Genomic DNA, 56,732 nt, shown 5'->3' with positions numbered 1-56,732 from the left:
CGCCCAGTACGAGACGGTGATCTTCCTCAACACCACGGGTGACGTGCTCGACGCCAGCCAGCAGAGCGCCTTCGAGGCGTACGTCAATGGCGGCGGCGGGTTCGTCGGCGTCCACTCGGCGGCCGACACCGAGTACGGCTGGCCGTTCTACGGCAACCTGGTGGGCGCCTACTTCGCCTCGCACCCGGCGATCCAGCAGGCCACCGTCCACGTGGCGGACCGGGCGCACGCGGCCACCGCGCACCTGCCGCACACCTGGACCCGCACCGACGAGTGGTACGACTACCGGACCAGCCCCCGTCCCTCCGTCCGGGTGCTGGCCACCCTCGACGAGTCGTCGTACTCCGGCGGGTCGATGGGGGCCGACCACCCGATCGCCTGGTGCCGGACGGTCAGCGCCGGCCGGTCGTTCTACACCGGCGGCGGGCACACCCAGGCGTCGTACGCCGACCCGGCCTTCCGGGCGCACCTGCTCGGCGGCATCCGGTACGCGGCCGGACGGACCAGGGCCGACTGCCGTCCCGAGACCGGCTACACCACCCTCTACGACGGCTCCACCACCGGCTGGTCACAGGCCGGGCCGGGGAGCTTCACCAACGCCGACGCCACCCTCACCTCGGTCGGTGGGATGGGTCTGTACTGGTACAGCGCGAAGCAGTTCACCAACTACTCGCTCAAGCTCGACTGGCGGATGGCCGGGGACGACAACTCCGGTGTCTTCATCGGCTTCCCGCCGTCGAGCGACCCCTGGTCGGCGGTGAACAACGGGTACGAGATCCAGATCGACGCCACCGACGCGGCCGACCGCACCACCGGCGCGGTCTACACGTTCCGGTCCGCGGACATCGCCGCCCGGGACGCCGCGCTGAACCCGCCGGGGGAGTGGAACACCTACGAACTGCTGGTCGAGGGGGAGCGGCTCCAGGTCTTCCTCAACGGCCGGAAGATCAACGACTTCACCAACACGGACCCGGCCCGCTCGCTCGCCGGCCACGTCGGCCTCCAGAACCACGGTACGGGCGACGACGTCTCGTTCCGCAACATCCGGATCAAGGAGCTGGGCGGCACCCCGCCGCCGGACGGGAACACCACCGTTCAGGCCGAGGCGTACAGCAGCGCCAGCGGGGTGAGCCCGTACCCCAAGACCGGGGCCAACGGTGGGCAGACCCTCGGGCACGTCGACCCCGGTGACTGGGCCGCGTACCAGGGGCTCGACCTGACCGGGGTGAACGCGTTCCGGGCCCGGGTCGTCTCCGGGGGACCCGGCGGCACCATCCAGGTACGGACCGGTTCGTCCACCGGCCCGGTGCTCGGCCAGGTGGCGGTGCCCAACACCGGGAGCTGGACCACCTTCGCCGACGTCGGCACCACCCTCGCCGGGGTGCCGTCCGGTACGCAGAACCTGTACCTGACCTTCACCGGTTCCGGCTCCGGTCTCTTCGACGTCGACGATTTCACCCTCGTCCGGTCCACCAGCGCCGGTGGCACCGGCCCGGTCGTCGGGTTGGGTGGGAAGTGCCTCGACGTGCGGAACGCGGCCACCGCCGACGGTACGCAGATCCAGATCTGGTCCTGTAACGGCACGGCGGCGCAGACGTGGTCGGTGACGCCAGGCGGTCCGGTGCGGGCGTTGGGTAAGTGTCTGGATGTGTCGGGTGGTGGTTCGGTGGACGGTACGAAGATCCAGTTGTGGACGTGTAACGGTTCGGGTGCGCAGGTGTGGGCGGCGCAGTCGGATGGTTCGGTGCGTAATCCGCAGTCGGGGAAGTGTCTGGACGTGTCGGGGAACAGTGCGGTGGATGGTCAGGTGGTGCACCTGTGGACCTGTCACGGTGGTGCGAACCAGAGGTGGGTTCTGCCGTGACGTGTGGTGGCAGGGGTCCCTTGCTACCGCCTCGTGAGGAGGAAGGGCCCCCTGCCACCACCCCCGCCACCCCACCCGCCGGTGGCGTGAAGCTCTTCCGCACCGGGCCACGCCGGTCCTAGAGTGGGGGGCGGCAGCCGTGACAGGCGGCCGGTGATCCGGCGGGAGGCGCAACCCGCCGGGTGCCAGGTGCACCCGTCAACCCGGCGGGGAGGCACCCACCGGTCCCTCCCTCCGGCGTGGCCCCTCGTCCCGGGCCCGGTCGCCCTCGCCCCGGTCCCGCCCACGGAATCCCCCATCACCACAGGGGAGTAGAAGGACAATGGCGCGACCGATCACGCTCTTCACCGGCCAGTGGGCCGATCTTCCGTTCGACGAGGTCTGCCGGCTCGCCGCCGAGTGGGGCTACGACGGCCTGGAGATCGCCTGCTGGGGTGACCACTTCGAGGTCGACAAGGCCCTGGCCGACGACTCGTACGTCGATCGCAAACGCGAGACGCTGGCGAAGCACAACCTCCAGGTCTTCGCCATCTCCAACCACCTGGTCGGCCAGGCGGTCTGCGACCACCCGATCGACGAGCGGCACCAGGACATCCTGCCCGCCCGGATCTGGGGTGACGGCGAGCCCGAGGGGGTCCGGCAGCGGGCCGCCGAGGAGATCAAGGACACCGCGCGCGCGGCGGCGAAGCTCGGGGTACGGACCGTCGTCGGCTTCACCGGCTCGTCGATCTGGCACACCCTGGCGATGTTCCCGCCGGTGCCACCGGCCATGATCGAGCGCGGCTACCAGGACTTCGCCGACCGGTGGAACCCGATCCTCGACGTCTTCGACGAGGTGGGGGTGCGGTTCGCCCACGAGGTCCACCCCAGCGAGATCGCGTACGACTACTGGACCACCCGGCGGACCCTGGAGGCGATCGGGCACCGCCCCGCCTTCGGCCTCAACTGGGACCCGTCCCACTTCGTCTGGCAGGACCTGGACCCGGTCAACTTCATCCTCGACTTCGCCGACCGGATCTACCACGTCGACTGCAAGGACGCGAAGGTGCGTACCGGCGACGGTCGGCGCGGCCGGCTCTCCTCCCACCTGCCCTGGGCCGACCTACGGCGGGGTTGGGACTTCGTCTCCACCGGACACGGCGACGTGCCCTGGGAGGACTGCTTCCGGGCGTTGAACGCCATCGGGTACGACGGCCCGATCTCGATCGAGTGGGAGGACGCCGGGATGGACCGGCTCGTCGGCGCGCCCGAGGCGCTCCAGTTCGTCCGTCGGCTCGCCTTCGACGCCCCGGCCGCCGCCTTCGACGCGGCCTTCAGCAGCGGTCGCGACTGACCTCGCAGGGCGTACGATGCCCGACGGGCCGGCCGCGGAAGCGGCCGGCCCGTCGGAGACACCTCTGCTCAGAAGGTGCTGCCGTTGGCCCCGGTGCCGGACGACTTGCTCCGGTTGGTGCTGCTGGCCGAGCTGGTGCCGGTGCCGGTCGAGCTGCTGCCCGTCGACCCGGTGCTGGTGGTGCTGCTGCCGGTCTTCGCCCCGACCGTGGCCGGCGTGCCGGCGAAGGCGTCGTCGGCGGCGGTCAACTCCTGGTTGCCGCCCCCACTGCCCGTGTGGAGCTTCTCGCCCAGCTTGGAGTTGCTGAGCTTGTCCTTGCCCTCGCTGTAGAGCCGGGTTGCCTGGGCCTGTGCGACGCCGGCCGCCTCCTGCACGGTCGGGTGGTCGAGCACCTTACGGCCCCGGACCACCAGCTCCTCGTACTTCTCCCGGCCGGCACGGGCGCCCAGGACGAATCCCGCAGCCAGCCCGCCAAGGAACATGATCTTTCCGCGCATGGCGGCTCCCTTCGTACCTGACGCGCTACCGACCCCGTACCGGGAGGACCCGGTCGGGAGCCGTCGTGTCGCGCCTGCGTCCTCTGTCCGCAGCTAACTACCCATCCTGCTCTCTGCTCATGCCTCCTTGTGTCCGGATGGCGATTTGTCCCACTTCTTGCGGTTCAAAGTTCGGTGGTAACCCCCTGGACCAACACCCGGGGAAGTCCTGTACTCTTGTCCCCGTCGCACGGTGCCGGAGAGATCCGGTTCCGGGAAACGCGATCCCCCGTAGCTCAATTGGCAGAGCAGCCGGCTGTTAACCGGCAGGTTTTTGGTTCGAGTCCAAACGGGGGAGCTTCTCCACCACGCCCGCCGGCATCCGCCAGGCGGGCGTCGCTGTTTCCAGGCCGTGCGTCCCGTTGCCCGCCCATCCCGCCGGCAATGCCAACGGCGTCGGCCCCGCAGCGGGACGGTCGTTTTCCCTCCGGCTCCTCGACGCCCGGCAGGATGGACAGGGCCGGCATAGACTCCCGATTGCGTCGATTTCTGCGTCGCTTGGCGCGCCAGTGCCACACCATCGACACGAGGGAGAACGGTCGATGCCGACTGGACCTGACGTCGTCATCGTCGGCGGGGGCCTGGCCGGGCTCGCCGCCGCCCGTCGCCTGCACCGCGCCGGAGTGCCCTGGCGACTGGTGGAGGCTGGCGACCGGCTCGGCGGTCGGGTCGCCACCGACCGGCTCGACGGTTACCTCCTGCCGGCCGCGTCTCCGCCGCAGAAGCACCTGCGCAAGCCGGTCGCCCTCGGCGACGGCCTCTACGTGGCCGGCGACCACCGCGACAGCCCCTCGATCCAGGGCGCCCTCGCCAGCGGCTGGCGTGCCGCCGGCACCCTCCTGCGTGACCTCCGCCCCTGACCCGCCTGGTCCCTCCGCCACGTCGATCAGGCAGCCGACCAGCTCCGTGTCGGCGTGTCGGCCCGTCCACTTCGTTGTCCAACCATCGGACCGAACGGGCCGGACGGGAAGGGGCAGGGAGTGGGGCGGACGGGTCAGCCGTGGTCGATGCAGGCTGTTATCCTCGCGTTGCCCATCGTGCCGGAAGATCGCTGCCGTCGCCGCGCATGGTGGTGGCCGGTATTCGCGCGACCGGGTTAGTATCCCGGCGCCAGCAGGGGGCGGTAGCTCAGCGGGTTAGAGCAGGGGACTCATAATCCCTCGGTCGCGGGTTCGAGCCCCGCCCGCCCCACCGAAACGGATACCCAAACGGAGGGGTCTGCCTGGCCTGGTCGAGCGCGACGCCCTCCGTAAACGACTCATCGTCGAACATCTCGACCTCGCCCACACGCTGGCCCGCCGGCACCGGCACCACCAGTTACCCAGATTGAACCTGATGCCGCCGACGGGTATGGCGTCCAGGAGATCGAGCAACAACGGCCGCGGGGGCCGCCGCAGGCCCTGCTCGTAGGAGGCGACACTCGCGACACTTCGGCCGACGATCGTGCCCAACTCGGCTCGGCTGAGCCCGTTTTCGCGTCGGAACCAAGCCATGAACGAACCGACGCTCGGCCACGGTGACGCCAGAGTCGGGGAACCCGGGCGACAAGGGGCGGCGGGGCGGGGTCGGACAGCCATGGGTCCTCCGAGGCATCGATTGCTGGTCCGGACGCTCAACGAGCGGGCAGGAGCCGGGTCGTGATAAGGATTCGGATTGACCATAATTCCGACCGGTCGCTAGAATGGTCGCCGTGGAGACCATTCCCATCACGGAAGCCAAGGCCCGGATCGCCGAACTCGCCGACCGGGTCGCCCGGGAGCACGACCATTTCACGATCACCCGTAACGGCCGGGCCGACGTGATGCTGATCTCGGTGGCCGAGTACGAGTCGATGCGGGAGACGCTCGACCTGCTGTCCGACGACGAAACCCTCGCAGACCTGCGCCAGTCGCGGGAGGATTTCGCAGCCGGCGACACGTTCCCGGTGGACGAGGTGCGTGCCGAGCTGGAGCGGCGTCGAAGCAGGGCGGCCTGATGCCTCCGGGGGGCAAGCGGGGGGACGACCACATCAACGAACCGCTCAGCCCGTACACGATGGTGTTCTCCCGGCAGGCTCGCCGCAATCTGCACGAGGACCTGCCGTTGGAGGCGGCGATGGCGGCGACGGAAACCATCCAGCGGGCGATCGCGGTCAACCCGTATCGGGCGGGCAAGCCTCTCGACGAACCCTTCGACGGCTTTCACTCCGCCCGGCGTGGTACCTACCGGATCGTCTATCGGATCAACGAGGCGAAGCGAGTCGTGGAGATCCACTCGATCCGTCAACGGCGTGACGCCTACCGTTCGTAGGACACCCTCCGGGCCGGGTCCGGCGATGCCGCCGCTGTGGCCGCGACGGCATGACGCTCCTTGGCTGGGCTAGCAGCGCTGCGAGCTGGGCGGATTCAGTGGCAGGGGGTCACCGGCGATCGTGGCGGCGCGGTTCGCATGGTGGTGCCTCCGGCCCATCGGTGCGAACAGCCGGGCACCCCAACCTCCACACTCGGATGCTGGCCGGGCCACCCCTTGAACGAGGCGGCCCGGGCAGGCATCAGGAGAAGGACAGGCCGGTCACGTGCGGCAGCCAGTAGCCGACGTAGCTACCGGCGGTCGGCTGGTAGGAGAGCCGGCCGTTGACCCAGGCGGTGGCCCCGAGCGGGGCGCCCGACGCGGAGGTGAACGTGATCGTCTTCGTGGCGGTCACGTTGCCGGCGGCGTCGTAGGCGTACCCGGTGTAGGTGCCCGGCTGGACGTTCAACATCAGGGTCGGGCTGTACGTCTGCTGCTGGACCTTGCCGAGCAGGACCCGCTCACCGAACACCTCCGGGACGAGGTAGCCGGCGAACGCCCCGGCGGTGATCCGGTAGTAGTAGTTCCGTCCGTACACCCGGATCCGCTGGTCGGCGGGGGCGCTGGACCCTGAGGCCAGGGTGAGGCTCTTCGACGCGGTGATGTTGCCGGCGGAGTCGAACTTGTACCCGTAGTGGGTACCGGCCTCGAACCGCACGGTGCCGCTGACGCCGGGGTCCGGGTAGTCCGAGCGCAGCAGGTACGAGTTGGACGCGTGGATCGAGTTGTGCGTCATCTCGTACAGCTTGAGCATCTGCTCGGTGTGGATCACGTGGTACTTCAGGTGCGGGTTCTGGCAGCCCACCGAGTAGTTGCTCGCCCAGCGCAGGTTGCGCAGGTGGTTGGGCAGGTACTGCCGGATGGTGGTGATCGCACCGTCGAACAGCGCCGCCACGCCCGGGTCGTTGGTGATGCGCCAGTAGTCGTACACGCCGTAGATCGCGAAGATGTGTCCGTTGAAGACACGCTCACCGGTGGTGCCGGGGCTCTCCGGGTATTCCTCCAGCCAGACCCGTCCGCCGCTGTCGACCCAGCTGGCCCACGGGCCGGACGGGTCGGGCCCCATGGTCAGGGTGGCGTAGGTGTTGTCGGCCGCCTCGCGCCACTTCGCGTCGCCGGTGATCTCGTGCAGCCGCACGAACAGGCTCAGCAACTGCCCCTGCGCCATGCCGCTGTACCACGGTGCGTTGAGCACCGGACGGCCCGCGCAGCGGGTCAGGTCGAAGTCGTACGGGTACCACCACGCGCCGCGGCTGATCACCTTGCGGTCGAGGTTGCGCTGCGCGTTGGCGATGGCGCGGTCCAGGAAGAGCTGGTCGCCGAGGTTCAGGTAGCTGGTCACGTTCTTCAGGCCCCACTGGGCCTGCGCGACCGGGTGGTCCCAGATCTGGCCGCCGAACGAGAACATGCGGACGCCGTGCTCGTCGTGCAACCCGCTGTCGACGACGGGCGCGCCCTCTTCCCGGTACGGGTAGGCCGCAGCCGGGATCGTCTTCGGCTCGTAGCCGTCGCGGTCGTAGGCGGGCAGGGTGGTCGCGGAGGCCGCGCCGAGCTGCCGCTGCTGCTTCTTCACCTTTCCGACGTCACGGGACGGCTTGCGGGGGGTGCCCTCGAGGATCGGGTCGGCGTTCCGGTCCGGGGCGACGGACACGTTCGGTGCCCGGTCCGGGCCGGCGGGCGTGGGCGGAGCGGCGTGCGCCGCGGGTGCCGGCAGCGTGGTGAGCAGCAGTCCGGCGAGGATGCCGGCGCCGATCCGGCGGGTGGTTCTCATCAGGTCAGGCCTCCCGTGGGTGATGATCGCCCCAGATGCTACGGCGATTCGCCTCCCACTCGGACTGACCGATTCGGCAGGAAATTCGGGTGAAAGTTCCCGGCCGCCCGTACGTTTAGCGACGGCGCGGTTACCGGAGCCGTGATCGTGCTCGATCAGCCGGTCGTGACGGCCCCTGACAACGGCTAGCCGGGCACGCTCCACCTCTGATTGCCCTGGCTGTTGCAGGTCCAGATCTGTAGCCGGGTGCCGTCGGTGGTCTGTTGGCCGGTGGCGTCGAGGCACCTACCGGTGGCGGGGTTGGTCAGGGTCTGCGCGCTGGGGTCGTAGCGCCACTGCTGGTGGGGGTTGCCGCTGGTGCAGTCCCAGAGTTGGATCCGGGTGCCGTCGGCGTTGACGCCCCCGGTGACGTCGAGGCACTTGCCGAGGGCGCGGAAGGTGCCGTCGGCGGCGCGGGTCCAGGCCTGCGCGGTGCCGTTGAGGTCGCAGGTGTAGAGCTGGACGGCGGTGCCGTTGGCGCTGTTGGCGCCGGCCACGTCGACGCACCTGCCGCTGGCGACGCCGCGGATCTTGCCAGTGGGTGGGGGATTGGTGCCACCGCCGAGGTCGATTTCGCCCTGGTTGAGCACGCGGGGGTGGTAGTAGGCGTTCCGGATCTCGGTGTCGGTGTTGTTGCCCCGCAGGTGCTCGGACCAGATCATGAAGTAGGACCAGCGGGGCTGGCTGTCCAGGAGAGAGCCGGTGGGCATCTTCCCCATCTCGGCGATCGCGGTCGGCTTGCTGCCCGCGATCGACTGGATCTGCTGGTAGTCGCCTGTGGAGGGGTGGCTCTTGTACCAGACGTCCAGGGACACCACGTCGGCGTAGTTGTCGCCGGGGTAGTAGGTGGCCCAGCCGCCGGCCGGGTTGTCCTGCACGTTCCACACCCACACGAGGTTGTCGAGTCCCTGGCTGTCGAAGTAGTCGCGCATCTGCTGGTAGATCTTGGCTCCCCCGTTGGCGCCGGGGCGTGCTCCCCACCAGTTCCAGCTCTCGTTCATCTCGTGGAAGGGCCGCCACAGCACCGGCACGCCCGCGTCCCGGAGTTGTCGCAGGTACGGGACGACCTCGGCCATCCGGTTGCGCCAGGTCTGGTTGAGCGCGGTGCCGCCGGTCACGATCTGCTGGAACTGCGTGTCGGAGATGCGGGTCTTGACGCCGCCCTCGAACTCGCAGGTCCGGCCGACCGTGGGCGAGCAGGCGTGCCAGGTGAGGGTGACCAGGGAACCGTTGGCCCACTCGGTCTTCGCCTGGTCGATCACGCGCTGGCGGTTGTCGATGTCGTCGGCGCGGAACATCATGTCGCCGCCCCACAGGCCCGGGTACTGGCCGGTGACGTCGTGCACCTGCTGGGTGTACTGACCGGGCTGGCTGGCGGGCTCCTTGTTGTGTTGGCCCGACACGACGTACGACCCGGTGATGGACCGCAGGTGGCTGACGACGGTGGCCTTGGTCGCGGGCGCGAACGCCGCGGCGGTATCCGGGACCGGGACCACCACGGACGGTAACAGTCCGGCAGTCGCAACGACGCCGGCTGCCGCCAGGGCCCGCAGGGATCGAGCTGTCATGGGAACTCTCCTCGGACGGGCAGGGGACCTGTGGATTGCCCTGACGATGGCCGATGACTGAAGCGGTTCAGTAGGGCACTGTACCGTCGCTGATCGATGGATGTCCATCTCTGGGTGCCCGCCGGGCTCCTGGGGTTGGCCCTGGTGAACGTCCCGCTTTCCAGGGGTCCGCCCTTGTTGGCGGTTCTCTGCGGTCTGGGTGCGCTGGTGGGTCATCGCCCCATTCGTGCCCGGCTGGTCGGCGAGAGTGGGTATGACTACCCGTTAGTGACGAAATTCGTCACTACAGAGCAGCTTCATGACGAGTTTCTGAGGATCTATGGACAGCAACTGCCGGTTCTCGTAGAGTCCGAGCATCTTCCGATGATCCTGGAGATGACGTGAACACTGCCGCCACGGAAAGTCCCGTCCACTCGTCGACCGAGCTGCACGCCGCTGCCACCGTGGTGGACGGAAGCACGGTCATCGAGCTCAGCGACGCCCACCTCGACCGGATCCGGCGAGGGGGAGTCACCGCCGTCAACCACACGGTCACCAGGCCGTACGCGGACACGGTCACCGCCCTGCGGGAGGTGAACCAGTGCCGCCGGTGGATCGACGAGCACGCCGACGCCGTCCTGCTCGCGCTGACGGTGGCCGACATCGAGCGGGCCAAGGCCGAGGGCAAGGAAGCCGTCATCCTCGGCCCGCAGGACACCGAGATGATCGGTGTCGACCTCGACCTGCTCGGCACCTTCCACGACCTCGGCATCCGCATCCTGCAGCTGACCTACCAGCGGCAGAACCTGCTCGGTGCCGGCTGCGGGGAGGTGACCGACTCGGGGCTGACGCGCAAGGGCCGCACCTTCGTCCGGGCGATGAACGAGCTGGGCATCCTGGTCGACGTCTCGCACTGTGGCGAGCGCACCGGCCTGGACGCGATGGACGCCTCCGACAAGCCGGTCGTCGTCACCCACTCGTTCTGCGACGCGATGTCGCCGCACATCCGGGCCAAGTCCGACGACTACCTGCGCCGCCTCGGCGCGCAGGGCGGCGTCATGGGCATCACCACCCTGTCCGGGTTCCTCTACTACCCCGACGCCCCGACCCGGCGTCCTGACCTCGCCCGCTTCGTGGAGCACGTCAGCCGCGTGGTGGAGGTGGCCGGCGTCGACCACGTCGCCATCGCCACCGACTACGACGAGACGTGGACCGAGGCGATGCGGGCCGCGCAGTTGAAGGACAAGGAGCAGCAGAACCTCCTCGGTGACTTCGGGTGGAACGAGCGTCGGGCGATCGGCATGGACGACGCCTCGCAGTTCCCCAACTTCACCGAGGCGCTCCTTGCCGGGGGCTTCTCGCCCGAAGACGTGATCAAGATCCTCGGCGGCAACTGGCTTCGGGTTTTCGGCGAGGCGTGGAAGCCGGCGGACCTGTAGCGCCGATCGTGACACCAGCCAAGGAGACCAATGCGAACCCGATTTTTCACCAGAGTGCTGGCGGTGGGCGTCGTCGCGGCGCTCGCGGCCGGTTGCTCCGGAGGCGGTGAGCCTCCGTCCACCGACGGTGACAACTCCAACGACGGCCTGACCAGCAACGTCCGGCTGGAGGACGAGTCGCAGCCGGGCGGTACGCCGAAGTCCGGCGGCCGACTCCGGATCATGATCCGGCTGGACGCCAACGAACTCGACCCGCACCGGATGTCGGAGACCTCGGCCTTCGTCATCAACGAGCAGATCTACGAGTCGTTGGTGCAGTCGTACCGGGGCGAGATCAAGCCGGCGATCGCCGAGTCGTGGGAACAGAGCGCGGACGGGACGACGCTGACGTTCAAGCTCCGGGACAACGCCTTCTTCCACAGCGGGCGCAAGGTGACCGCGGCCGACGTGAAGTACTCGATCGAACGGATCAAGAACCCGGCGACCCGGGCCCCTCGGGCCCGTAGCTACGAGGGCATCAGTTCGGTGGAGGCGCGCGACGAGCGTACCGTCGAGATGAAGCTGGCCAAGCCGAACGCGGCCATCCTGACCCTGCTCTCCACCGCCGCCTCGTCCGTGGTGGACCGTACGGTGGCCGAGGCAGCGGGTGGGCTCAACGGCAGCGTCGACGGCGGCAGTGGCCCGTTCAAGATCGCTTCACGGGTGACCGGCCAGGCGATCAAGCTCGACAGGCACGACAAGTACTGGGAGCAGGGCGTTCCCTACCTCGACGGGATGGACTTCACCTTCAACCCGGACGACAACGCCCGCGCCGCGGCGATCCGCAGCGGCACGGTCGACTTCCTCTGGCGCCCCGCGCCCGAGTTCATCGACGCGCTCAAGCGCGACGAGAAACTCAAGTGGTACGGCGGATCCGGTTCGCTCTCCCTGCACCTACGGCTCAACACCTCCAAGGCGCCGTACGACAACGTGAAGGTCCGGCAGGCCATCTATCTGGCGCTCGACCGCCAGGAGATCCTGAACGTGGCCAACTCCGGGTTCGGCACCCCGCTCAACGCGGGTTACCTGCCGCCGGACCGGTTCGGCGCGCTGACCGAGCCGGTCTACAACAAGCCCGACATCGAGAAGGCCAAGGCGTTGCTGGCCGAGGCGGGCTTCCCGAACGGCTTCGAGGCCAAGCTCATGGTGATCGCCACGTCGGCATTCCAGGTGCGCTCGGCCGAGGTGGAGCAGCAGCAACTCGCCAAGATCGGCATCAAGGTGACCATCGAGTCGGTGGAGTCCACCATCGCCGACTCGAAGACGAAGGCCGCCGACTTCGACATGTACCAGTCCGGCTTCGGCCTGACCTACGACCCGGACGAGCGGTTCTCGGCCAGCTTTCTCAAGGGCGGCGGGCTGAACTACGGCAACTGGACCGACCCGGAGTACGAGAACCTGATCGTGCAGGCCCGCTCGGAGATGGACAAGAACAAGCGCGCCGCGCTCTACCAGCAGGCCGAGAAGATCCTGGCCGAGCGTGGCCCGGTGGCCATGACCTTCCTGAACGCCGACTTCGACGTCGTGCAGAAGGACGTCATGGGATACCGCGGCGACCCGACGCCGACGTACCGCTTCTACCGGAACATCTGGCTCGATCGATGACGAGCCGTGGCGGGGACGCCGATCCCGCGGGCGTCCCCGCCACCTTCCCCGTGACGCGAAAGGCAGGTCCATGACGTCCGTACCGCTGACCGACCGCTATGTCATCGCCGCCCGGCTCAAGGGCTACCTCAACAAGCACGACGAGTCCGTGGCCCTGCTCACCGAGGCGCTCGAGCTGGAGCCGGGCAGTCCGCGCCTGCTGCGCTTCCGGGGGCACCGGCGGATTTCGACCGGCGACTACGCCGGCGCGATCGAGGACCTGCGCGCCGCCGCCGACCGGCTGGACGGCGTCGAGGACGAGTACGAGATGTACCAGCCCGAAGTGGAGAAGGACGTCGTCAGCCTGATCCTCGGCCGCCCCGAGCAGGTCCGACCGCAGCACCTCACCGAGACCATGGCCGCCGAGGACCCGCAGGCCCTGGAGCGGTACAACACCACCCTGCACACCTCCGTCTGGTACCACCTCGGCGTCGCCCAGTACCTCGACGGCGACTTCGAGGGCTGCCTGCCCAGCTTCCGGGAGGCCGAGCGGGCCGCCCGGCACCAGGAGGGTCTCGTCGCGTCGCAGGACTGGCAGTACATGGCGCTGCGCCGGCTCGGCCGCCCGGACGAGGCCGAGCAGGTACTCGACCGGTTCCGCGAGATCGCCCTCGTCCAGGAGGACCATCTGGTCGGATACGAGGGCCGGATGCGGCTCTACACCGGCGAGATCACCCCCGAGCAGCTCTGGGCGATGTGCGACGGCAACAGCCTGAAGACCGTCACCCAGGGCTACGGCCTGGGGAACTGGCACTACTACAACGGCAACGTCGACGCCGCCCGCGAGGTCTTCGACGGAGTGCTGCGAACCGGTGTCGGGCACGCCTTCGCCTACCTGGCGGTCAAGGCGGAGTACTCCCGTAACCCGGACTTCGTCGGGGCGACGACAGCGAAGGAGAACTGAGGACATGGCCATCATCCGTGCCGAGATCGGCAAGCGCGACCAGGAGACCAAGGAAGCGATCATCGCCGAGCTGACCGACGTGCTGGTCAAGTACGGCTCGCCGCGCGAGAACACCCACGTCCTGCTCTACGAGGTCTCCTACGACAACTGGGCCAAGGGTGGGGTGACGTACAACAACCGGAAGCGCGCGCAGGAATCGTCATGACCGTCGCCGCCGGAGGACCGCACGTCCTGCTCACCCCGAACCTCGCCGACCTGCTGCCGCAACTGCGCGAGCGCTATCCGCAGTGCCGGTTCACGCCGGTCCCGGACGACGAGCCGGTGCGCGAGGAGTGGCTCGACGCCGAGGTGATCCTGCGCAGCGCGATGAACGAGGACACGTTCGACGAGCTGCTGGGCAAGTGCGACCGGCTGCGCTGGGTCCAGATCACTGCGGCCGGCTTCGACTGGGTCACCGGCGACATCATGCAGCGCCGCCTCGCCGAGGGACTGGTCTACACCCGGTCGCCCAACTCCTACAACGTGCCGATCGCCGAGTACGTCATCGGCGCGGTGCTGCTGCACGCGCGGGGGTTCCCGGCGTACCGCGAGGCGCAGGAGCGCCGGGAGTGGGTCCGGATCGTGGCCCGGGACGTCATCGGCAGCACCATGGTGGTCTTCGGTACCGGCGGGATCGGACGCGAGGTGGCCTGGCGGGCCCGGGCCCTGGGCGTCACCGTGATCGGGGTCAACCGCACCGGCTCGCCCGCCGAGGGTTTCGAGCGGGTGGAGGGGTTCGCCGACCACCTGGCGTTGCTGCCCGAGGCCGACTCCGTGGTGCTGGCCATGCCGCTGACCACGGAGAACCGGTACTTCTTCGACGCCGGGCACTTCGCGGCCATGAAGGAGACCGCCGTCCTGGTCAACGTCGGGCGGGGTGCGCTGGTCGCCGAGGACGCGCTCGTCGACGCCATGCACCAGGGGCGGATCGCCGGTGCCGTGCTCGACGTGTTCGAGGAGGAACCACTGCCCGGTGACCACCGGCTGTGGAGCCTGCCGAACACGACCATCACCCCGCACACCTCGTTCCGGGGCTCCGGCAACCTGCAACGGCTCTACGCCGACTTCTGCGCCAACCTCGACCGGTATCTCGCCGGTGAGGAACTGGCCGGCACGAAGCGGCAGCCGGACCTCGGGTACTGACCACCACCCGGCCGACCCGCGGTTGCAGGGGTCCCCTGCTCATCACAATGCGGTAGCAGGGGACCCCTGCAACCACCCAGGCGGCCCACTCGATCATCGAGTGGGCCGCCGCCGTCGTGGCGTTCAGCTGAGCAGGGCGCGGGCGGCCGTCCGTACGTCGTCCTCGCGCAGCAGGACCTGGTCGGCGGCCGGGCCGAGCGGCACGTAGCTGTCGACGCTGTTGACCCGGGCGATCCGGCCGGTGAAACCCGCGTCGACCAGGGCGGCCACCACGGCCTCGGAGACGCCGCCGCTGGTGCGGGTCTCGTCGACGACGAGGACCCGGGAGACGCCGTCGAGCGCGGCGCGCAGGCTCACCGCCGGCAGCGGCGCGAGCCACTGGAGGTCGACGACGCGCGTGCCAATTCCCTCCCGGGCCAGCTCGCCGGCCACCCGCAGGCTCATCGGGACGCCGTTGCCGAAGGTGACCATTGCCAGGTCGGTGCCGTCGCGGACGGTCCGGACCTGGCCCAGCGGGTTCTCGGTCACCGCCCACTCGTCCGGCGCCGGATAGCGGGCCAGCCAGCCGCCGTCGCCGTCGGCGTGCAGGTCACGCCGGTGATAGAGGGCGATGGGCTCCAGGAGGACACAGACCCGTCCCTCCTGCTCGGCCAGGGCGAGGCACTGGCGGAGCAGGGCCGGGGCGGTGGCCGGGTGCGAGGCGACCGCCAGGGCCAGGCCCGGGATGTCCCGCAGTACCGCCACCGAGTTGTCGTTGTGGAAGTGCCCGCCGAACCCCTTCTGGTACGCCAGGCCGGCGATCCGCACGACCATGCCGTTGGCGTACTGCCCGTTGGAGAAGAAGCGCAGCGACGCGGCCTCGCCGCGCAGCTGGTCCTCGGCGTTGTGCAGGTAGGCGAGGTACTGGATCTCCGGGATCGGCAGGGTGCCGGCCAGGGCGCCGCCGAGCGCCACCCCGAGGATGGTCTGCTCGTCGAGGAGCGTGTCGAAGACCCGGTTCGCGCCGAACGCCTTCCGCAGTCCCCGGGTGGCGCCGTACACGCCGCCCTTGCGGGCCACGTCCTCACCGAACACCTGCGCCTGTGGCCAGGTGAGCAGCGCGTCGTGGAGAGCCGCGTTGATCGACTGGGCCAGCGTGAGCGGGCCCCGGGTCTCCGGGAGCTTCCCGCCGAACACCCGTTCCCGCCCGCTGCCGGCACGTCGTGCCGCGCCGCTGACCTGCACCACCCGGCGGGCGGTCAGGGGAGCGGTCACCGTCGCGGTGTCGGCCAGCCGTTCGACCCGGCCCACCATCTGCTCGGCCTGGTCCATCACCAGCTTGCGGGTGTCCTCGTAACGGGCGAGGCTCTCGGCCGGGCTCAGGATGCGGCGTCGGGCGAGCAGCGCCGCCGTCGCCAGGATCGGATCGCGGGCGTAGTCGGCGAGGATCTCCGAGCGGGTCCGGTACGCCAGTTCCGCGTCCGAACCGGCGTGCCCCATGAACCGTACGGTGCCCAGGTGCAGCACGGCGGGCTCCCGTCGGGTCCGCACCCGGTGCGCCACGTCGGCCGCGACGGCCAGCAGGCGGGCGGGGTCCGTGCCGTCGGCGTACGCGTAGTGGATGCCGGGTAGGGCCGACAGCATCCGCCGGACCCAGCCGTGCGGGGAACGGGTGCTGATCCCGATGCCGTTGTCCTCGCAGACGAACAGCAGCGGCATCGGGATTCCCTGGTGGGCGCTGTAGCCCACGGCGTTCAGCGCGCCGGCCGCCGTGGAGTGGTTGGCCGACGCGTCGCCGAAGCTGCACACCACCACCGCGTCGGCCGGGTACCCGGTGTCGGTGGTGCCCCGGTCCAGCGCGAACGCCAGGCCCATGGCCCGGGGCAGGTGCGAGGCGATCGTCGAGGTCTGCGGGATGATGCTCAGGGCCCGGTGGCCGAACACCTTGTGTCGTCCGCCGGAGATCGGGTCGTGCCGGGACGCGGCGGCGGAGTGCAGGACGTCCGCGATCGGGGTGGCACCGGCGACCTGGCCGGCCCGGGCGGCGTAGAAGCCGCCGGACCGGTAGTGCAGCAGGGCCGGATCGGTCGGGCGCAGCGCCAGCGCGACGGCGGCGTTGCTCTCGTGGCCGCTCGACCCGATCGTGTAGAAGCCCTCCTGCCGGGACTGCAACCACCGCAGCGCGAGGTCGAGGTGTCGGCTCTGGATCTGGGCGTCGAGGTGGTCCAGCAGCAGACCGGGGTCGACGTCGACGTCCGGGGAGGTCTCCTCGGGCAGGGGCTGGCCCGCCGACCACCCGGTGAGGCAGCGAACCAGGTGGTCGTCGATGGATTCCACGCGCGTGTGCTCCTTGCGGTCAGCGACCGGAACGGCCCCGCAGTCGCGGGTCCAGGACGTCGCGGAGGGTGTCGCCCAGCAGGTTGAAGCCGAGGACGGCGATCATGATGCAGACGCCGGGCACGACCGACGGCCAGACCGACAGCTCCATGAAGGACTTGCCGCTGGAGAGCATCGATCCCCAGGACGGTTGTGGCGGCTGCACGCCGAGCCCGAGGTACCCGAGGGACGCCTCGATCAGGATCGCGTAGGCGAGGCTGGTGGTGAACTGCACCGCGATCGGGGCGATGGAGTTGGGCAGGATGTACTTCAGGATGAGGCGGGTGTTGCTCAATCCGACCGCCTGGCCCGACTCCACGTACGGCTCCCGGCGGACCGACATCGCGGTGCCGCGCACGATCCGGGCGAAGCTGGGGATGAAGACGATGACCAGGGCCAGGATGAGGTTCTCCGTGCCGGGCCCGCGGGCGGCCACCACCGCGAGGGCCAGCAGCAGGGTGGGGAAGGAGAACATGATGTCGGTCGCCGGGGTGATGATCGCGTCCAGTACGCCCCGGTAGAAGCCGGCGAGCAGCCCCAGCAGGACGCCGATGGCCCCGGCGCAGGTCACCACGATCAGGCTGACCGTCAGCGAGGTCCGTGCGCCGTAGAGCGCCCGGCTGAGCAGGTCGCGCCCGGCCTCGTCGGCGCCGAGCAGGAAGTCGCCGCCGGGCGGGGCGAGCCGCTGGTTGGACATGGCGGTCGGGTCGTAGGGCGCGATCAGCGGGGCGAGGGCCGCGGCGGTGGTCATCAGCAGCACGATGACCAGCCCGATCAGGCCGACCTTGTCCCGGGTGATCAGTCGCAGCAGCTGGCCGCCGCGCCGTCCGGTCTTGATCGGGGATGTCTGCGGCCGGGGGGCGGGGACGACTTCAGTGACCACTGCGCAACCTCGGATCCAGGTAGGTGTAGATCAGGTCGACGAGGAGGTTGACCACCACGTAGAAGAAGGCCAGGAAGAGCAGCGTGCCCTGGACGACCGGGTAGTCGCGTTGACTGATCCCCCGGATGACCATCGTGCCCAGTCCCGGCCACGCGAAGACCTGCTCCACGATGACGGTGCCACCGAGCAGCGCCCCCGCCTGGATGCCCAGCACCGTCACCACCGGGATCAGCGAGTTGCGCAGGGCGTGCCGGACCATGACCGCGCGTTCGCCCAGCCCCTTGGCCCGGGCGGTACGGACGTAGTCCTGGTTGAGGACCTCCAGCATGCTGGACCGGGTCATCCGCATGCTGATCGCCGCCAGGCTGGCGCCGAGGGTCACCGAGGGGAGGATGAGGTACTTCAGGCTGCCCCAGAAGCCCTCACCCTCGCCCGCGCCCTGTGACGGCAGCCAGCCCAGTGAGACCGAGAAGACGTACACCAGCAGGATGCCCAGCCAGAAGTTCGGCAGGGAGAGCCCGATCAGCGAGGCGACCCGGGTGCTCGCGTCGAGCAGGCCGTTGCGCTTGGTGGCGCTGAGCACGCCGAACGGGATGGAGATGAGGATCGAGACCAGCAGCGCCGACACCGCCAGCAGCAGCGTGGACGGGAAGCGCTGCATGATCTCTTCCAGCACCGGCTGGCCGGTGCGCATCGAGGTGCCGAGGTCGCCCTGGACGAGGGCACCCAGCCACCTCAGGAACTGCTCGTACACGGGCATGTCGAGCCCGAAGTAGCGGCGCATCTCCGCCTCGATCGCGGGGTCGCCGAAGTCCTGGCCCATGATCGAGCTGATCACGTCACCGGGGATCATGCGGATCACCAGGAACGAGATCACCGAGATCCCGAGCAGGACCGGAATAACCGATAACAGGCGGATGAGCGTGATGCGCAGCATGGCGTGTTTCTCCGGTCTGGTCAGGTTTCCGAGCCGGGCGCGCCAGGGGTCGAGCCCGACTCCCAGGCGGACTCCTCGTCACCGTCGACGGCGATGTCGCGGGCCCACTCGTGGGCGCGCTTGGCGACCCGCAGCACCATCACCGACCGGCTCTCCATCACCCCGTCGAGGTGGCCCAGCCGCTCGGTCCAGAACCGGCGCATGGCGTTGCTGGAGGCGAAGTAGCCGACCGCGATGATGTCGAACTGGCCGGTGACGTGGTAGACGTACGCGATCTCCGGCATGCCCGCGAGCTTGTCGATGAGCCGCTCTGTGGCCCCGGGGGCGCTCTGGATCTCGAAGAGTGTGTGCACCGGCCGGCCCATGAAGGCGGCGCTGGGGATCGCGGCGAACTGCAGCTGCCCCTCGGTGACGAGCCGTTCCACCCGTCGTCGCACGGACCCTTCGGAGAGGCCGACCTTCGCCGCCAACGCGACGTTTGTCTGCCTCGGGTCCTGGACGAGTTCCCGGATGAGGCCGCGATCCTTTTCGATCGAGCTCTTCGATGCCATCTCGCTCCAACTCATAGTGACGTAATTCGTCGCTGCCGGGAGCCTAGACGACGAACATCGTCTGTGCAACACTCCGACTTGACGAATGGCGGCGCTCGGGAGTCTAAAACACCAGGGGGTTCGATGGCCTTGTTGGAGGTGCGAGACCTACGTACCGAATTCCGCGCGGCGCGGGGGTCGGTGACGGCGGTCGACGGTGTTTCCTTCACTGTGGACGCCGGCGAGATGGTGGCGTTGGTGGGTGAGTCCGGCTGCGGCAAGTCGGCCACGGCGCAGTCCATCATGGGCCTGATCGTTCCGCCGGCCGGGCAGGTGACCGGCGGGCAGGTCCTCTTCGAAGGGCAGGATCTGCTGCGCCTGCGCCCCCGCGAGCTGCGGGCGGTCCGCGGCAAGGGCATCTCGATGATCTTCCAGGATCCGATGACCTCGCTGAACCCGGTGCTGACCGTGGGTCGGCAGCTCACCGAGTCCCTACGCCTGCACCTGGGGTTGAACCGGCGGGCCGCGCGGGCGCGGGCGATCGAGTTGCTGGAGATGGTGCGCATCCCGGCCGCGGAGACCCGGCTCGGTTCCTACCCGCACCAACTCTCCGGCGGCATGCGGCAGCGCGTGATGATCGCCATCGCGCTCTCCTGCAACCCCCGGCTGATCCTGGCCGACGAGATCACCACGGCGCTCGACGTCACCATCCAGGCCCAGATCCTGGACCTGCTGCGGGAACTGGCCCGGGAGACCCGGACCGCCGTCCTGCTCATCACCCACGACCTCGGGGTCGTGGCGGGCATGGCGGAGCGGGTCAACGTGATGTACGCCGGCCAGATCGTGGAGCGCGCCGAGACGGTCGACCTGTTCCACCGTCCGCAGATGCCCTACACCTGGGGCCTGCTGGGGTCGGTGCCCCGGCTGGACCTCGTCCGTGGGGGCCGGCTACGCCCGATCGCCGGCCGCCCACCGGAGTTGTCGGAGATGCCGACCGGCTGCCGGTTCCGCCCCCGTTGCGTGCACGCCCGCGAGACCTGCCAGGACAGTGCCCCGGAACTGGTCGGCACACACGAGACGCCGGGCCGGGGCCAGTTGACCCGGTGCTGGGGCATGCGCCCGGTGAGCCAGGGCGGCTGGCTCTCCACCCGGGACCGCTACGCCGACCAATCGACGGAGGAGAGCTGATGTCCGAAGCCCCTGTCACCGCAGCGGACCAGCCTCTGCTGCGGGTACGCGACCTGGCCGTCGACTTCAAGGTGCCGAAGCGCGGCTCGCTGCTGCCGGCCCGCCTGCGCGCGGTGTCCGGGGTGGACCTGGACATCCGGCGCGGCGAGATCATCGGTGTGGTGGGGGAGTCCGGCTGCGGCAAGTCCACCACCGGCCGGGCCATCCTCCAGCTCCTCAAACCCAGTAGCGGGACGGTGACCTTCGACGGCACCGAGCTGACGACCCTGGGCCGGGGCCCGATGCGGGCGATGCGCCGACGCATGCAGATGATCTTCCAGGACCCGTTCGCCTCGCTGAACCCCCGGATGTCCATCGGCGAACTCATCGAGGAGCCGCTGCTGGTGCACTCGGACCTCTCCGCGGCGGGGCGGCGGGCCAAGGCCCTGGAGACCATGCAGCTGGTCGGACTCAGCGAACAGTGGCACGACCGCTTTCCGCACGAGTTCTCCGGTGGCCAGCGCCAGCGGGTGGGCATCGCGCGGGCGCTGGTCAGCAACGCGGAGTTCATCGTGGCCGACGAGCCGGTGTCCGCGCTGGACGTCTCGGTCCAGGCGCAGATCGTCAACCTGCTGGAACAGCTCCAGGAGGAACTGGGGCTGACGATGATGTTCATCGCGCACGACCTGGCCGTGGTGCGTCACCTCTGTGACCGCATCGCCGTCATGTACCTCGGCACCGTCGTCGAGGTGGGCGAGTGCGAGGACATGTACCGCCGGCCGCAGCATCCCTACACCAAGGCCCTGCTGTCGGCGGTGCCGATTCCCGACCCCCTGGTCGAGACCGAGCGGAAGCGCCTCATCCTCACCGGGGACGTGCCGAGCCCGCTCAACCCGCCGAGCGGATGCCGGTTCCGGACCCGGTGCTGGAAGGCCCAGGAGGTCTGCGCGGCGCAGACACCGGTGCTGACCACCACCGGCAGCGGCCACCAGGTCGCCTGCCACTTCCCGGAGAACGTCGACCCGCAGGCGCAGCCCGTCGCCTCCGCGATCGGTGGTCGGTGACCATGCCGGTGCCGTACCACCTCAACCTCGTCGACGGCGAGTGGGTCGACGGCGAACGGCGACCGAACGCCAACCCCGCGCGCCCCGGCGAGATCGTCAGCGAGTACGCCCGGGCCGACCGGGACACGGCCCGGGCCGCGATCGACGCCGCCCGCCGGGCCCAGCCCGGCTGGGCCCGCCAGCCCGTCGGGTACCGGATGGAGATCCTGGACCGCATCGGCAGCACCATCCTGAGCCGGACCGAGGAACTCGCGGTCCTGCTCGCGCGGGAGGAGGGCAAGCTGCTCGGCGAGGCGCGCGGGGAGGTCACCCGGGCCGGTCAGACCTTCCGGTACTACGCCCACCAACTGCTGCAACCGCAGGGCGAGGTCTACTCCTCCACCCGGCCACGGGTGCAGGCCGAGGTGCGACGCCGGCCGCTGGGCGTGGTCGGGGTCATCACCCCGTGGAACTATCCGCTGGCGATCCCGGCGTGGAAGGTCGCACCGGCGCTCGCCTACGGCAACGCGGTCGTGCTGAAACCGGCCGAGCTGGTCACCGCCTCGGCCGGGGAACTCGCCCGGATCATCGCCGGGTCCGGCGTGCCGCCCGGCGTCTTCAACCTCGTCATGGGCTCCGGCCGCGAGGTCGGCGAGGAGCTGCTGACCTCGTCCGGGATCGACGGCATCTCCTTCACCGGCGGCACCGGGACCGGCACCCACGTGGCCCGGCAGTGCATCGCCCACGGCAACAAGCGGTTCCAACTGGAGATGGGCGGCAAGAACCCGCTCGTGGTCCTCGACGACGCGGACCTGGACGTCGCGGTGCGCTGCGCCCTGGACGGCAGTTTCTTCAGCAGCGGCCAGCGGTGCACCGCGTCGAGCCGGTTGATCGTGCAGGCCGGCATCCACGACCGGTTCGTCGAGGCACTGGCCGCGGCGGCCGACGCGCTGCGGGTCGGCGACCCGCTCGACCCGCGCAGCGACCTCGGCCCGGTGGTCAGCCCCGACCAGTTGGCGCAGAACCTCGACTACGTCCGGATCGGCCGGGACGAGGGGGCGACCGTGGTGGCCGGCGGGGCGCACCGCGCCGACGAGGGGCAGTTCATGCGACCCACCCTCTTCGCCGGCGCGCGCAACGACATGCGACTGGCCCGGGAGGAGATCTTCGGTCCGGTGTCCTGCGTGATCCGGGTCGACGACCTCGACGAGGCGATCGGCGTGGCCGGCGACACCCCGTACGGCCTGTCCGCCGGAATCGTGACCACGTCGCTGTCGGCGGCCGAACGGTTCAAGCAGGAGGCGCGGGCCGGCATCGTGACGGTCAACCTGCCCACCGCCGGAACCGAGCTGCACCTTCCCTTCGGCGGCACCGGTGCCTCCAACCACGGTCCCCGGGAGCAGGGCGGCTACGCCCGCGACTTCTACTGCGTACCGGTGACCTGCTACACCGGCTGGTGAGGACCCCCATGACACCCAGAATCCTGCTCACCGAGCCGATCGCGGCGGCCGGCCTGGACCTGCTGCGCGCGGTGGGGGACGTGCACCTCGCCCACGTCACCGACCCGGTGGCACTGGCCGCCGGGCCACTCGCCACCGCGGACGCCCTCGTGGTGCGCTCCTCCCCGGTGACGGCCGGCATGCTTGAATCCGCCCGACGGCTCCGGGTCGTCGGCCGGCACGGCGCCGGGCTGGACGGCATCGACCTGGTCGCCGCCGAGCGCCTGGGTGTCCCGGTGGTCAGCACGCCGGGTGCCAACGCCGAGTCGGTGGCCGAGTTCGTCGTCCTGGCCGCCCTCACGCTCGCCCGACAGCTGCCGGCGGCCGTGACGTCGCTGGCGCGGGGGGACTTCCCGACCGGCCGTTCGCTGCCGGGCGCGGTCGTCGCGGCCGGGCTGACCGGGACCATGCTGGCCGGGCGCACCCTCGGCCTGGTGGGGCTCGGCGCGATCGGCCGGGGAGTCGCGGTCCGCGCGCGGGCGCTGGGCATGACCGTGCTCGGGTACGACGTCGCGGTCACCGCGCCACCGGAGGGCGTCCGCCTCGTCGGCCTTACCGACCTGTTGCGCGAGGCCGACGTGGTGAGCCTGCACGTGCCCCAGACCGCGCAGACGACCGGGCTGGTCGGCGCCGCCGCGCTCGCCGGGATGCGACCGGACGCCATCCTGGTCAACACGGCGCGGGCCGGGGTCGTGGACCACCCGGCCGTGCTCGCCGCGCTCGACTCCGGGCGGCTGCGGGGCTACGCGGTGGACGTCTTCGCACCCGAACCCCCGGACCCCGACGACCCGCTGCTGCACCACCCCCGGGTCCTCGCCACCCCGCACATGGCGGCGATGACCCACGACGCGTTGGACGCGATGGCCGTCGCCGTGGCGCGTGGCGTGATCGCCCACCTGCAAGCCCCGGAAGGAAACGAACCGTGACCCTGACCGTCCCCGCGTCCGCGCTCGAGTACTTCGGCGTCGACGCGCTCGTCGACGACGACACCCGGGAACTCCAGGCCGCCGTGCGCGACTTCGTCGACCGGCGGATCCGTCCCCAGATCGCCGCCTGGTACGAGGAGGGCCACCTGCCCGCCCGGGACCTCGCCCGGGAACTCGGGCGGCTCGGCGTGCTCGGCATGCACCTCGAAGGCTACGGCTGCGCCGGCACCTCCGCCGTCGCGTACGGCCTGGCCTGCTTCGAGCTGGAGGCGGGCGACTCGGGACTGCGCTCCCTGGTCTCGGTGCAGGGGTCACTCGCCATGTACGCCATCTGGCGGTTCGGCTCGGAGGAGCAGAAGCAGCAGTGGCTGCCCCGGATGGCGGCGGGCGAGGCGATCGGCTGTTTCGGGCTGACCGAACCGGACTTCGGCTCCGACCCGGCCGGCATGCGGACCCGGGCCCGTCGCGACGGGAGCGACTGGGTGCTCAACGGCACCAAGATGTGGATCACCAACGGGTCCATCGCGGACGTCGCGGTCGTCTGGGCCCGTACCGACGAGGGCATCCGTGGCTTCCTCGTCCCCGCCGGCACCCCCGGCTTCACCGCCCCGGAGATCACCCGCAAGCTCTCCCTCCGCGCCTCGGTGACCTCGGAACTCGTCCTCGACGACGTGCGGCTGCCCGCCGACGCGATGCTGCCCGAGGCCGCCGGCCTGTCCGGACCGCTGTCCTGCCTCAACGAGGCCCGCTTCGGCATCGTCTTCGGGGCGCTCGGCGCGGCCCACGACTGCCTGGAGACGACGGTCGCGTACGCCCGCAGCCGGCAGATCTTCGACCGGCCGCTCGCCGCGTACCAGGCCACCCAGCTCAAGCTCGCCGACATGGCGTTGGAGCTGGGCAAGGGGATGCTGCTGGCGATGCAGATCGGGTCGTTGAAGGACGCCGGCACGCTCGACCACCGGCAGGTCAGCCTCGGCAAGCTCAACAGCGTGCGGGAGGCCATCGCCATCGCCCGCGACTGCCGGGCCATCCTCGGCGCGGCCGGGATCACCCTCGACTACCCGATCATGCGGCACGCGGCGAACCTCGAATCCGTGCTCACCTACGAGGGCACCTCCGAGGTGCACCAGCTGATCGTCGGGCAGGTGCTGACCGGTCACGCCGCCTTCCGCTGAGGCCGCCGGGTGACGGAACGGCCCACCGGGGCGAGCCGGTGGGCCGTCGGGTGAGGTGACGCGTCCCGCCCGGAGCCGGGGCTCCGGGCGGGTGCGGACGCCCGATCAGACGATCTTCATCTGGGCCATCATGCCCATCGCGCTGTGGTCGACCATGTGGCAGTGGTACGGGTAGACGCCGCGCCAGGTGTCGAACGTGGCCTGGAGCCGGACCGGCTGGCCGGGCCAGACGACCACGGTGTCCTTCAAGCCGGACTCGGTGGGGTCGGGCGGACCGTCGCCCCGGCCGAGCACCCGGAACTGCACCAGGTGCATGTGGAAGTTGTGCGGCATGAAGACGTTGCCGTTCGTCACCGTCCACTCCTCGGTGCTGCCCCAGGCGATGGTGGTGTCGATCCGGGCCGGGTCGAAGACCTTCCCGTCGATGTACGCCTGGTGTCCGGTGCCGAACTCGTCCATGCGCAGCTCGACGGTGCGCCGTACGGTCGGCGTCGGCAGCGGCGGCAGGGTACGCAGCTTCTGCGGCACCGAGCTGCGGTCCCGCCCCCGCGCCGGTACGACGTCGAAGCGCATCACCGAGCCGACCTGCTCGAACGGGCCCGGCCCCATGAGGTTGTGCAGCACCACCGACGTGCCCGGCTGGTAGCGCGAGAAGTCGACCACGATCTCCACCCGTTCGCCGGGGGAGAGCAGCACGTACGGCACGGTGACCGGCGCCTCCAGCAGGCCGCCGTCGGAACCGATCACCGTCATCTCCCCGGCGTCGGCGAGCTGGAGCAGGAAGAACCGCAGGTTGCTGGAGTTGACCAGGCGGAACCGGTAGCGGCGGGCCTGTACCTCGAAGCGCGGCCAGGGCCGGCCGTTGACCAGGAGGGTGGTCCGGTTGTCGGCGTCGTCCATGTTCCAGACCAGTTGCGCGTCGGCGTCCAGGTGCGCGTCGCGCAGCACCAGCGGCACGTCGAACTGGCCCCGGGGCAGCGGCAATGCCGCCTCGGTGCGGTCGCTGAGCAGATAGAGGCTGGCCAGACCCCGGTAGAGGTGCTCGGCCTCCATGTGGTGGGTGTGGTCGTGCATCCAGAGCGTGGCGTGCGGCTGCTGGTTGGGGTACGTGTAGACCCGCTCCCCACCGGGCGGGATCGTGGCGGTGCCGGAGCCGTCGTCACCCGGCGCGGTGGCGCCACCGTGCAGGTGCACCGCCGTCGGCATGCCCAGCCGGTTGCGCTGCCGTACCACCACGCGCCGCCCCGAGGTGGCCCGGATCGTCGGGCCCGGCAGGTCACCGTTGTACGTGTACACCTCGGTGCGGGTGCCCGGCAGGATCTCCAACCGCCGCCGGTGCATGGTGACCGAGTAGTAGTCGGTGGTGGCGGTCCGCAGCACCGGCCGCAGGGTCTGCGGGACGGTCAACGGGACGGTGAACGGGGTCAGGGTGCCGCCCGCCAACCTCACCGGGACCGGGGGCGCCGCCGCGGCGGGGGCCGCACCGGACCGTTCGACGAGGCTGGCCAGGCCACCGGTGGCGCCGATGACGCCGGACGCCGCAGTGAGGCGCAGCAGTTGACGACGAGTGGACACGGTTGTCCTTTCCTAGGAGCCTCGCGGTGGGTTGCGGCCAACCGACGGCCCGTGGACGGGGGCAGTTGTCCCAGGTCTCGATGATGTCGGAGATCGCGCCGCACGGTGACCCCTGAATTGACCCCCCTGAGACCGGACAACTCCCATGAATTCACTGCTGGACGAGGGTGGGCCGGCCGGGGTGCGGTCGAGACCGGGGCGTCCCGGAGGTGGCTCCGTACGGCCCGCGACGCCACCGGCGCGCAGGGCTACCATCCACACCCGACGGTCCTCGCGGTCGGTGTGCCCCCTCGGGCGGCGCGGAACGGGTGCGAAGGACACATGTTCGTTCCGACCGAGGAGAACCCGTGACCGACCCGCAGCCCGGCCCCGACCCCACCGTCACGTCCGGCCCCGACCACGCCGCCGTGCCGCCGCAGCCGGCCGGCCCCGACCAGGCTGCCGTACCGCCGCAGCCGGCCGGCCCCGACCACGCCGCCGTGCCGCCGCAGGCCACGGGCCCGGCGGTGCCGTCCGGCTTCGTCCCGGCCGATGGTGCGGCCTCGTTCGGCGAGCCCGCCCCCGGTCCGCTCGCCGCCTACCGGGTGCCGCTCGTCGCGGCGGGCGCGGTGCTGGGCCTGCTCCTGGCGGTGGTCGCCGGCACCGGCATCTACCAGGCCGTCAAGGAGGACTCGGGCATCACTGCCTGCAAGGCGATGGCGGCCGGCGGCGAGGGCGAGAATCCGGTCGACGACGGGGACGACGAGCTGAGCGAGGCCGAGTACAAGGAACTGCGGGAGCAGTTCGCCGACTCCGACCACGAGAAGATCCGGGAGCACGGGACGGCCCTGGTCGACATCGTGTGGGAGGTGTCGAAGATGGAGGGCGACGAGGCGGCCGGAGCGCTGGCGTACATCGGCCCGATGAGCACGCACATGGCCGGCCTGAAGACGGCGTGCGCCAACGAGGGCATCCAGGTGAACCTGAGCGGCGACTGATGCGCAGCCGACCGTCGTCCGGTGACCCGAAAACCGGTTCGCCGCCAACGGATCGTCGTTGGTAATGTCCCGCCCGGCTGAAGGGAAGATCGGCATGGCGAAGCTCAACCAGATCATCGCGGTCACCAAGGGCGTGAAGGCCCAGACCACCCGGGAGTTCACCGAGGCACACCGCAACGTCCAGAAGGCGCCGCTGCTGTCCGGCATCTCCCGTAGCTACCAGCCGAAGGACGAGGAGGGCGAGCAGCTTCCGCCGGAGTCGACCCGGGTGCAGGTGTCGGCCACCGACGTGATCGCCGAGGTGGCGACGTCGCTGACCCGGCTCTTCGACCTGGTCCTCACCCAGGACGTCGCGAACACCCGGGCGAAGGCCGACGTGGTGGTGGACGGCCGGACGATCCTCGCCGACGTGCCGGTCACCTACCTGCTCTTCCTGGAGAAGCAGCTCGTCGAGCTGTACTCCTTCGTCGACAAGCTGCCCGTGCTGGACCCGGCCGAGAGCTGGACGTTCAACGACGCCGCCGGGGCGTACGCCTCGGACCCGGTGAAGACGGTGCGCAGCCGCAAGGTGATGCGCAACCACGTCAAGGCCGAGGCGACCGAGAAGCACCCGGCCCAGGTCGAGGTGTACACCGAGGACGTGCCGGTCGGCTACTGGACCACCGTGAAGCTCTCCGGCGCCCTGCCCGCCACCCGGGTCAAGGAACTGCGGGAGCGGGTGGCGAAGCTCCAGCAGGCGGTCAAGTTCGCCCGGGAACAGGCCAACATGACCGAGGTGGAGGACGTGAAGGTCGGCGAGCGGGTGTTCGGCTACCTGTTCGGGTAGCCTTTCAGACTCCCTCCGTGGGAGCGCGGAGGGACGCGCGACAAGCGCGAAGAAGCTGAGACTGAAGGTCAGACTGAGCTGGACGTGTTCAGTGCAGGTTCGAGTCCTGCCCCCGGCACCCGGGCCGGGGTAGCCCAACTGGTAGAGGCGACCGTCGAATGAATCTCAGACTCTCGCTCCAGACTCAGCATTACCGCCGATCGTCGGATGGAGCAGCCGTGGAAAGGGTTCGTGGAGTGTAGGTTCGAATCCTACCCGCGCCTCTCTTCGTGGCGCGGTAGCCCAATGGTAGAGGCGACGACTTTCAAACTGACCCACGGCTTTAAACGCGTCCGGCGTGTGAAATGGGCGGAAACCTGGAACCCCCGGCTTGGGTAGGCCGGGGGTTCCGCTGTTTCCGCCTCTTGTGCCGCTCGGTTTCACCTGCGGAAGCGCCGGCTCAAGACCGACACGTTGAAGAACGCGGCGGGCACGGTCACCCTCGGTTCCGTCACCTACGGGTACGACGCCAACGGCAACGAGACCTCGAAGGTCACCACCGGCTTCGCCGGGTCGGCGTCGAACACCTACACCTACGACCTGGCTGACCGGCTGAAATCGTGGACCAGCGGCTCGACCACCACCACGTACGCCTACGACGACTCCGGGAACCGTACGCAGAACGGCTCGAAGACCTTCACCTACGACGCCCGTAACCAACTGCTGACGCAGAACAACGGCACGTCGTACGTCTACACCCCGCGCGGCACGTTGAAGCAGACCCTGTCCGGGTCGGTGACCTACACCACGCAGACCGACGCGTTCGGCCAGGTGCTGTCGCAGCAGAACAGCGGCGGGACCACCAGCACCTACTCGTACGACGCGCTGGGCAGGGCGATCAAGTCGGGCTTCACGTACACCGGCCTCGGTAACGACCTGGCCGGCGACGGCACCGCGACCTACACCCGCGGTCCGTCGGGCGAGCTGTTCGGCGTGGGTACGGGCAGCGGCGCCGGCTCGGCGTACGCCTGGACCGACCAGCACACCGACCTGGTCGGGCTCTTCTCCGCGACCGGCAGCGCCCTGTCCGGGTCGACCACCTACGATCCGCTGGGTACGGTGCTGAACACCTCGGGCATGGTCGGCAACCTCGGCTACCAGTCGGAGTGGACCGACGGGCTCAGTGACCGGGTCAACATGCTGACCCGGTGGTACAACACCGAGACCGGCCAGTTCGGCACAAGGGACAGCGCCGACGTCAGCCCGGTGCCGGACTCGATCGCGGCGAACCGTTTTCAGTACGGGACGGCAACCCGCTGACGACGGTCGACCCCACCGGTCACTGGGGTTGGTCGAATTTCAAGAGCGGGGTCAAGAGCACGTTCAAGGCGGCCACCAACCCGGTGTCGACGTTCCGGGCGGCGGCGAACTCCGTCTCGTCGACGTTCAAGTACGCCTCGTCCGGCCGGGCGTGGAGCAATCTCAAGGCGGGGGCGAAGAAGTTCACCAACAAGGCCTCGAAGGCCTGGAACAAGGTGAAGAACACCACCGTCCGATGGGCGAAGAAGATGGTCAACACGGTCAGGGACGCGTACCACTCGACGAAGAAGTGCCTGTCGAGTGGGGTAGGGAAGTGCGTCAAACAGACCGCGAAGAATGCGGTCAAGAAGGCCGTCGACAGTGCGAAGTCAACAGTCGAGGCGATAAAAAAGGACCCGTGGAAGTTCGTGGCCACCGCGGCGGCGGCTCTGGTGGCCACGGTGGCGGTCGGCGCGCTGTGCGCTACCGGGGTGGGTTGTCTGATCCTTGCTGGTGCGGTGGCCGGGGCCCTGTCGGCCGGTACGGGGTACATGGTCGACGTCGCCCAGGGCGAGGAGAAGTTCTCCTGGAGCAACCTGGCCGGGACGATGATCGAGGGCGGCCTCGACGGCGCGCTCTCGGGTGGGCTCGGTCGACTCGGTGGCGGCGGGTTGAAGTACGCCGGTGCGGCTGCGAGCCGGTTGCCGAGCCTGGCGAGTCGTCTGTCGGGGGCGGGCAAGACCGCTGGTGGTAGCACTCCGGTGAGGGCTGCCGGTGGTGGGGCTGCTGCTCGTTCGGGTGGTGGTTCGTCGGGTTCGGGTCCGGCGCCCGAGGGCCGCCGTTCGGATGCCCAGTCGGGTGCAGGTTGTAGCACGGTTGCGGGGCAACGGCACAGCTTCGATCCGTCGACACGGGTGTTGATGGCTGACGGCAGTGCCAAGCCGATCGAGGATCTGCAGCTGGGTGACGAGGTTGCGGCGACTGATCCGGTGACGGGTGAGCGGGCGGCGAAGCCGGTCACGTTCCTGCACGTCAACCAGGACCAGGACCTGACCGACGTCACGGTGCGGGACAGTGAGACCGGTAAGTCGACGGTGCTGAAGACGACGCAGCACCACCCGTTCTGGGACGCCACCGACCGGCAGTGGGTGGACGCCGGGCAGCTGAAGCCGGGTCACCGGCTGCTGGTGCACGACGACAAGCGCCTGGAGGGCGATGGCACCGGTGCCGGTGTCGGGGGCGGCGGTCCTCCTGGACGGCAGGTCACCGTTGTTGCGGTTCGTAACTTCGCTGGTGACGAGCGGATGCACGACCTCACCGTCGCCGACATCCACACGTACTATGTGATCGCTGGCAACGACTCGGTCCTCGTCCACAACTGCACGAGCGACCCGATCCTGCCCCGGAAGGTCTTCCGCAAGGGCGAGAATGGTGCAGATAATTCGAAGCAGGCGGAGGTTCCGGAGGGCTCATGGCAGTCAGATGGAGTAAATCTCACCGACGGTGAGCACGCTTTCGTCTTTTTGCGGGACGGTTCCGTCCGATCCATGCCCTACGCCCAGCTCGAGACCTACGGCAAATACGGTGCCGGGCATAGTAGCCTTGCGCAGGAGCAGCCGGTGTTCATGGCAGGAAATTTCGAGGTCGAGGGTGGCCGGATCACGCACTACAACAATGGTTCGGGTCACTATTGGCCCAACAATTTCGAGGGCTATATGCCAGTTCGGGATGTGGCCTACGAGGCCCTGACTACCAACGGCTATCCCGTGGCTCCAAATGCGACGTGGCGTGACTGGAGAATGGGGAAGCCGCGAAGTTAGCCAGTCGATCGGCGGTTGTGTCTGGCCATGCAGCGGTATGTGGCAGGGTAGCGTACGGCAGATCAGTGATCTGCTGGACCTGGCTTGGGAGGTCGCATGGAGGTCGAGGTTCTGCTGCGCCGGCTGACGGATCGACGTGGCTGGAAGGCGGTGGCCGTAGCCAGAGATGCAGGTGACGACGTCGCGGCACCAGAGACTCTGCGGCGTCTTGCTCCGGCATTGGGCTGGCACACGGCCGATTTGTTCGCGCTGGTCGGACACGACCTGCCCGCAGATCTTGCCCCCACGGATCCCAAGGCCGATCCGGGCCGGATGGCTTGGGACTACGTCGCTGTGCCCCCGGCCCGGCCGATCCTGCTCGCTGCAGCTCGAGCCATGCCTCAGCAGCCACTGGTGGGGCCACTACCCCCGCCGCTTCGCCCCTTCCCTAAGGACAAGGCGCGGGCGATTATCGGCCGGCTGCTGCATTACCGAAACCTGAAGGGCACCTCCGCCGCTCAGCTGCTGCTCTACTCGGGCGGCCCGTACCTGTCGAGCTCCACGGTCAACCAGATTGCCATCGAAGGCAAGATGCTCGCTCCGCAACTCGTCAGCGGGTTTGCGCACTTTCTCGGCATACCTGTAGGTGACCTTGCAGTACTGTGCGACGTCGATATGACCGAGGATGTCCCTGCACCTGCGTACTCCGACGGTCTCGCCGAACTGATGTGGGAAGGGCGGCGGCTGACCTGCCAACAGATTCGAGAGTTGCTTGCGCTGGGCCACGATCTGCGCCACCGCTTCGACGCCGAACTTGACGAGGGCGTCCGTTGCCGGTGCGGCCGGACTCAGTAACCCGAAGGCAGTTGGCGAAATGGGCTTACTTGTTGCTGCAAGTGAGGCATGCGTTGTCGCAGCACCGGCCGCGGCACGGACAAGGCTCATCGATCATCGCTCCATGGGACATCAAGTGCTGCTCCTTGATCAGGAGTTACACCGTTCGTCTTGCAGTCCCTGGTAGAGGCGACGCCTTCCAAACTGACCTACGGCTTTAAGCGCGTCCGGCGTGCGAGCTGGGCGGAAACCTGGAACCCCGGCTTGGGTAGGCCGGGGGTTCCGCTATTGCACCAGGCGGCGTTCCCAGGCCCAGGCGGCGATCTCCACCCGGTTGCGGGTGTTCAGCTTCGTCTGCACGCTGCCCAGGTGGGTCTTCACCGTGCCGACGGTGATGAAGAGGCGGGCGGCGATCTCGGCGTTCGTCGCGCCCCGCGCGACCAGCTTCACCACCTCCAACTCCCGGGGGGAGAGGCCCATCTCGCCGGGGCGCGGCGCGGTCGGCGGGTTGAGGTGCTGGAGCAGCCGTACCGTGATCGACGGGCTGATCAGGGCGTCCCCGGAGACGGCGGCGCGCAGCGCCTCGACCAGCAGTGCCGGGCCGGAGTCCTTCAGCAGGAAGCCGCACGCGCCGTTGCGCAGCGCCTGGTGCACGTACTCGTCGAGGTCGAAGGTGGTCACCACGACCACCCGGACCGGGTCGGTGACGCCGGGGCCGGCGAGCAGCCGCAGCGCCTCCAGCCCGTCCATCCGGGGCATCCGGATGTCCAGCAGGGCGACGTCCGGCCGGAGGCGACGGGCCAGCTCGACCGCCTGGACGCCGTCGGCCGCCTCGCCGACCAGCGTCATGTCCGGCTGCGCGTCGATGATCATGCCGAAGCCGGTGCGGACCATGGCCTGGTCGTCGGCGACCAACACCCTGATCACCGGCCGCGCCCCCCGTGCAGCGGCAGCGCCATGTCGACCACCCATCCTCCGTCCACACCCGGTCCGGCGCTCAGGCGACCGCCGAGCGCGCCCGCCCGCTCGGTGAGGCCGACCAGGCCGAACCCGGGTCGCTCCCGGGTCCGCCCGGCGCGCGGCCCGCGCCCGTCGTCGCTGATCCGCACCAGCAGCCAGTCCGGGGTACGGGTGACGCGTACGTCCACCCGCCGGGCCCCGGTGGCGTGCTGCCGGACGTTGGTCAGCGCCTCCATCACCACCCGGTACGCCGAGGATGTCACCTCCACCGCCAGGTCATCGAGGTGCCCCTCGGTGTGCAGGTGCGCCTCGACCGGCCCGGCGGCAGCGAAGTTCTCCACCAGGTCCGGCAGTTCGGCCAGCCCGGCCAGCGGCGCGAGAGGCGCGTCGGGTGCGGCGTCGTGTCCGCGCAGGACCCCCACCATCCGGCGCATGGCGGTCATGGTCTCCGCGCCGGCCCGTTCGATCTGCTCCAGCGCGGCCACCGCCCGTTGCGGGTCCCGCTCGGCGACGTACCGGGCCCCCTGCGCCTGCACCACGATCCCGGTGACGTGGTGGGCGATGAAGTCGTGCAGGTCGCGGGCGAACTCGGCGCGCTGCTCCGCGCGTACCGTGTCGAGCTGTCGCCCCCGGGCGGTGGCCGCCATCCGGAAGTACATGCCGGCGGCGGCGCTGCCCGCCGCGAGCAGCGCGTAGCCCATCCCGACGACCTGTAACGCGCTCTCCGTGCCGACCCGCATCGGCAGCACCGACACGGCCAGCCCGCTCGCGGCGACCAGCACCAGCGCCGGCCCCGGAGCGGCCCACCGGGCCACCACGAAGACGACGCCGAGCAGCCCGACCGACTCGGCCAGGCCCCAGGAGATCGACATGCCGCGCGGGCCCCCGTCGGCCAGCAGCCCGGCATCCTGCGTCAGGACGAACCGCCCGATCGTGGTGGCGAGCGACCCGGCCACCAGCACCGCGGCGGCCACCGGCAGCAGCCGCGACCCCTGCCGGTGCGCGGGCAACCACACCGCTGCGGCGCCCACCGCGAGGGCGACGTGCCAGAGGGCGACCAGCAGGCCGACGTCGCCGCTGAGCACGAAGACGCCGCCCAGGGCGACGTCGACGATGCCCAGCAGCGCCATGCCGGTCAGCGCCACCGCCTGCCCGGCCCGGCGTCCCCAGGCGTCCAGTCGCTCCATCATCGTGACCCACGGTAGCCGCGCCCCGGGCGGTGACGGATCTGCCGAAAGGTGGACCCCGCACCGCCGGGCCCTGACCGTGGACCGATGTGCGACCGGGGGGCCGACCGCGACGCTGGGCGAACACGTTCAGCACAGGAGGAACAATGACGACGCACCCCACTCGGACGGCCGCCGTCGCGGCCGTCGACGTGGTCAAGGTGTACGGCCGGGGCGAGACGGCGGTCCACGCCCTCGACGGCGTGTCGGTGGGGTTCGGCCGGGGCCGGTTCACCGCGATCATGGGACCGTCCGGGTCCGGGAAGTCCACCCTGATGCACTGCCTGGCCGGGCTGGACACGGCGACCTCGGGTCAGGTGCTGCTCGGCGGCACCGACCTGACCCGGCAGAGCGACAAGGTGCTGACGAAGGTCCGCCGGGAACGGATCGGCTTCGTCTTCCAGGCGTTCAACCTGCTGCCGCAACTCACCGCCGCGCAGAACGTCACCCTGCCGCTCGACCTGGCCGGGCGTGATGTCGACCGGGAGCTGTTCGACCACCTGGTGGAGGTGCTGGGGCTCGGTGACCGGCTGACGCACCGCCCGAGTGAACTCTCCGGCGGCCAGCAGCAGCGGGTCGCGCTGGCCCGCGCCCTGGTCTCCCGTCCCGAGGTGGTCTTCGCCGACGAGCCCACCGGCAACCTGGACTCCCGCTCCGGAGCGGAGGTGCTCGCCTTCCTGAGCACCTGCGTGCGGACCCTCGGGCAGACCGTGGTCATGGTCACCCACGACCCGGTGGCCGCCGGGTACGCCGACCGGGTGGTGCTGCTCGCCGACGGTCGGATCGCCGGTGACCTCGACCACCCCGACGGTGCCACGATCGGTGCGGCCCTGCGCGAGTTGGCCGGTGCCCGGTGAGCCGCCGCTCCACCCTGCTGCGTACCCAGCTCGGCGACGCGGCCCGCCGTCCGGCCCGGCTGCTGCTGATGGGGCTGGCCATGGTCATCGCGGCGTTCGTGGCCTTCGGGACCGTCCTCGCCGAGGAGATCACCGAGCGCACCGTGCTCGGCCGGCTCAGCGGCACCCCGGCGGCGGCCGACCTCGTCATCGGCCCCGGTGACGGGGAACAGGCGACGACCCGGGCGCTGGCCGCCGCCCGGCAGGTGCCCGGAGTCGCCGAGGCGGTCGGGCGGACCGACGTGTACGTCGAGTTCGACGGCCAGCCGGGCACCGGCCTCTCGCTGCTGGCCGACCCCGGCACCGGCCCGCTCGCCACGGTCCGGGTGGTGACCGGCGGGTATCCGGACGCGCCGGGCGAGATCGCGGTCAGCAAGCGTACGGTCGACCGGCTCGACCTGCCGGTCGGCGCGACGGTGCGGATCTCCACCGGGGTCTCGGAACGGCCGGTCACCCTCACCGTCAGCGGTGTGCTGGAGGTGCCGGACGACACCGGCGAGCTGGCGTACACCTCCGACCGCGAACTCTCCCGCCTGGCCGGGCACGACGGCCTGACGCAGGTGGAGGTCCGGCTCGCCCCCGACGCCGACCCGGACGCCGTCCGCACCGCCCTGGACCGGGCCCTCGCCGGCACCGGGTACGAGGGCGGCACGCCGGTGCTCAGCTCGGGCGAGGAGGCCCGGCTCACCGAGGCCGAGGCGGTCAGCGAGCGGGTGCACGAACTGTTCGCGGTGATCGCGATGTTCGTGGCGACCGCCGTCGTCGCCGCCACCCTGGTCGCGACCTCCACGTTCCGGATCGTGTTCGCCCAGCGGATGCGGCAGTTCGCCCTGCTCCGGGCGGTCGGCGCCGACCGGTCCCACCTGTTCCGCGCGCTGGTCGCCGAGGGGGCGCTCACCGGGCTGGTCGCCGGCACGGGCGGGGTGCTGGCCGCCGCCGGCCTCGGGTACGGCCTCCCGCTGCTGCTGCGCGGCCTCGGCCGCGAGGTGGCCTTCCCGGGCCGCCCGGTCGGCGCGGCGGTCGCCGTGGTGCTCGGCACCGTGCTGGTCGCCGTCCTCGCGGTGACCGCCCCGGCGGTCAGCGCGGCCCGGGTCGCGCCGCTGGAGGCGCTCCGCACGGCCAGCACCACCGCCGCCCAGCGCGGGGTCAACCGGCCGCGTGCGGTGGTGGGGATCCTCGGCGTCGTCGGCGCGGCGCTGGTGTTCCTGACGGTGGTCCGCCAACTGCCCGGTACGGGTCAGGACGGCTACGACCCGCTGCGGCAGCTGCTGCTGATCGTCGCCTCCGGCACCCTGGCGTACGCGGCGCTGGTGGCGCTCGGGCCGGTGCTGGTCCGGCCGCTGCTGGCCACGGTGGGGTGGCCGCTGCGCCGGCTCGGTCCGGTCGGCCGGCTGGCCGTCGGGGGCGTCGGCGGGGCACCACGCCGGGCCGCCGCGGTGAGCGTGGTGGTCGCCCTCGGCGTCACCCTGATCGCCGGGGCGCTGGTGGGCAGCGCCTCGCTCACCGCGCTGTCGAAGCGGGAACTGGCCGGAATGGCCCCCGGCGACCTGCACGTCGCGGCCGCCCGGGACGGCGACGGGTTCCTCCCGGACGGGTTCGTCGAGCGGGTACGCGCGGAGAAGAAGCTGACCACGGTGGTGCCGTACCGGGGGGTGCCCGGGGTGGCCGTGGCCGGTGGACAGGTCGAGAGCATGCTCGCCGTCGACCTGGACCTGCACCAGCTCTCCACCTGGGAGGACTTCGGTGCCGTCGATGGTTCCCTGACCGACCTGGGCCCGGGGCGGGTGGTGCTGCTCTCCCACTACGCCGAGGCGGCCGGGGTGCGGCCGGGGGAGACGCTCACCCTGACCCTCGGTGCCCGTACGGTCGAGCTGCGCCTGGCAGCCACCCTGGACAACACCCCGGTCGACGCGGGTGTCCTGCTCGATGCGGCCGACCTGGACCGGCTCGGCGTGCCGGCGAAGCCCACCGGCCTGCTGGCCGACCTGGTCACCGACGGGGAGGACGCCCGGACGTCGGCGTTGAAGACGCTGCGGACCCTCGGCGGCGGCGCGGTGGCGGTCCAGGTGCTCGCCGATGCCCGCGACGACGTCGACGGCGACCTGCGGGAGGTCTTCGGGGTGATGCTGGCCCTGCTCGGGCTGACCGTCGTCGTCTCCGTGGTCGGCGTCGGCACCACCACCGCGCTGTCGGTGGTGGAACGGACCCGGGAGTCCGGGCTGCTGCGGGCGGTCGGGATGTCCCGGCACCGGCTCCGGGCCATGCTGACCGTGGAGGCCGGCCTGTACGGGCTGCTCGGCGCCGTGACCGGGCTGCTGCTGGCACTGCCGTACTCGTGGCTGACCGTGGCCGCGCTCGGCGGGAACGTGCCGGTCGAGTTCCCGGCCGGACGGCTCGCACTCGTGGTGGTGGTGTTGGCGGCGGCGACGGCGCTCGCCGGCCTGCTGCCGGCCCGCCGCGCGGCCCGGGTCAGCCCGGTCGCCGCCCTGGCCACCGACGGCTGACCGAATCCATGTCGGAGGGCTCGTCGAGACTGCGGCATCACGTCGACGTGATGCCGCAGTCTCGACGAGCGCGGAAGTGAGCCGGGCGGGTGCGGACCGCTCCCACCGCTGGCACACCGGGCAGACCTAGAAGGACACGACTCGTTACCTTCTGTGCGTGGACGTTGACACCATGTCTGCCGGCACCGGCGGTTTGGCTTCCTACCTCTCGACGCCCGAGTGGGTCGCGATGTGCTCCCTTGGTACCCGGTGCCGCATGGAGGCGGACTACCAGTTGTTCCATCAGGGCGACGAGGGGGATCACGCGTACGTGATCCTCAGGGGCGCGGTCAAGGTGGTCCGTGGAGAGCCCGTAGGCAAAAGTGCGATCCTGACGATTCGCGGGGCCGGTGACGTGGTGGGCGACTTGGCAGTGATGGACGGCGGCCCTCGCTCCGGCACCGTCTCCACGCTGACCCCCATGGTGGTCCGGGTGGTGCCCGGGGCGAGCTTCAAACGGTTCATCGAACGGCCGTCCGTCACCGCTGCCTATGCCCGGTACACCGTCAATCGCCTCCGGCAGTCCGACGTCCAGCGGACCGAGATCGCCGTTCTTCCCGTGCGACAGCGCCTTGCCCGGGCATTGCTCCGACTCTACGTGACGGCCGATGCCGCCGGTAGTCAACGTGCCTTCGACTTGCCTCAACAGGATCTGGCCGAGCTGATCGGCGCGTCCCGCAACGCCGTTGTCCTCGCGCTCGGGGTTCTTCGCGCCGAAGGCGTGATCGACACTCACCGGATGCGGGTCTCGATTCTCGACGTCGATGCCCTACACCGGATGGCAGGCTGACGCGGTCGGCAGCGGTTGATACCCGCGTCACCTGTGCTGTGCACAGTGCTGGGCAGTTCTCCCGGAGCAGGCCGGACACGATTACCCCCGTCCGGCCACTTGCGAAGGGAACGCGATGGACCAGTCACCCCCGTTCGAGCAGTCCCGCCCGCTACCGCCGTACCGCGCGGTGCTGGCGGTCGACGCGAAGGGCTTTACCGATCTGCCCGGCTGTACGCACGAGAACGTCTCCCGCACCATCCACCAGCTCGTCGGGGCCGCGATGCGGGACGCCGGGCTGGACGCGGAGTGGTCGAGTCCCGACTTCTACGGCCCCACCGGGGACGGCTTGGCCGTGGGTCTGCCCACCCGCGTACTCCCGTACCTCGTTCACCCCTTCCCGGCCAAGCTCCAAGAGCGCCTGGACACTCATCGACGCGAACACCCCGGGGAGGAGCCCCTGCGGCTGCGGGTGAGCCTGCACGTGGGTCCCCTACCCACCGACGTGGCGGCGGTGGGACAGGGCGGCAACGGGACTGCCCGGAACGAGACGCACCGACTGTTGGACTCCGAAGTGGTCAAAAGCGCACTCAGGGAAGCCAAGCCCCGCATCACCCTCGTCGCCATGATCGTCTCCGACCGGGTCTTCCACGACGTGATCAGCGCTGGTTACGCCGGCCTGCACCCGGACCACTTCGTCGACGTGGAGGCCCGCGTGGAGGGCAAAGCGTTCGCGCAGCGTGCGTGGCTGCACCTACCCACCCCGTCTGGCGCGTGGCCGGTAGGCCGAACGGACGACGAGCCGGAACCTGCGTCGGAGCCGCAGTCCCCGCCAGCGCCTGCCTACCCGCCATCCGAACAGTCGGTGGGCACCAACTACGGGCAGGTGGTCGGGGGTGGCACCGTGCACGGCGGAATGCAACAGTCCTTTGGCGGCCACCCCTTCGGGAGCAGGTCATGAGCATCGAGGAGGCGGTGGTGCTCGCCGAGGAGGACCGACTTGAGGACGACCTCTACCCGGAGCCGACTGCCATCGGCATCAACGTCGGTCAGGTGGTCTCCGGTGGCACCGTGCACGGCGGAGTGCACCAGACGTTCGTCGAGAACAAGCTGATCAACGAGGCCATTCGGCGTCACCACCTGCTGCGGGCCTACGTCGACCAGGTCGTGCAGTCGCTCGCACCACGCAGCTACCGACTGAGCAGCCAGGACCAGGACCTGTCCCTCGACCGGGCCGCCGCAGCCCGCCTCGTCGGCGACCAGCCGTGGGTGGTGGTGCTGGGTCCGGCAAACTCCGGGCTGCGGACCGCTGCGGTCGCACTCCTGCACGAGGCGAGCCAGGCGGGTCGGCGACTGGAGGAGATCCTCATCGACGAGGAGCGGGGGCGCCCGTTCGCTGCGGTGGATCTGCCGGCGGAGCGGGGCTTGACCTATCTGTTGTGTCTGCCGGACCAGCGGGAACGGGTGAGTCCCGACCTGGGCCGCCGGTTGCAGGCCCACGCCGCGCACCTGGCGACCCTGGACGCGCATCTGGTGGTCGTGGCCACCCCGGGAGTATGGGGCGCTGTCGGCAGCGTCGGGACGGTGTCCGTCCTCCAGGTCACGCCCCCCGATCTCCCGGAGGTGGTACGCCGTGAGTGCGCAGTGCACGCGGTCGACGCTTCCTCCATCGTCGGGCATCCCACCATCAGTGAGGTGCTGGCCCGAGCCACGGTGACGGACGCCATGCGGCTGGCCGGGATCATCGTGACCGCCGTCCGGAACCACCCTGATCATGACGTGCCGAAGCTCGTCGAGGAAGTGTGCGGTGCCTACGGTGACTGGGACGATGTCCTGGCCGCCTGGTTCAGTGCGGCCAGGAGCATCCGACATCGGTTGTTCCTCGTCGCGGCCGCCCTGCTCGAGGGAGAGCCACCCGCCGAGGTGCTCGACGCGGTCAACTCGCTCGGGCAGACCCTCGGTGACCTGCCCTCGGTCCGGTCGGACGGGCTCGCTGAGGTCGGATTGCGGGCGCTGATGAGCGAGATCAACGCCGAGGTGGTGGACGGTCGGCTCCGGTTCGAGCGGGCGAACTACGCCACGGCGGTGCTGACCTTCCTGCACGGTGACCGCTCTGCCTGGTTCCACAGGAAGCTGTGGGAGTGGGCCATGGACCTGCCGTTACGGCGGAACGACCATCGGCAGACCCGGTTGGCTGAACGGATCGTTGGCAACCTGGTGGCCATCGTGCTCCGGAGCCGGGACACCCGCCCGCTGGTATGGCTGAATCGGTGGACCGGAAAGCCGTACCTCCGGCCTCACGTGGTGCAGGCCCTGACGGCCACCGCCATGAGCGACGAGGTGGGAGCTGACGTCCGGAGCTTGCTCTACCGCTGGTCGCGCGCGGAGCGTGCGAGCGATCAGTCGCTCTGCACCATTGCCGAGGTCTGCTCTGGAGAACTCGCCAGGCTCTACCCCCGGGTGTCGCTCACCCGCCTGGGCCACATCGCCCACCGTGGCTCTCCAGTTGTCCGGGAGGCCATCGTGACGGCGGTGCGCCGGCTCTGGGAGATTCCCCGGCTACGTCCTCGGATCGTCGAGGTGGTCACCACCTGGACCGAGGGTGAAGCTGGTGGCCGTGCGGAAACGGCGTGGCGGGTGTTCGCAGCGCTGGCCCGCAGCGAGGCCCATCCCGTGTTGATGGCCTGGCAGGACGGGCCGTTACGCGCCGGGCTCGTCGGGGCCGTGGCCCGACTCTTCGACCGGGCCGAGGCGGATGTGACCCATGCCGAGCTCGGCGAGAGTCTGCTCGACGCGGCGCTCCTGTCCGAGGAGAACCGAGAGCGGATCGTCGAATTCCTCGGGGACGTGGTGCGTCGTGGGGACGGCGGTACCCGCCGTCTCGTGCGCCTCTCCAAGCTGGCGTTCACGTGGCAGCCGGTCGATGGCGACGTGACCAACCCGGATCGGCGTGAGGTGCGTGACCACGTCGTCGAGAGCCTGCACCAGGTCGATCCACTGATCGTAGGAGCGTGAGATGCGAGATCTCTTCCGTGGCTTCTCCCGGGAGTGGACGTATGAGAGCGAGGTGTACCCGCCGTCGCCGTCGTACATGTTCGAGGCCACCCTGGCCAGCGCGCTGCCCGGTGCGAACTTCCAGGCGGAGGTGACTGTCGAGTGGCGGGGGAGTGAGCCGGAGGCCGAGGCCAAGGTTCGCGCCTTCACCTGGGACCACCTCGCTCGATGGGCCGCTACCCGTCGCGTCACGGATGCGAGTCACCTGGCTGATCTGATCAACGCCAGAGGCGTCAGCGAGATCCCGGTGCCCCGGACCGCCCTGGTCCTCACCCACCTGCACGTCCGTATCACCGTGCCCGCCGAGGCGCTCGCGGCCACCACCACCTGGGAGGAGGCCGAACGACGCGCGACCCTTGAGGAACAGCGCCGCGAGGGTGAACTGCGTCAGCTCCGGTGGCTCCGCGACGAGATCTTCGGTAAGCCGGATCTGGCTCGGATGTACTGGCACCTGCGACACCCGGCCGACCTCCGGGCCTTGGCGGACCCCGTCTTCGACACGGTCGCCATCCAACTCGGCAGTGGCCAGCCAGTGACCGCACCCCCGCAGGTCAAAGAGGACTCGGTCAGCGTGCTGATCGGCAAGTTCCTCGCCGGTCTCGGCGCGGACGAGCGCTGGCACCTGATCGGCCAGCTCGATCGGGTGTTCCGTAGCTTCGATCGACCGGACCTCGCGAACCAGTTGGGGGAGCCGAGCGACCGGACCGCGTCGTGACCGGCGTGGCCCGTTCCTCCAGTTTGCGTAACGAAGCTGGATGGGTCGCCCTCCAACAACTGCACGAAACCATCCGTTTCGCCGACGTGAAGGCGGCCGCGGTCCTCGCGGCCGCAGGCCTCCTGGGAGGCAGCCTGTGGTCCGGTCAGAACCCCTTGACGGTGACCGGTCCGGCCTGGTCCACGGCACTGCCGGTGTTTACTGCGGTGGCGGCAGCGACGAGTGCCCTCCTCGCGCTGCACACGCTAATGCCGCGACGACAGGCAGCTGCGTCAGAGCCGCTGCACCATTTCGCGTACGTGGCCGAGCGTTACGGACGCAACAGCCAGGGATTCGTCGAGGCATGGTTGGCGACCATGGCCGATGAGGAAGCCACGGCCAGGATGCTGGCGGGACACATCTGGGCGGCACACGTGGTGGCGCATCGTAAGTTCGTCTATGTCACGTGGTCAATTCGGCTCCTTGTGCTCGGCGTGCTGGCCTGGCTCGTAGCCGGTCTGGTGTGACGGTCCCGTCAGCGGTAGCGAGACGGATCGGTCTGACGGCTGATCCTCCTGCGGGTAGAGCGGTGCCGACGACACTGCCGAGGTGCGGGCGGCGAGAACGCTCGCCGGCATGCTGCCTGCCCACCACGCCGTGGGGGTGAGTGTCCGGAAGCCGCCTTCGGTGCCCCCGACTGCTCACCGGAGGTGGTGGCGGGACATGGCCTGTCGCGCCACCACGTCGGTCCACCGTTGGAGTCTGCGCCGCCTGCGGGCGGTGGCCATCCCTGCTGTGTGCCGGTTGGAGCCTGCTTGTAGCGCTAGGTCGGGTCCTGAGCAATGGGGGCACCGTGTGCGGTCCGAATCAGTCGGCCTCGACGCCGCCGGCTCGCAGGATCTGCCGAACCCGCTCGCGGGTGTATCCGGTCGCCCGCACGATGTCGACTTGGCGCATGCCGCTCCGGGCCGCTGCGACGATCGCACCGGCGAGACGTGCCCGGGCCGCGACCACGTCGGTCTTCGCGGCGGCGACGATCCGGTCGGCTTCCACCTGCGCGTCGGTTACCGCTGCCCGCGCGACCTCGTATGCCCTGACCGCTGCTGCCAGGTCGTCTGCCACGCCCCGATCGTTCCACCATCGATCTTGGCCAACTTGGCCCGGTGCTATATTGGCCAAGTTTTACTTGAATGATTTGGCCAACTGTGCCAGTCTGTGTCTGGCTCTGTTGAAGCTCCAGAGTGGCAATCCGCAGCATCCGGGTATGCCCGGGCGTCTGGCGAGGAGGCATGGTGATCGCGGGATTCGATTCAGGCAGCACCACTGACGGGCGGTGACCGGGTTGCCGATCCTGCCCCCGATGCCCGGCTGCGGAGGGCCGGCCAGCATTCGCTTGGAGATCTACAGCGAAGGTTCCCTTGACGGAGCGGCCTACGCGTGTCAGCACCATGCCCCATCCATGATCGCCGTCATCGGTGGTGAGGGATGGTCGGCGCAGTCGGTGGTGCTGGCCCCGGACATCGAGCGGCCGTGTGGCCACGTCTACCGTTACGCCACTGGTCGCCTCGCCGTCCGGGATTCTGCTGATCATCCGTCGTGGTGCAGCCGGGCTGGCTGTCGGGAGCGCCGGCAGCACCGCTCCCGCCGGTTGCCTGTCAGCTCCGGGCGACCCGAGGTGGTGCGGGCCGACGTCGCACTGGTCGCGGGGGACATACCGGGGATGGACATGCCACCCAGGGTGACGCTGCGGGTCAGCGAGGACGACGTGTGCCGGGAGATCGTGCTTTCTACAGCGCAGGCGGCGGTCCTTGTCCACCGGCTTCGGCAGCTGCTCGACCTCAGTGGGGCGCGTCCCCGGAACGGGCGTTGGCGTTTCCCGCCGCGCTGCTGAAAGCACATGCACCGGTAGCCCTGGCGACGGGCCAGGGCTACCGGAGACGCGAACGGTGCGGGAAGAACGTTGGTCGAGACTCAGGCCCGGCGAGGGCAGCCTCAGGCGGCGGGCTTCGGCTCCGGGGTGGTGCTCCGTTGGCCGCCGGTGGCGTGCTGCGCCGTGCGGCCCCAGACGCGCGGGCCGATCAGGTTGAGCGCGGCGGGCATCACCAGCAGCCGGATGACCACGGCGTCGAGGATGACCGCGATGCCCAGGCCCAGGCCGAGCTGCTGGACCACGCTGACCTCCGCCACCAGGAACGAGGCGAAGACCGCCACCATGATCAGGGCGGCGCCGTTGACTAGGCCGGCGGTCTCACGCAGGCCGCCGGTGACCGCCGCGTGGTGGTCACCGTGCTCGACGAAGTGCTCCCGCATCCGGGAGATCATGATGACCATGTAGTCCATGCTCAGCCCGAACATGATGGCGAAGACCAGCGCCGGCGTGGTGCTGTCGATCCGCTGGTCGAGCCAGTTCTGGCTGATCGTGGTGAGCAGGCCGAGGCTGGCCGCGACCACCAGCGCGTTGAGGGCCAGCGCCAGCAGCGGCAGCAGCCACGACCGGAACGCGCGGGCCAGCAGGGCGATGGTGATCAACGCGACCGCGATGAGGATCGCCGGCAGCGTGTCGATCAGGACCTCGTCGAAGTCGACGCCGGTGGCGGTCGCGCCGGTCACCTGGACGCGTACCCCGTCCGGGACGGCCCCGGGCAGCTCGTCGCGCAGGTCGTGGATCAGGTCGTGGGCGGCGTCGCTGTCCGGGTCGGAGCTGGGGATCACCACGACCCGGCTGACCTGGCGGTCGCCGTCGGCGCCCCAGAGCTGGTCGAAGCCGGCCTTCGCCTCGGGCGGCAGCCCCGCCGACTGACCGCTCACCGCGGCGGTGACCGCCTCGGCGGGCAGCCCGATGCTGGTCACGTCGGTGACCGTGTCGATCCCCTGCTGCTCCCGGACCGTCTCGTTGACCGTGCGTACGGCGTCGAGGAGCGTGGCCGGCGAGGTGCTCTCCGGCGCGCTCACCACGACCTGGACCGGGAAGAGGTTGCGGAACTCCAGCGCGGCCTGGAGCCGCTCGATGCCCTGCCGGGAGTCGGCGTCCTCGGGCAGGATGGTCGCGCTGGCCACCGGGGACTGGAGGCGGATGTCGCTCATCGGCCAGGCCATCACCCCGAAGATCGCCACCAGGACGGCGAGGGCCAGCGCGGGCTTGCGCTGGAGCCGGGTGAGCAGGCCGGGACCGCCCTGCCCGGCCCGCGCGGCGCGCGGCTTCAGCGACAACCAGTTGATCCGCCGGCCCATCACGGTCAGCGCGGCCGGGAGCAGGCTCATCGACATGGCCAGGGCGACCAGCGTGACCACCACGCCGGCGATGGCCATGCTGCTGAACACCATGATCCGGGGGATGAAGAGGGCGAGCAGGGCCACCACCACGGCCAGGCCGCTGAAGAGCACCGCGTGCCCGGCGGTCCGCATCGCGGTGCGCAGCGCCGGGACGTACGTGTCGCCCGCGACCAGCTCGTCCCGGTACCGCTTGATGATGAAGAGCGAGTAGTCGACCGCGACGGCGATGCCGATCAGCGACACCGCGTTGGTGTAGAGGGTGGAGAGGTCGGTCATGAAGGTGATCAGGTAGCCGATCGCGGAGGCGACCACCAGCGCGAGGCCGGCGAGCACGATCGGCAGAAGCATCGCGCCGACCGAGCGGAACACCACCAGCAGGACGACGATCAGCAGCGGGAAGGCGATCATCTCGGCGGTGACCGCGTCCTTCTCGGACTGCACGCTGAGGTCGTAGTCGAGGGCCTGCGCGCCGGTGACGTGCACCTGGACGCCGCGGTCCCGCATCGCCTCGGTCATCCGCTCGCGCAGGCCGTCGATCTCGTGCTGGATCGTCGACTTGTCGATGAGGAAACCGAGCTGGAGGAAGGTGGTGTGCTTGTCCGGCGAGAGCCACTTCGGGTCCTGCCGGTAGTCCTGCACCGAGGCCACGTGCGGGGTCTCCTCGGCCACCCGGGTCGCCTCGGCCAGCTCGGTGGTGACGTCACCGTCCGGTTTGGTCAGTACGACCTGGAGGCTCTCCGGGGCCTCGTCGAAGGTGCGCTCGATGACCTTCTGACCGGCGGCGGCCTCGCCCCGGGGGTTGTCGAAGCCACCGGCCTTCAGCGCGCCGGTGAGGGCGATCATCAGGGGTACGCAGATCGCGGCGAGCACGACCCAGATCGCGATGACGGTTTTCGGACGGGCTATGGAGAACCGGACGACGGCGTTCACGGACGTTCTGCTCCCAGGTCGCTCTCGGAGGGGGCGACCGACCCACCCGATCGCCGCGCAGCAGTGTCTCGTGACTGACTCGCGTCGCGCTCGAGACACACTGGAGCGTTCTACACGTAGCTACCCTACGTGTAACGGTACTGCGGGTCTCATGCACCCTGAGTAGTTGTTGAGGCATCCTCGAGTGAGCCTTGAGTGATTCACGAGTGGGCCGTCCAAGCATTCAAGCCCGTTGCGGAGCCAGCACGGCCGAGGTCGCCAACCCCGGGAGTGTGTCGCCTCAGGGCGCTCCGATCGCCGCGCAACCTCCGAAGGCGTCCTTTTTGCTACGGATCGGAGACAACCACGTGCTCGGAAGACTTTGCGGGATTCAGCAGCTTCGCTGCCACCTTATCACTTTTTGCGTGGAGGGATGATGATCGGTCTCGATGAACACGTGCGGGCGCTCGTCGACGACCTGGTCGCGGTGAAGCCGACCCTGCGTCCCGAGGAGATCCGACCGGAGTCGTCGATCACGCGCGATCTCGGCTTCGACTCGCTGGACCTCGTCGAGCTGGCCGCCCGCATCCGTGACGAGCATCCGGACTTCGACCTGCTGCGCTGGCTCGAGGACGCGATGTCCTCCGAGGTGGACAGCGTCGGGTCGATGGCGGAGCTGCTGGCGCGTTCCGGTGCCGCCGCCGGGGAGGAGAAGGAATGAGCACGGCAGCCGTGTCCCGTACCGACTACGTGGCCCTGGCCCACGAGTTGGCGCCGACGTTCGCCGAGAACGCGGCGGAGCACGACCGGGACCTCAGCTTCCCGCACGAGAACATGGCCGAGCTGGTCCGCACCGGCTACACCGCGATGACCGTGCCGCCGGAGTTCGGCGGCGCCGGGGCGAGCCTCGCCGAGCTGTGCGAGGCGCAGCAGGTCCTCGCCGGTGGCTGCGCGTCGACCGCGTTCGCGGTCAACATGCACGTCCACGGTCTCGCCATGATCGCCCGTCTCGGCGGGCCGAGCGCGGAGTGGGCCTGCCGGGCGGTGCTCGACGGCGCGGTGATCTCCGGCGGCTTCAGCGAGCCGGGCGTGGGCGGCAACTGGTGGCACCCGACCACCCGGGCCGAGGAGGTGGCGGGAGGCTACGTCCTCAACGGCCGGAAGGGCTTCTTCACCGGCTTCCCGGGCGCGACGCACCTCTTCCTCTCCGCCGCCACCATCGACGACCGCGGCCTGCCGCAGCCGATGGCATTCCTGATCCCCAAGCCGGAGAAGGGCGTCCGGGTCACCGCCGAGTGGGACGCGGCGGGCATGCGCGCCACGGGCAGCCACTCGCTGGCCCTGGAGGACCTCTTCATCGACGAGAAGTGGATGGTGGGGGAGCGCGGCAACCTGCCGATGCTGTTCATGATGGGCGTGCACTGGGCCTGGTGCAGCTTCGCGTCCTGCTTCGTCGGCATCGCCCGCGCGGCCCTGGACCACGTGGTGCGGACCCAGCAGCAGCGGGTGATCAGCGTGATCGGCAAGCCGAACGCGCACCTGCCCGGCATCCAGTTCAAGGTTGCCGAGATGGCCGCCAAGGTCGCCGCCGCGCGGGCGCACCTGGAGGCCGCGATCCACGCCGAGCACGACGACGTGGACCCGCTGCGGCACTACATCGACATGAGCGTCATGAAGACCACCGTCACCCGGCTCGCACACGAGGTGGTCACCCTCGGCATGCAGGTGCAGGGCGGTTCCGGCCTGGCCTCCAGCGACCCGCTCCAGCGCATGTACCGGGACGTCGTCGCCGGTCTGCTGGTGCCGCCGGCCACCGACGTCGTCCTGGAGTGGGCCGGCAAGCTCGCCCTGGACGTGCCGATCTTCGCCGAGCCGCGCTGGGTCGGGTGAGCCGGATGACCACGACGACCAACGAGGGGACCGCAATGTCGAGCGCGGGTGTGGGCGTGGCCGCCGACCTGGCCGTGGACTTCGAGAAGCGCCGGGCCGGCCGGGTGGACGCCGGTGACCTGGTCACCGAGAACCTGGCCGCCCTGGACGCCGCCGGCGTCACCGCCGCGACGGTCACCGACGGCGCGCAGCGGCGGCAGGTGCTGCGGACCGTGGCCGCCGGCTGCGGGGCGACCGCCTTCGCCCTGGGCGCGGCGCTGGCCGCCGGGCGGGCCGAGGCGGTGCTGCACCACGCCGCGGTCCAGCTCGGCCTGGCCGAGCGGGCGTACGCGGTGGCCGTCGAGCGGGTCCGGCAGGCCGGCGACGTCGCCCGGCAGCCCGGCCCGCAGTTCGCGGTGGCCCGGATGCGCGGGTCGCTGGACACCATGACCGCGCTGCTGGACCGGCAGGCCGGTCGTGCCGTCGGCGAGGACGCCGCCGCGCTGGCCGAGGCGTGCACCGCCGGGCTGTTCCTGGCCGCCGAGGCCGAGGCCGTGGTCTCCGCCGCGTACGACCTGGTCGCCGGTGACGCCGAGGGCGCGACGCGGATCGGCCAGCTCTGGCACGACCTGAAGGCCAGCCCGGCCCCGGTCTCCGGGGCGCTCGCCCGGGAACTGGTCGGCAAGGCCGCCTTCGGCATCGACCCGGACGAGACCCCGAGGTGGGTGTGATGGCGGGCAACGACCGGCACCTGGCCGCGCTCGACCCGAACGCGGTCGCCATCGACAACGAGTACTACCACGAGGTCGGCGACTCCTGGTGGGACGCGACCGGCCCGCTGCGCGCCCTGCACGACATGAACCCGGCCCGGGTGGCCTACTTCGACGCCACCGCCCGGGAGGCGTTCGGTGAGGACCGCTCGCGGGTGCGGGTGCTCGACATCGGCTGCGGTGGCGGGCTGGTCTCCGAGCGGATGGCCGCGCTGGGCTACCAGGTCACCGGCGTCGACCTCTCCGCCGGCTCGATCGAGACCGCCCGCCGGCACGCCGCGGCGAGCGGCGTGACCGTCGACTACCAGGTCGGCTCGGCGTACGAGCTGCCGAAGCCCGACGGCGCGGTCGACCTGGTGGTCATCTCGGACGTGTTGGAGCACCTGCACGACCTGCCCGGCGCGGTGGCCGAGATCGCCCGGGTGCTGCGTCCCGGCGGGATCGTCGTCTTCGACACGATCAACCGCACGGTGGCGAGCTACCTGAAGGCGATCCTGCTCTCCGAGAAGATCCTCAAGATCATCTACCCGGGTACGCACAACTGGAAGATGTTCATCCGCCCGGACGAGCTGCGCGCGGTCTTCGCCCAGCACGGGTTGACCCTCACCGAGACCAAGGGCCTCGAACCCGTGGCGCCGCCGCACAAGCTCGTCCCCGCCACGCTGCGCGGCCGGGCGGTCGGTCCCTTCCACCTCACCCCGTCCACCGCCGTGAGCTACATCGGCCAGGCCGTCAAGTCCCAGGAGAGCTGACACATGGTTTGGATCAGGACCAAGACCAAGCGCGACACGGTCATCCGCACCAGCCGCGACGAGCTGCGCAAGGTGATGCTCGACATCGTCGGCACCGGCCGGCTGATGCCCGGTGTGGAGGAGCTGTCCCAGGTCGGCGACGACCTCTACCACTACCGGCTCGCCGAGGTCTCCAACGGGGTCGTCCGGTTCACCCCGGAGTACACCGCCCGGTTCGACACCTCCGACCCGGACGCGATCACCTGGGAGCCGGTGGGCGAGTCCAACTTCCGTTCCTGGGGCACGTTCCGGATCACCGACGGCCCGACCCCCGAGGAGCAGGTGCTGGAGATCGACACCCGCTCCGAGGCGTCCGTCGACGTCGCGCGGGTGGTGGTCGTGCTGATCGAGCCGTTCGCGCAGAAGGAGAGCGACGAGGTGACCGGCGGCTTCGTGAAGGCGATTCGCGAGGCGGTCGAGTCGGGGAGCGTGTCCGGATGATCACGGCGACGGAGCCGATCCGGGCGGCGCGGATCGTCGGCCTGCGCACCGCGCAGGCCGGCCCGGCCATCTCCCAGCGGGAGATGTTCGACTCCTTCTACAAGGACCTCTACGCCGACGTGCCGGACGCCGAGAAGCTCTTCATGAGCACCCAGGTCAACCAGCGGCGGATGCTCTGGCCGCCGAAGGAGAACTACGGCGACGGCTGGCCCGGCATGCAGGCCCGGATCGAGGCCTGGGAACAGGGCGTCCTGGCCATGGGGCGGGAGACCGTCGGCGGGGTGCTCGACGGCGTCGAGACCGACCGGGTGGGCAGCTTCACCTTCGTCAGCTGCACCGGCTACGCCGGCCCGACCCCGGAGATGCTGCTGGCCAAGGAGTTCGGCCTGCGGAAGAACCTGCGCCGGACCTTCGTCGGCCACATGGGCTGCTACGCGGCCTTCAACGGGCTGAAGGTCGCGCTGGACTCCCTCGCCGGCCGGCCCGACGAGCTCGCGCTGGTCACCTGCGCCGAGGTCTGCTCGGTGCACCTGCGTCCCGAGGCGACCAAGGAACAGGTCGTGGTCACCGGCCTGTTCGGCGACGCCAGCGCCACCCTGCTGCTGGAGGCGGTGCAGGGCGACGTCGACGCGGTCGAGGGGCCGGTGGTCCTCGGCACGCACACCGAGACCCACCCGGAGACCTCGGCGGCGATGACCTGGAAGGTCATGGACGACGCGTTCCGGATGACGCTCTCGCCGTACGTGCCGCTCTATCTCGCCGAGACGATCCGGCCGTTCGTCGGCCGGCTCCTGGAACCGCACGGCCTCGAGGTCGGCGACGTCACGCACTGGGGCATCCACCCCGGCGGTCCGAAGATCATCGACTTCGTCGGCGACCGGCTGGAGCTGCCGCTCGCGGCGCTGCGTCCGTCGCTGGAAATCCTCAACTCCTGGGGCAACTGCTCGTCGCCGACGGTGCTGCTGATCCTCGAACAGATCCTGCGCACCTCCCGCCCGAAGCCGGGGGAGTACGGCGTCCTGATGGCCTTCGGACCCGGTCTGACCATGGAATCCGCCCTGGTCCGCTTCTGACGGCCCGGTCCGTCCGATCCCGCCAGCCCACCGAGAAACCCGAGAAACGGAGCCGGCCCATGGCCACCCCCAACCCGACCGAGAACCTGGTCGCCGACCTGCTCACCCAGTCCTGGGTGATCGACATGTTCACCGAGATCGGGGAGCGTCAGCGCCAGTCGATCGAGGTCTCCGGCCAGGTCCGGGAGCGCGCCGCGTCCAACCACGTCTTCTGGCCGTTCCACGCCCCGCAGTTCCCGCTGGTCGTCGCCGAGGCGGCCGGCAGCCGGATCACCGACATCGACGGCAACACCTACCTCGACTCGCACCTGGGCTTCGGCGCGCAGGCACTGTTCGGGCACAACCCGCCGGCCGTGGTCGAGCACGTCCGGGAGCACCTGGGCCGCTCCACCGGCAACGGTTACCTCAACCTGACCGAACTGCAGCTCGTCGACCTGCTCGAGGACATGCTGCCGCACTGCCAGAAGTTCGCCTTCCTGAACTCCGGCACCGACGCCACCAACGCGGCGATCCGGCTCTGCCGGGCGCACACCGGCCGCCGGCTGGTGGCCAAGTTCGAGGGCGCCCTGCACGGTGTGCACGACCTGGCCGCGCACAACACCGCCTTCTGGTACCACGGTCACCCGACGCAGCCGTTCCCCGAGGTCACCGAGGACGGCATCGCGCCCATGCCGGCGCTCACCGGCGTCGCCCCGGCCGACCGGACCGAGCTGCTGATCCTGCCCAACGACACCGCCGCCGCGCTGGCCCTGATCGAGAAGCACCGCGACGAGCTGGCCTGCGTGCTCGGCGAGGCGGTCTCCTCGTCGTTCCCGTACGCCGAGCACACCGTCCCGCTGATCAAGGCGGTCGCGGAGCGCTGCAAGACCCTCCGGGTGCCGTTCGTCCTCGACGAGGTGCTCACCGGCTTCCGCTACGGGCTCTCCGGCGCCGCCGGTCACTTCGACATCCCGGCCGACCTGTACTGCTACGGCAAGGTGGTCACCGGACTCGGCCTGCCGCTGTCCATCGTGGCGGGTCGTGCCGACATCATCGACAACATGCAGACCACCGGTCTGCCCCTGACCGACCTGGGCCGCAAGACCTGCGTGCAGACCACCCACGCCGGCAACCACCTCTCGCTGGCCGCCTCGTTCGCCTCGCTGAGCATGCTCCGCGACGCCGGACCGGCCTACTACGAGCGGACCCGGGCCAAGGTCGCCACCGTGCAGAACCGGCTCGCCGAGTTCCGTACCGAGACCGGCATCCCGCTGCGGCTGCTCGGCTTCGGCGACTTCATCGGCTCGTTCGGCTTCGTCGCCGGCGAGTCGTACGACGACTACCGGGAGTTCGCCGCCTCGGTGAACCCGATCGGCCTGTTCCTGCTGACCCTGATGCTGCGGCAGCGCGGCATCTACACCCTCAGCCTGCCGATGTTCTTCACCGGTGACGCGCACAGCGACGCGGACGTGGAGGAACTGCTCGCCGCCGTCCTCGACTCCGCCCGGGAGCTGGACAAGCACGGATTCCCGTTCGTGCTCCCGGCCTGACCACTCAACCCCTCGAACACGGATGGGCCAACGCCAATGACGACCAGCGACACCACCCCCGACACCCGCACCCCGGCCGAGATCCTGGCCGATGTCATGAGTCAGCCCTGGGTGGGCGACCTCTTCGCCGAGCTGACGGAGCGGCAGCAGAACTCCCTGGCGTTGGCCGAACAGGTGCGGGAACACGTGGTCACCAACCACGTGTTCCTGCCCTTCCACGCCCCGATGTTCCCGCTCGGCGTGGCCGAGGCCCAGGGCAGCCGGCTCACCGACGTCGACGGCAACACGTACATCGACTCGCACCTGGGCTTCGGCGGGCAGTCGCTGTTCGGCCACAACCCGCCGCAGGTGGTCGAGTTCGTCCGGGAGCAGGCGCTGCGCAGTACCGGCAACGGCTACCTCAACCCGCTGGAGGGCAAGCTCGGCGAGCTGCTCAAGGAACTCATCCCGCACTGCGAGAAGTTCGCCCTGCTCAACTCCGGCACCGACGCCATCACCATCGCCACCCGGCTGGCCCGGGCGTACACCGGCAAGCGCCTGGTCGCCAAGTTCGAGGGCTGCTGGCACGGCACCGGCGACGTGGCCGCCCACAACACCTCGTTCTTCGCCCACGGCCACCCGAAGGTGAACCCGTTCCCGGAGATCGGCCCGGACGGCATCGAGCCGCTGACCGCCTTCACCGGCGTGCCGCAGCTGGAGATGCTGATCCTGCCGCACGACGCGGCCGCCGCGAGCAAGCTGGTCGAGAAGTACGCCGACGACCTCGCCTGCGTCATCGCCGACGCCGCCTGCCAGTCCTGGCCGTTCACCGACCAGACCATCCCGGAGCTGCGCGAGGTCGCGCACCGCTGCAAGGACCTCGGCGTCCCGTTCATCCTGGACGAGGTGCTCACCGGCTTCCGGTTCGGCACGGCGGGCGCGGCCGGTCACTTCGACATCCCCGCCGACCTGCACTGCTACGGCAAGGTCGTCTCCGGTCTCGGGCTGCCGCTGGCGGCCATCGGCGGCAAGGCGGAACTGCTGGAGGCGGCGCACACCTCGGGCATGCCGCTGACCGACATCGGCAGCAAGACCTTCGTGGTCAACACCCACTCCGGCAACCACCTGTCGATCGCCGCGTCGTACGCCTCGCTGAGCATGCTCCGCGACGCCGGACCGGCCTTCTACGAGCGGACCGAGGCCAAGGTGGCCCGGGTGCAGTCCCGGCTGGCGGACTTCCGCGCCGAGACCGGCATCCCGCTGCGGCTGCTCGGCTTCGGCGCCTTCGCCGGCACCTTCGGTTTCACCGCCCGGGACTCCTACGACACCTACCGGGACTTCGGCGCGGCGGCCAACCCGCTCGGCCCGGCCGTGCTCACCCTGATGCTGCGCAAGCGCGGCGTCTACACGCTGAGCATGCCGATGTTCTACACCGGCGACGCGCACTCCGACGCCGACGTGGACGCCATCTGCGACGCGGTCATCGACGCGGCCCGGGAGATGGGTCGCAACGACTTCCCGTTCGTCATTCCCTGATCGTTCGCCACCCATCGGAGCCCATCATGAGCATCGACAGCGGCACAGGCACCGACCTCGCGATACACCCCGACCGGCGGGGCTTCACCCCCGACCCCGCCGCCGGGCTCGCCCGGCTCACCCCGGCCGGCACGGTGGCCGGCGCGCTCGTGGAACGGGCGCGCCGGCAACCCGACGCCGTCGCCTACTACCTGCCGGACGAGTCCGAGGCCGACCAGCGGATCACGGTGGCCGGGATGCTCGACCGGGCGCACGCCGCCGGCGCGGCCCTGGCCGCGGCCGGGCTGCGCCGGGGCGGCCGGGTCTGCCTCTGCCTGGACACCTCGGCCCCGCTGCTGGCCGGGCTGTTCGGGGCGCAGCTGCTCGGTGCCGTCCCGTCGGTGCTGGAGCCGCCGCTGAGCGCCGGCCGCAAGCAGCTCTGGCTGGACCGGGTCCGGCACATCGTGGCGGTCGCGCAGCCGGAGGTGCTGGTCTGCGACGAGGAACTGCGCGAGGCCACCGTCGAGGCCCTCACCGGCCTGGACGTCGCGGTGATCAGCCCGCCGTTCGGCGACGGGGTGGTCGCCGACCCGGTGCTGGAGGCCGGACCGGAGGAGCCCGCCTTCATCCAGTTCACCTCGGGCACCACCTCGGCGGCGAAGGGCATCGTGCTCAGCCACCGCGCGGTGCTCGCGGCGGCCTCCGCGATCGGTCTCGGCGGGCCGTTCTACGCCGACGACGTGATGGCGAGCTGGTTGCCGCTGCACCACGACATGGGCATGGTCGGCGCCACCATGACGCCGTTCCTGCTCTCCCTGCCGTCGGTGCTGATCCGGCCGCTGGCCTTCGGCACCCGGCCGGACCGCTGGCTGCGGCTGATCCACCAGTACCGGGCCACCCTCTCGCCGGCGCCGAACTTCGCCTACCGGCTGGTCGCGGCGTTGGCCCGGAAGGTCGACCTGTCCGGGGTGGACCTGAGCTGCTGGCGGGCGGCGTTCAACGGGGCGGAGGTGGTCGACGCGGCGACGCTGCGCGACTTCCTGGCGGCGGTCCAGCCGCTCGGCTTCCGGCCGGAGCACCTGCGACCCTGCTTCGGCATGGCCGAACTCGGACTCGCCGCGACCTTCTCGCCGGTCGGCACCCCGCCCCGGATCGAGCCGGTCTCCCGGGCCGCGATGGCCGAGCAGGGCCGGGCGCTGGCCCCGGAGTCGGCGGAGGACACCCACCACTACGTCTCCTCGGGCATCCCGGTGCCCGGCACCAAGGTCCGGATCACCGACGCGAACGACGTCGACCTGCCCGACCGGCACGTCGGCCGGCTGCTGGTGGCCAGCGAGTCGATGATGACCGGTTACCTCAACGGTCCCGCCGACCCGTTGCTCGAACTGCGCGACGGCTGGCTGGACACCGGTGACCTCGGCTTCCTGCTCGACGGCGAACTCTACGTCACCGGGCGGAGCAAGGATCTGATCATCCTGGCCGGGCGGAACTACCAGCCGCAGACCTTCGAGCGGGCCGCGGAGACCGTCGACGGGGTGCGGGCCGGCGGCGCGGTGGCGGTCGGCGTACCGGACCCGCGCAGCGGCACCGAACGGATGGTGCTGGTGGTGGAGAGCAAGAACCACCGGGATCCCGAGCGGACCGCCGAGACCGCCCGCGCCGTCGAGCGCGCGGTCAGCGACCTGACCGGGGTACGCCCCGGACGGGTGGTCGTGGTCAGTCCCCGTACCCTGCCCAAGACCTCCAGCGGGAAGCTCCAGCGCCCCCAGGTGGCCGCGATGGTGGCCGCCGGATCGGTTCCGTGACCGGCGTGGAGCTGGCACTGCTCGGCGGGTCGCTGCGGCCGGGGTCGGTGAGCGAACGGGTGCTGCGCGCCTGCGCCGACCTCGCCGCCGACCGTGGTGCCCGCTGCACGGTGCTCACCGCGGCGGACCTGGATCTGCCGCTCTACCAGCCCGGGGCCACGCACCGCCGGCCGGCCGCCGCCGAACTGCTGGCCGCGGTGCGCCGG

50 protein-coding genes, 2 tRNA genes and 2 pseudogenes (2 of these 54 running past the window's edge) are annotated in these 56,732 nt (G+C 70.3%); 41 read left to right on the top strand and 13 right to left on the bottom strand.

All coding sequences use genetic code 11. From position 1 onward, the window contains the following. On the top strand, positions 1 to 1,864 hold the 3' portion of the coding sequence (locus IGA62_RS05175; protein ID WP_145816013.1) for a ThuA domain-containing protein. 248 nt of this gene lie to the left of the window's left edge; 1,864 of the gene's 2,112 nt are visible here — the last part of the coding sequence; its start codon lies beyond the left edge, outside the window; the stop codon is at positions 1,862 to 1,864. Between the two features lie 322 nt (positions 1,865 to 2,186). Then, positions 2,187 to 3,197, top strand: coding sequence for a sugar phosphate isomerase/epimerase family protein (locus IGA62_RS05170; protein WP_145816014.1), 1,011 nt, complete (start codon positions 2,187 to 2,189; stop codon positions 3,195 to 3,197). A gap of 68 nt (positions 3,198 to 3,265) precedes the next feature. Here the strand turns inward: IGA62_RS05170 and IGA62_RS05165 are convergent, their stop codons facing one another. Then, positions 3,266 to 3,694, bottom strand: a complete 429-nt coding sequence (locus IGA62_RS05165) for a hypothetical protein (protein ID WP_145816015.1) — start codon at positions 3,692 to 3,694, stop codon at positions 3,266 to 3,268. A 264-nt stretch (positions 3,695 to 3,958) separates the two neighbouring features. Here IGA62_RS05165 and IGA62_RS05160 point away from each other — a divergent pair. From IGA62_RS05160 to IGA62_RS05145, 3 genes and pseudogenes are all read left to right on the top strand, one after another. After that, a tRNA-Asn gene (locus IGA62_RS05160) sits at positions 3,959 to 4,031 on the top strand. Between the two features lie 244 nt (positions 4,032 to 4,275). Continuing rightward, positions 4,276 to 4,587, top strand: a pseudogene (locus IGA62_RS30860) (FAD-dependent oxidoreductase); the annotation flags it as partial. A gap of 263 nt (positions 4,588 to 4,850) precedes the next feature. Then, positions 4,851 to 4,924, top strand: a tRNA-Ile gene (locus tag IGA62_RS05145). 170 nt (positions 4,925 to 5,094) lie between these two features. Here IGA62_RS05145 and IGA62_RS30855 read toward each other — a convergent pair. Further along, positions 5,095 to 5,226 (bottom strand): annotated as a pseudogene (locus tag IGA62_RS30855) (helix-turn-helix domain-containing protein); the annotation flags it as partial. Positions 5,227 to 5,423: 197 nt separating this feature from the next. On the opposite strand from IGA62_RS30855, the gene IGA62_RS05135 reads away from it, so the two are divergent. Both IGA62_RS05135 and IGA62_RS05130 read left to right on the top strand, forming a co-directional pair. Beyond that, the gene (locus IGA62_RS05135; protein WP_145816017.1) at positions 5,424 to 5,708 is read left to right on the top strand and encodes a type II toxin-antitoxin system Phd/YefM family antitoxin; all 285 of its coding nucleotides are present in this window, start codon (positions 5,424 to 5,426) and stop codon (positions 5,706 to 5,708) included. Positions 5,709 to 5,767: 59 nt separating this feature from the next. Continuing rightward, positions 5,768 to 6,022 carry a type II toxin-antitoxin system RelE family toxin gene (locus IGA62_RS05130; RefSeq protein WP_232624881.1) on the top strand — a complete coding sequence of 85 codons (255 nt, stop codon included), beginning with the start codon at positions 5,768 to 5,770 and terminating at the stop codon, positions 6,020 to 6,022. Positions 6,023 to 6,263: 241 nt separating this feature from the next. Here the strand turns inward: IGA62_RS05130 and IGA62_RS05125 are convergent, their stop codons facing one another. Both IGA62_RS05125 and IGA62_RS05120 read right to left on the bottom strand, forming a co-directional pair. Next, positions 6,264 to 7,832 (bottom strand): D-glucuronyl C5-epimerase family protein, encoded by a 1,569-nt coding sequence (locus IGA62_RS05125; protein WP_145816019.1) that lies wholly within the window; start codon positions 7,830 to 7,832, stop codon positions 6,264 to 6,266. 185 nt (positions 7,833 to 8,017) lie between these two features. Continuing rightward, positions 8,018 to 9,439 (bottom strand): glycosyl hydrolase, encoded by a 1,422-nt coding sequence (locus tag IGA62_RS05120; protein WP_145816020.1) that lies wholly within the window; start codon positions 9,437 to 9,439, stop codon positions 8,018 to 8,020. Positions 9,440 to 9,535: 96 nt separating this feature from the next. Between IGA62_RS05120 and IGA62_RS05115 the strand changes: the two genes are divergently transcribed. The 6 genes from IGA62_RS05115 to IGA62_RS05090 all read left to right on the top strand — a co-directional run bounded on the left by IGA62_RS05115 (position 9,536) and on the right by IGA62_RS05090 (position 14,626). Further along, complete coding sequence (locus tag IGA62_RS05115; RefSeq protein WP_145816021.1) at positions 9,536 to 9,823, top strand: hypothetical protein; 288 nt, start codon at positions 9,536 to 9,538, stop codon at positions 9,821 to 9,823. Beyond that, entirely contained in the window at positions 9,820 to 10,857 is a 1,038-nt protein-coding gene (locus IGA62_RS05110) for a dipeptidase (RefSeq protein ID WP_145816022.1), read from the top strand. Before IGA62_RS05115 ends, IGA62_RS05110 begins: the two co-directional genes overlap by 4 nt. A gap of 30 nt (positions 10,858 to 10,887) precedes the next feature. Next, positions 10,888 to 12,501: an ABC transporter substrate-binding protein gene (locus IGA62_RS05105; RefSeq protein ID WP_145816023.1), complete on the top strand. Its 1,614-nt coding sequence runs from the start codon at positions 10,888 to 10,890 to the stop codon at positions 12,499 to 12,501. A gap of 70 nt (positions 12,502 to 12,571) precedes the next feature. Next, on the top strand, positions 12,572 to 13,444 hold the full coding sequence (locus tag IGA62_RS05100; RefSeq protein ID WP_145816024.1) for a tetratricopeptide repeat protein: 873 nt from the start codon (positions 12,572 to 12,574) through the stop codon (positions 13,442 to 13,444). A 4-nt stretch (positions 13,445 to 13,448) separates the two neighbouring features. Further along, positions 13,449 to 13,649, top strand: coding sequence for a tautomerase family protein (locus tag IGA62_RS05095; RefSeq protein ID WP_145816025.1), 201 nt, complete (start codon positions 13,449 to 13,451; stop codon positions 13,647 to 13,649). Beyond that, positions 13,646 to 14,626: a D-2-hydroxyacid dehydrogenase gene (locus IGA62_RS05090; protein ID WP_145816026.1), complete on the top strand. Its 981-nt coding sequence runs from the start codon at positions 13,646 to 13,648 to the stop codon at positions 14,624 to 14,626. The genes IGA62_RS05095 and IGA62_RS05090 overlap by 4 nt, the downstream gene beginning before the upstream one ends. Before the next feature lie 123 nt (positions 14,627 to 14,749). Here the strand turns inward: IGA62_RS05090 and IGA62_RS05085 are convergent, their stop codons facing one another. The 4 genes from IGA62_RS05085 to IGA62_RS05070 form a co-directional block, all read right to left on the bottom strand. Next, entirely contained in the window at positions 14,750 to 16,882 is a 2,133-nt protein-coding gene (locus IGA62_RS05085; protein WP_232625042.1) for a thiamine pyrophosphate-dependent enzyme, read from the bottom strand. 79 nt (positions 16,883 to 16,961) lie between these two features. Then, positions 16,962 to 17,864, bottom strand: a complete 903-nt coding sequence (locus IGA62_RS05080; protein ID WP_232624880.1) for an ABC transporter permease — start codon at positions 17,862 to 17,864, stop codon at positions 16,962 to 16,964. Beyond that, entirely contained in the window at positions 17,854 to 18,801 is a 948-nt protein-coding gene (nikB, locus tag IGA62_RS05075) for a nickel ABC transporter permease (RefSeq protein ID WP_088982628.1), read from the bottom strand. The genes IGA62_RS05080 and nikB overlap by 11 nt, the downstream gene beginning before the upstream one ends. 20 nt (positions 18,802 to 18,821) lie before the next feature. Beyond that, complete coding sequence (locus IGA62_RS05070; RefSeq protein ID WP_186499739.1) at positions 18,822 to 19,352, bottom strand: Lrp/AsnC family transcriptional regulator; 531 nt, start codon at positions 19,350 to 19,352, stop codon at positions 18,822 to 18,824. Between the two features lie 123 nt (positions 19,353 to 19,475). On the opposite strand from IGA62_RS05070, the gene IGA62_RS05065 reads away from it, so the two are divergent. From IGA62_RS05065 to IGA62_RS05045, 5 genes are read left to right on the top strand one after another with little or no spacing between them, the layout of a single operon-like run. Next, positions 19,476 to 20,519 carry an ABC transporter ATP-binding protein gene (locus IGA62_RS05065; RefSeq protein ID WP_145816029.1) on the top strand — a complete coding sequence of 348 codons (1,044 nt, stop codon included), beginning with the start codon at positions 19,476 to 19,478 and terminating at the stop codon, positions 20,517 to 20,519. Continuing rightward, complete coding sequence (locus tag IGA62_RS05060; RefSeq protein WP_145816030.1) at positions 20,519 to 21,562, top strand: ABC transporter ATP-binding protein; 1,044 nt, start codon at positions 20,519 to 20,521, stop codon at positions 21,560 to 21,562. Before IGA62_RS05065 ends, IGA62_RS05060 begins: the two co-directional genes overlap by 1 nt. Before the next feature lie 2 nt (positions 21,563 to 21,564). After that, on the top strand, positions 21,565 to 23,001 hold the full coding sequence (locus IGA62_RS05055; protein WP_145821786.1) for an aldehyde dehydrogenase family protein: 1,437 nt from the start codon (positions 21,565 to 21,567) through the stop codon (positions 22,999 to 23,001). 8 nt (positions 23,002 to 23,009) lie between these two features. Further along, complete coding sequence (locus IGA62_RS05050) at positions 23,010 to 23,966, top strand: NAD(P)-dependent oxidoreductase (protein ID WP_145816031.1); 957 nt, start codon at positions 23,010 to 23,012, stop codon at positions 23,964 to 23,966. Continuing rightward, positions 23,963 to 25,141, top strand: coding sequence for an acyl-CoA dehydrogenase family protein (locus IGA62_RS05045; protein WP_145816032.1), 1,179 nt, complete (start codon positions 23,963 to 23,965; stop codon positions 25,139 to 25,141). Before IGA62_RS05050 ends, IGA62_RS05045 begins: the two co-directional genes overlap by 4 nt. A gap of 105 nt (positions 25,142 to 25,246) precedes the next feature. On the opposite strand, the gene IGA62_RS05040 is transcribed toward IGA62_RS05045, so the two are convergent. Continuing rightward, positions 25,247 to 26,716 carry a multicopper oxidase family protein gene (locus IGA62_RS05040; protein ID WP_145816033.1) on the bottom strand — a complete coding sequence of 490 codons (1,470 nt, stop codon included), beginning with the start codon at positions 26,714 to 26,716 and terminating at the stop codon, positions 25,247 to 25,249. Between the two features lie 347 nt (positions 26,717 to 27,063). Here IGA62_RS05040 and IGA62_RS05035 point away from each other — a divergent pair, with 347 nt between their 5' ends. The 5 genes from IGA62_RS05035 to IGA62_RS05015 all read left to right on the top strand — a co-directional run bounded on the left by IGA62_RS05035 (position 27,064) and on the right by IGA62_RS05015 (position 32,451). Further along, positions 27,064 to 27,693, top strand: coding sequence for a hypothetical protein (locus IGA62_RS05035; protein WP_145816034.1), 630 nt, complete (start codon positions 27,064 to 27,066; stop codon positions 27,691 to 27,693). Positions 27,694 to 27,787: 94 nt separating this feature from the next. Next, on the top strand, positions 27,788 to 28,519 hold the full coding sequence (locus IGA62_RS05030) for a DUF7873 family protein (RefSeq protein ID WP_145816035.1): 732 nt from the start codon (positions 27,788 to 27,790) through the stop codon (positions 28,517 to 28,519). A gap of 453 nt (positions 28,520 to 28,972) precedes the next feature. Further along, positions 28,973 to 29,818, top strand: a complete 846-nt coding sequence (locus tag IGA62_RS05025) for a hypothetical protein (protein ID WP_186499740.1) — start codon at positions 28,973 to 28,975, stop codon at positions 29,816 to 29,818. Beyond that, on the top strand, positions 29,707 to 31,617 hold the full coding sequence (locus tag IGA62_RS05020) for a polymorphic toxin-type HINT domain-containing protein (RefSeq protein WP_232624879.1): 1,911 nt from the start codon (positions 29,707 to 29,709) through the stop codon (positions 31,615 to 31,617). The genes IGA62_RS05025 and IGA62_RS05020 overlap by 112 nt, the downstream gene beginning before the upstream one ends. A 96-nt stretch (positions 31,618 to 31,713) precedes the next feature. Beyond that, positions 31,714 to 32,451 carry a hypothetical protein gene (locus IGA62_RS05015; RefSeq protein WP_145816037.1) on the top strand — a complete coding sequence of 246 codons (738 nt, stop codon included), beginning with the start codon at positions 31,714 to 31,716 and terminating at the stop codon, positions 32,449 to 32,451. A gap of 264 nt (positions 32,452 to 32,715) precedes the next feature. Here IGA62_RS05015 and IGA62_RS05010 read toward each other — a convergent pair whose 3' ends face one another. Both IGA62_RS05010 and IGA62_RS05005 read right to left on the bottom strand, forming a co-directional pair. Beyond that, entirely contained in the window at positions 32,716 to 33,357 is a 642-nt protein-coding gene (locus IGA62_RS05010) for a response regulator (protein ID WP_145816038.1), read from the bottom strand. Then, positions 33,354 to 34,580: a sensor histidine kinase gene (locus tag IGA62_RS05005; protein WP_232624878.1), complete on the bottom strand. Its 1,227-nt coding sequence runs from the start codon at positions 34,578 to 34,580 to the stop codon at positions 33,354 to 33,356. The genes IGA62_RS05010 and IGA62_RS05005 overlap by 4 nt, the downstream gene beginning before the upstream one ends. Before the next feature lie 143 nt (positions 34,581 to 34,723). Here IGA62_RS05005 and IGA62_RS05000 point away from each other — a divergent pair, with 143 nt between their 5' ends. From IGA62_RS05000 to IGA62_RS04970, 7 genes are all read left to right on the top strand, one after another. Further along, positions 34,724 to 35,473 carry an ABC transporter ATP-binding protein gene (locus tag IGA62_RS05000; RefSeq protein ID WP_145816039.1) on the top strand — a complete coding sequence of 250 codons (750 nt, stop codon included), beginning with the start codon at positions 34,724 to 34,726 and terminating at the stop codon, positions 35,471 to 35,473. Beyond that, on the top strand, positions 35,470 to 38,016 hold the full coding sequence (locus IGA62_RS04995; protein ID WP_232624877.1) for an FtsX-like permease family protein: 2,547 nt from the start codon (positions 35,470 to 35,472) through the stop codon (positions 38,014 to 38,016). The genes IGA62_RS05000 and IGA62_RS04995 overlap by 4 nt, the downstream gene beginning before the upstream one ends. Before the next feature lie 157 nt (positions 38,017 to 38,173). Then, the gene (locus tag IGA62_RS04990) at positions 38,174 to 38,845 is read left to right on the top strand and encodes a Crp/Fnr family transcriptional regulator (protein WP_145816040.1); all 672 of its coding nucleotides are present in this window, start codon (positions 38,174 to 38,176) and stop codon (positions 38,843 to 38,845) included. A 115-nt stretch (positions 38,846 to 38,960) separates the two neighbouring features. After that, positions 38,961 to 39,785 carry a hypothetical protein gene (locus IGA62_RS04985; RefSeq protein ID WP_145816041.1) on the top strand — a complete coding sequence of 275 codons (825 nt, stop codon included), beginning with the start codon at positions 38,961 to 38,963 and terminating at the stop codon, positions 39,783 to 39,785. Continuing rightward, positions 39,782 to 41,839 carry a hypothetical protein gene (locus IGA62_RS04980; protein WP_145816042.1) on the top strand — a complete coding sequence of 686 codons (2,058 nt, stop codon included), beginning with the start codon at positions 39,782 to 39,784 and terminating at the stop codon, positions 41,837 to 41,839. The genes IGA62_RS04985 and IGA62_RS04980 overlap by 4 nt, the downstream gene beginning before the upstream one ends. A 1-nt stretch (position 41,840) precedes the next feature. Beyond that, positions 41,841 to 42,593, top strand: a complete 753-nt coding sequence (locus IGA62_RS04975) for a hypothetical protein (protein ID WP_145816043.1) — start codon at positions 41,841 to 41,843, stop codon at positions 42,591 to 42,593. Further along, a complete protein-coding gene (locus tag IGA62_RS04970) occupies positions 42,590 to 43,099 on the top strand; it encodes a Pycsar system effector family protein (RefSeq protein WP_145816044.1) in 510 nt (169 codons plus the stop codon). Before IGA62_RS04975 ends, IGA62_RS04970 begins: the two co-directional genes overlap by 4 nt. Positions 43,100 to 43,439: 340 nt before the next feature. On the opposite strand, the gene IGA62_RS04965 is transcribed toward IGA62_RS04970, so the two are convergent. Next, positions 43,440 to 43,694 (bottom strand): hypothetical protein, encoded by a 255-nt coding sequence (locus tag IGA62_RS04965; protein ID WP_145816045.1) that lies wholly within the window; start codon positions 43,692 to 43,694, stop codon positions 43,440 to 43,442. A 337-nt stretch (positions 43,695 to 44,031) separates the two neighbouring features. On the opposite strand from IGA62_RS04965, the gene IGA62_RS04960 reads away from it, so the two are divergent. Next, the gene (locus tag IGA62_RS04960; RefSeq protein ID WP_145816046.1) at positions 44,032 to 44,463 is read left to right on the top strand and encodes a hypothetical protein; all 432 of its coding nucleotides are present in this window, start codon (positions 44,032 to 44,034) and stop codon (positions 44,461 to 44,463) included. A gap of 101 nt (positions 44,464 to 44,564) precedes the next feature. On the opposite strand, the gene IGA62_RS04955 is transcribed toward IGA62_RS04960, so the two are convergent. Further along, positions 44,565 to 46,775, bottom strand: coding sequence for an MMPL family transporter (locus IGA62_RS04955; RefSeq protein ID WP_145816047.1), 2,211 nt, complete (start codon positions 46,773 to 46,775; stop codon positions 44,565 to 44,567). Positions 46,776 to 47,190: 415 nt separating this feature from the next. Here IGA62_RS04955 and IGA62_RS04950 point away from each other — a divergent pair, with 415 nt between their 5' ends. The 10 genes in view from IGA62_RS04950 to IGA62_RS04905 are tightly spaced (at most 59 nt apart) and all read left to right on the top strand, a layout consistent with a single transcriptional unit that may run on beyond the window. Then, a complete protein-coding gene (locus IGA62_RS04950; protein ID WP_186499741.1) occupies positions 47,191 to 47,475 on the top strand; it encodes an acyl carrier protein in 285 nt (94 codons plus the stop codon). Beyond that, positions 47,472 to 48,644, top strand: a complete 1,173-nt coding sequence (locus IGA62_RS04945) for an acyl-CoA dehydrogenase family protein (protein WP_145816049.1) — start codon at positions 47,472 to 47,474, stop codon at positions 48,642 to 48,644. Before IGA62_RS04950 ends, IGA62_RS04945 begins: the two co-directional genes overlap by 4 nt. Positions 48,645 to 48,649: 5 nt before the next feature. Continuing rightward, positions 48,650 to 49,354 (top strand): hypothetical protein, encoded by a 705-nt coding sequence (locus tag IGA62_RS04940; protein ID WP_145816050.1) that lies wholly within the window; start codon positions 48,650 to 48,652, stop codon positions 49,352 to 49,354. Then, the gene (gene ubiG / locus IGA62_RS04935) at positions 49,354 to 50,145 is read left to right on the top strand and encodes a bifunctional 2-polyprenyl-6-hydroxyphenol methylase/3-demethylubiquinol 3-O-methyltransferase UbiG (RefSeq protein ID WP_145816051.1); all 792 of its coding nucleotides are present in this window, start codon (positions 49,354 to 49,356) and stop codon (positions 50,143 to 50,145) included. The genes IGA62_RS04940 and ubiG overlap by 1 nt, the downstream gene beginning before the upstream one ends. A 3-nt stretch (positions 50,146 to 50,148) precedes the next feature. Continuing rightward, positions 50,149 to 50,625, top strand: coding sequence for an SRPBCC family protein (locus tag IGA62_RS04930; RefSeq protein WP_145816052.1), 477 nt, complete (start codon positions 50,149 to 50,151; stop codon positions 50,623 to 50,625). Then, entirely contained in the window at positions 50,622 to 51,698 is a 1,077-nt protein-coding gene (locus IGA62_RS04925; protein ID WP_145816053.1) for a type III polyketide synthase, read from the top strand. The genes IGA62_RS04930 and IGA62_RS04925 overlap by 4 nt, the downstream gene beginning before the upstream one ends. 59 nt (positions 51,699 to 51,757) lie before the next feature. Next, complete coding sequence (locus IGA62_RS04920) at positions 51,758 to 53,227, top strand: aminotransferase class III-fold pyridoxal phosphate-dependent enzyme (RefSeq protein ID WP_145816054.1); 1,470 nt, start codon at positions 51,758 to 51,760, stop codon at positions 53,225 to 53,227. Between the two features lie 36 nt (positions 53,228 to 53,263). Further along, on the top strand, positions 53,264 to 54,742 hold the full coding sequence (locus IGA62_RS04915) for an aminotransferase class III-fold pyridoxal phosphate-dependent enzyme (RefSeq protein ID WP_145816055.1): 1,479 nt from the start codon (positions 53,264 to 53,266) through the stop codon (positions 54,740 to 54,742). 26 nt (positions 54,743 to 54,768) lie between these two features. After that, a complete protein-coding gene (locus IGA62_RS04910; protein ID WP_145816056.1) occupies positions 54,769 to 56,526 on the top strand; it encodes an AMP-binding protein in 1,758 nt (585 codons plus the stop codon). Next, positions 56,523 to 56,732: the beginning of an NADPH-dependent FMN reductase gene (locus IGA62_RS04905; RefSeq protein WP_176737974.1), read on the top strand. 384 nt of this gene lie beyond the right edge of the window; only the first 210 of its 594 coding nucleotides appear in the window; it begins with the start codon at positions 56,523 to 56,525; the stop codon falls past the right edge of the window. Before IGA62_RS04910 ends, IGA62_RS04905 begins: the two co-directional genes overlap by 4 nt.

Origin of the sequence: Micromonospora sagamiensis, assembly GCF_014680085.1 — a bacterium.
GTDB lineage: Bacteria > Actinomycetota > Actinomycetes > Mycobacteriales > Micromonosporaceae > Micromonospora > Micromonospora inyonensis.
This window is presented reverse-complemented; position numbering and strand designations above follow the sequence as displayed.

What these genes read in the sequence shown, in the direction of transcription:
- IGA62_RS04910 (WP_145816056.1), top strand. Translation starts at nt 54,769, where the DNA reads ATGAGCATCGACAGCGGCACAGGCACCGACCTCGCGATACACCCCGAC.
- IGA62_RS05165 (WP_145816015.1), bottom strand. Translation starts at nt 3,694, where the DNA reads ATGCGCGGAAAGATCATGTTCCTTGGCGGGCTGGCTGCGGGATTCGTC.
- IGA62_RS04945 (WP_145816049.1), top strand. Translation starts at nt 47,472, where the DNA reads ATGAGCACGGCAGCCGTGTCCCGTACCGACTACGTGGCCCTGGCCCAC.
- IGA62_RS04980 (WP_145816042.1), top strand. Translation starts at nt 39,782, where the DNA reads ATGAGCATCGAGGAGGCGGTGGTGCTCGCCGAGGAGGACCGACTTGAG.
- IGA62_RS04975 (WP_145816043.1), top strand. Translation starts at nt 41,841, where the DNA reads ATGCGAGATCTCTTCCGTGGCTTCTCCCGGGAGTGGACGTATGAGAGC.
- IGA62_RS05130 (WP_232624881.1), top strand. Translation starts at nt 5,768, where the DNA reads ATGGTGTTCTCCCGGCAGGCTCGCCGCAATCTGCACGAGGACCTGCCG.
- IGA62_RS05090 (WP_145816026.1), top strand. Translation starts at nt 13,646, where the DNA reads ATGACCGTCGCCGCCGGAGGACCGCACGTCCTGCTCACCCCGAACCTC.
- IGA62_RS04950 (WP_186499741.1), top strand. Translation starts at nt 47,191, where the DNA reads ATGATCGGTCTCGATGAACACGTGCGGGCGCTCGTCGACGACCTGGTC.
- IGA62_RS05055 (WP_145821786.1), top strand. Translation starts at nt 21,565, where the DNA reads ATGCCGGTGCCGTACCACCTCAACCTCGTCGACGGCGAGTGGGTCGAC.
- IGA62_RS04960 (WP_145816046.1), top strand. Translation starts at nt 44,032, where the DNA reads ATGATCGCCGTCATCGGTGGTGAGGGATGGTCGGCGCAGTCGGTGGTG.
- IGA62_RS04920 (WP_145816054.1), top strand. Translation starts at nt 51,758, where the DNA reads ATGGCCACCCCCAACCCGACCGAGAACCTGGTCGCCGACCTGCTCACC.
- IGA62_RS05070 (WP_186499739.1), bottom strand. Translation starts at nt 19,352, where the DNA reads ATGGCATCGAAGAGCTCGATCGAAAAGGATCGCGGCCTCATCCGGGAA.
- IGA62_RS04930 (WP_145816052.1), top strand. Translation starts at nt 50,149, where the DNA reads ATGGTTTGGATCAGGACCAAGACCAAGCGCGACACGGTCATCCGCACC.
- IGA62_RS05125 (WP_145816019.1), bottom strand. Translation starts at nt 7,832, where the DNA reads ATGAGAACCACCCGCCGGATCGGCGCCGGCATCCTCGCCGGACTGCTG.
- IGA62_RS05005 (WP_232624878.1), bottom strand. Translation starts at nt 34,580, where the DNA reads ATGATGGAGCGACTGGACGCCTGGGGACGCCGGGCCGGGCAGGCGGTG.
- IGA62_RS05105 (WP_145816023.1), top strand. Translation starts at nt 10,888, where the DNA reads ATGCGAACCCGATTTTTCACCAGAGTGCTGGCGGTGGGCGTCGTCGCG.
- IGA62_RS05120 (WP_145816020.1), bottom strand. Translation starts at nt 9,439, where the DNA reads ATGACAGCTCGATCCCTGCGGGCCCTGGCGGCAGCCGGCGTCGTTGCG.
- IGA62_RS05000 (WP_145816039.1), top strand. Translation starts at nt 34,724, where the DNA reads ATGACGACGCACCCCACTCGGACGGCCGCCGTCGCGGCCGTCGACGTG.
- IGA62_RS05095 (WP_145816025.1), top strand. Translation starts at nt 13,449, where the DNA reads ATGGCCATCATCCGTGCCGAGATCGGCAAGCGCGACCAGGAGACCAAG.
- IGA62_RS05050 (WP_145816031.1), top strand. Translation starts at nt 23,010, where the DNA reads ATGACACCCAGAATCCTGCTCACCGAGCCGATCGCGGCGGCCGGCCTG.
- nikB (WP_088982628.1), bottom strand. Translation starts at nt 18,801, where the DNA reads ATGCTGCGCATCACGCTCATCCGCCTGTTATCGGTTATTCCGGTCCTG.
- IGA62_RS05170 (WP_145816014.1), top strand. Translation starts at nt 2,187, where the DNA reads ATGGCGCGACCGATCACGCTCTTCACCGGCCAGTGGGCCGATCTTCCG.
- IGA62_RS05030 (WP_145816035.1), top strand. Translation starts at nt 27,788, where the DNA reads ATGGCGAAGCTCAACCAGATCATCGCGGTCACCAAGGGCGTGAAGGCC.
- IGA62_RS04925 (WP_145816053.1), top strand. Translation starts at nt 50,622, where the DNA reads ATGATCACGGCGACGGAGCCGATCCGGGCGGCGCGGATCGTCGGCCTG.
- IGA62_RS04940 (WP_145816050.1), top strand. Translation starts at nt 48,650, where the DNA reads ATGACCACGACGACCAACGAGGGGACCGCAATGTCGAGCGCGGGTGTG.
- IGA62_RS05100 (WP_145816024.1), top strand. Translation starts at nt 12,572, where the DNA reads ATGACGTCCGTACCGCTGACCGACCGCTATGTCATCGCCGCCCGGCTC.
- IGA62_RS05060 (WP_145816030.1), top strand. Translation starts at nt 20,519, where the DNA reads ATGTCCGAAGCCCCTGTCACCGCAGCGGACCAGCCTCTGCTGCGGGTA.
- ubiG (WP_145816051.1), top strand. Translation starts at nt 49,354, where the DNA reads ATGGCGGGCAACGACCGGCACCTGGCCGCGCTCGACCCGAACGCGGTC.
- IGA62_RS04915 (WP_145816055.1), top strand. Translation starts at nt 53,264, where the DNA reads ATGACGACCAGCGACACCACCCCCGACACCCGCACCCCGGCCGAGATC.
- IGA62_RS05065 (WP_145816029.1), top strand. Translation starts at nt 19,476, where the DNA reads ATGGCCTTGTTGGAGGTGCGAGACCTACGTACCGAATTCCGCGCGGCG.
- IGA62_RS05015 (WP_145816037.1), top strand. Translation starts at nt 31,714, where the DNA reads ATGGAGGTCGAGGTTCTGCTGCGCCGGCTGACGGATCGACGTGGCTGG.
- IGA62_RS04985 (WP_145816041.1), top strand. Translation starts at nt 38,961, where the DNA reads ATGGACCAGTCACCCCCGTTCGAGCAGTCCCGCCCGCTACCGCCGTAC.
- IGA62_RS05115 (WP_145816021.1), top strand. Translation starts at nt 9,536, where the DNA reads ATGGATGTCCATCTCTGGGTGCCCGCCGGGCTCCTGGGGTTGGCCCTG.